The sequence below is a fragment of the Roseburia sp. AF42-8 genome, from assembly GCF_003435965.1.
GTDB lineage: Bacteria > Bacillota > Clostridia > Lachnospirales > Lachnospiraceae > Roseburia_C > Roseburia_C amylophila.
This window is the reverse complement of the sequence record NZ_QTVB01000025.1, coordinates 1-41,297: the sequence shown is the minus strand read 5'-3', so window position 1 is coordinate 41,297 and position 41,297 is coordinate 1. Positions and strand designations below refer to the sequence as shown.

43 protein-coding genes and 4 pseudogenes are annotated in these 41,297 nt (G+C 40.7%); 11 read left to right on the top strand and 36 right to left on the bottom strand.

Annotated features, from left to right (window positions below):
* Nucleotides 1-129: 129 nt before the first annotated feature.
* Genes DW059_RS10735 through DW059_RS10725 form a run of 4 tightly spaced genes read right to left on the bottom strand, consistent with a single transcriptional unit; the run spans nucleotide 130 to nucleotide 1,383 of the window.
* Complete coding sequence (locus DW059_RS10735) at nucleotides 130-507, bottom strand: SdpI family protein (RefSeq protein ID WP_117606933.1); 378 nt, start codon at nucleotides 505-507, stop codon at nucleotides 130-132.
* A gap of 30 nt (nucleotides 508-537) precedes the next feature.
* Nucleotides 538-723 carry a DUF6440 family protein gene (locus tag DW059_RS10730; protein ID WP_005342831.1) on the bottom strand — a complete coding sequence of 62 codons (186 nt, stop codon included), beginning with the start codon at nucleotides 721-723 and terminating at the stop codon, nucleotides 538-540.
* 36 nt (nucleotides 724-759) lie between these two features.
* The gene (locus DW059_RS16140; RefSeq protein WP_015535374.1) at nucleotides 760-930 is read right to left on the bottom strand and encodes a hypothetical protein; all 171 of its coding nucleotides are present in this window, start codon (nucleotides 928-930) and stop codon (nucleotides 760-762) included.
* A gap of 27 nt (nucleotides 931-957) precedes the next feature.
* Nucleotides 958-1,383: a GNAT family N-acetyltransferase gene (locus tag DW059_RS10725; protein ID WP_117698774.1), complete on the bottom strand. Its 426-nt coding sequence runs from the start codon at nucleotides 1,381-1,383 to the stop codon at nucleotides 958-960.
* Nucleotides 1,384-1,763: 380 nt separating this feature from the next.
* On the opposite strand from DW059_RS10725, the gene DW059_RS10720 reads away from it, so the two are divergent.
* Genes DW059_RS10720 through DW059_RS10695 form a run of 6 tightly spaced genes read left to right on the top strand, consistent with a single transcriptional unit; the run spans nucleotide 1,764 to nucleotide 5,489 of the window.
* Nucleotides 1,764-2,150, top strand: coding sequence for a plasmid mobilization protein (locus DW059_RS10720; RefSeq protein ID WP_117698773.1), 387 nt, complete (start codon nucleotides 1,764-1,766; stop codon nucleotides 2,148-2,150).
* A complete protein-coding gene (locus tag DW059_RS10715; RefSeq protein ID WP_117698772.1) occupies nucleotides 2,128-3,681 on the top strand; it encodes a relaxase/mobilization nuclease domain-containing protein in 1,554 nt (517 codons plus the stop codon). Before DW059_RS10720 ends, DW059_RS10715 begins: the two co-directional genes overlap by 23 nt.
* 29 nt (nucleotides 3,682-3,710) lie before the next feature.
* Nucleotides 3,711-4,037, top strand: a complete 327-nt coding sequence (locus DW059_RS10710) for a hypothetical protein (protein ID WP_003864545.1) — start codon at nucleotides 3,711-3,713, stop codon at nucleotides 4,035-4,037.
* Nucleotides 4,024-4,803, top strand: coding sequence for an FAD-dependent thymidylate synthase (locus DW059_RS10705; RefSeq protein WP_117698771.1), 780 nt, complete (start codon nucleotides 4,024-4,026; stop codon nucleotides 4,801-4,803). The genes DW059_RS10710 and DW059_RS10705 overlap by 14 nt, the downstream gene beginning before the upstream one ends.
* Nucleotides 4,793-5,206 (top strand): dUTP diphosphatase, encoded by a 414-nt coding sequence (locus DW059_RS10700; RefSeq protein WP_117499795.1) that lies wholly within the window; start codon nucleotides 4,793-4,795, stop codon nucleotides 5,204-5,206. The genes DW059_RS10705 and DW059_RS10700 overlap by 11 nt, the downstream gene beginning before the upstream one ends.
* 4 nt (nucleotides 5,207-5,210) lie before the next feature.
* Nucleotides 5,211-5,489 (top strand): helix-turn-helix domain-containing protein, encoded by a 279-nt coding sequence (locus DW059_RS10695; protein WP_117529032.1) that lies wholly within the window; start codon nucleotides 5,211-5,213, stop codon nucleotides 5,487-5,489.
* Between the two features lie 129 nt (nucleotides 5,490-5,618).
* Here DW059_RS10695 and DW059_RS10690 read toward each other — a convergent pair whose 3' ends face one another.
* From DW059_RS10690 to DW059_RS10575, 25 genes and pseudogenes are all read right to left on the bottom strand, one after another.
* Nucleotides 5,619-5,987 carry a hypothetical protein gene (locus DW059_RS10690; RefSeq protein ID WP_117698770.1) on the bottom strand — a complete coding sequence of 123 codons (369 nt, stop codon included), beginning with the start codon at nucleotides 5,985-5,987 and terminating at the stop codon, nucleotides 5,619-5,621.
* A gap of 179 nt (nucleotides 5,988-6,166) precedes the next feature.
* Nucleotides 6,167-6,481 carry a helix-turn-helix domain-containing protein gene (locus tag DW059_RS10685; protein WP_055183024.1) on the bottom strand — a complete coding sequence of 105 codons (315 nt, stop codon included), beginning with the start codon at nucleotides 6,479-6,481 and terminating at the stop codon, nucleotides 6,167-6,169.
* Nucleotides 6,482-6,714: 233 nt separating this feature from the next.
* On the bottom strand, nucleotides 6,715-7,005 hold the full coding sequence (locus DW059_RS10680; protein ID WP_117528489.1) for a molecular chaperone: 291 nt from the start codon (nucleotides 7,003-7,005) through the stop codon (nucleotides 6,715-6,717).
* A 3-nt stretch (nucleotides 7,006-7,008) separates the two neighbouring features.
* Nucleotides 7,009-7,893, bottom strand: a complete 885-nt coding sequence (locus DW059_RS10675) for a DUF4316 domain-containing protein (RefSeq protein ID WP_117528490.1) — start codon at nucleotides 7,891-7,893, stop codon at nucleotides 7,009-7,011.
* The gene (locus DW059_RS10670; protein WP_055055570.1) at nucleotides 7,883-8,143 is read right to left on the bottom strand and encodes a transposon-transfer assisting family protein; all 261 of its coding nucleotides are present in this window, start codon (nucleotides 8,141-8,143) and stop codon (nucleotides 7,883-7,885) included. The genes DW059_RS10675 and DW059_RS10670 overlap by 11 nt, the downstream gene beginning before the upstream one ends.
* Nucleotides 8,140-10,161 (bottom strand): YodL domain-containing protein, encoded by a 2,022-nt coding sequence (locus tag DW059_RS10665; RefSeq protein WP_117698769.1) that lies wholly within the window; start codon nucleotides 10,159-10,161, stop codon nucleotides 8,140-8,142. The genes DW059_RS10670 and DW059_RS10665 overlap by 4 nt, the downstream gene beginning before the upstream one ends.
* 82 nt (nucleotides 10,162-10,243) lie before the next feature.
* The gene (locus tag DW059_RS10660) at nucleotides 10,244-11,293 is read right to left on the bottom strand and encodes a DUF5688 family protein (protein ID WP_117698768.1); all 1,050 of its coding nucleotides are present in this window, start codon (nucleotides 11,291-11,293) and stop codon (nucleotides 10,244-10,246) included.
* 28 nt (nucleotides 11,294-11,321) lie between these two features.
* Nucleotides 11,322-13,433 carry a DNA topoisomerase 3 gene (locus DW059_RS10655; protein ID WP_117698767.1) on the bottom strand — a complete coding sequence of 704 codons (2,112 nt, stop codon included), beginning with the start codon at nucleotides 13,431-13,433 and terminating at the stop codon, nucleotides 11,322-11,324.
* 72 nt (nucleotides 13,434-13,505) lie between these two features.
* On the bottom strand, nucleotides 13,506-14,240 hold the full coding sequence (locus DW059_RS10650) for a CD1107 family mobile element protein (protein ID WP_117698766.1): 735 nt from the start codon (nucleotides 14,238-14,240) through the stop codon (nucleotides 13,506-13,508).
* A complete protein-coding gene (locus DW059_RS10645) occupies nucleotides 14,215-14,523 on the bottom strand; it encodes a DUF4315 family protein (RefSeq protein WP_117698765.1) in 309 nt (102 codons plus the stop codon). The genes DW059_RS10650 and DW059_RS10645 overlap by 26 nt, the downstream gene beginning before the upstream one ends.
* A gap of 26 nt (nucleotides 14,524-14,549) precedes the next feature.
* A complete protein-coding gene (locus DW059_RS10640) occupies nucleotides 14,550-16,793 on the bottom strand; it encodes a C40 family peptidase (RefSeq protein ID WP_117698764.1) in 2,244 nt (747 codons plus the stop codon).
* Between the two features lie 51 nt (nucleotides 16,794-16,844).
* Nucleotides 16,845-17,303, bottom strand: coding sequence for a hypothetical protein (locus tag DW059_RS10635; RefSeq protein ID WP_003864573.1), 459 nt, complete (start codon nucleotides 17,301-17,303; stop codon nucleotides 16,845-16,847).
* Nucleotides 17,287-19,756 (bottom strand): annotated as a pseudogene (locus DW059_RS10630) (VirB4-like conjugal transfer ATPase, CD1110 family). The gene DW059_RS10635 and the pseudogene DW059_RS10630 overlap by 17 nt, the downstream one beginning before the upstream one ends.
* Nucleotides 19,707-20,096: a PrgI family protein gene (locus DW059_RS10625; RefSeq protein WP_117698763.1), complete on the bottom strand. Its 390-nt coding sequence runs from the start codon at nucleotides 20,094-20,096 to the stop codon at nucleotides 19,707-19,709. Before DW059_RS10625 ends, DW059_RS10630 begins: the two are co-directional and overlap by 50 nt.
* Nucleotides 20,097-20,118: 22 nt before the next feature.
* Nucleotides 20,119-20,991 (bottom strand): VirB6/TrbL-like conjugal transfer protein, CD1112 family, encoded by an 873-nt coding sequence (locus tag DW059_RS10620; RefSeq protein WP_015535383.1) that lies wholly within the window; start codon nucleotides 20,989-20,991, stop codon nucleotides 20,119-20,121.
* A 19-nt stretch (nucleotides 20,992-21,010) separates the two neighbouring features.
* The gene (locus DW059_RS10615; protein WP_005334815.1) at nucleotides 21,011-21,226 is read right to left on the bottom strand and encodes a Maff2 family mobile element protein; all 216 of its coding nucleotides are present in this window, start codon (nucleotides 21,224-21,226) and stop codon (nucleotides 21,011-21,013) included.
* Between the two features lie 126 nt (nucleotides 21,227-21,352).
* The gene (locus DW059_RS10610; protein ID WP_117698762.1) at nucleotides 21,353-23,176 is read right to left on the bottom strand and encodes a VirD4-like conjugal transfer protein, CD1115 family; all 1,824 of its coding nucleotides are present in this window, start codon (nucleotides 23,174-23,176) and stop codon (nucleotides 21,353-21,355) included.
* Nucleotides 23,173-23,736 carry a PcfB family protein gene (locus DW059_RS10605; protein WP_117698761.1) on the bottom strand — a complete coding sequence of 188 codons (564 nt, stop codon included), beginning with the start codon at nucleotides 23,734-23,736 and terminating at the stop codon, nucleotides 23,173-23,175. The genes DW059_RS10610 and DW059_RS10605 overlap by 4 nt, the downstream gene beginning before the upstream one ends.
* Nucleotides 23,737-23,885: 149 nt before the next feature.
* A complete protein-coding gene (locus tag DW059_RS16740; RefSeq protein WP_256385514.1) occupies nucleotides 23,886-24,014 on the bottom strand; it encodes a hypothetical protein in 129 nt (42 codons plus the stop codon).
* Nucleotides 24,004-24,147: a hypothetical protein gene (locus DW059_RS16135; RefSeq protein ID WP_164492145.1), complete on the bottom strand. Its 144-nt coding sequence runs from the start codon at nucleotides 24,145-24,147 to the stop codon at nucleotides 24,004-24,006. The genes DW059_RS16740 and DW059_RS16135 overlap by 11 nt, the downstream gene beginning before the upstream one ends.
* A gap of 68 nt (nucleotides 24,148-24,215) precedes the next feature.
* Nucleotides 24,216-29,477 carry a SpaA isopeptide-forming pilin-related protein gene (locus DW059_RS10595; RefSeq protein ID WP_117698760.1) on the bottom strand — a complete coding sequence of 1,754 codons (5,262 nt, stop codon included), beginning with the start codon at nucleotides 29,475-29,477 and terminating at the stop codon, nucleotides 24,216-24,218.
* Between the two features lie 472 nt (nucleotides 29,478-29,949).
* On the bottom strand, nucleotides 29,950-30,609 hold the full coding sequence (locus tag DW059_RS10590) for a sigma-70 family RNA polymerase sigma factor (protein WP_005334835.1): 660 nt from the start codon (nucleotides 30,607-30,609) through the stop codon (nucleotides 29,950-29,952).
* 620 nt (nucleotides 30,610-31,229) lie between these two features.
* A complete protein-coding gene (locus DW059_RS10585; RefSeq protein ID WP_005334838.1) occupies nucleotides 31,230-31,457 on the bottom strand; it encodes a hypothetical protein in 228 nt (75 codons plus the stop codon).
* A gap of 234 nt (nucleotides 31,458-31,691) precedes the next feature.
* Complete coding sequence (locus DW059_RS10580) at nucleotides 31,692-32,108, bottom strand: hypothetical protein (RefSeq protein ID WP_226820972.1); 417 nt, start codon at nucleotides 32,106-32,108, stop codon at nucleotides 31,692-31,694.
* Nucleotides 32,109-32,122: 14 nt separating this feature from the next.
* Nucleotides 32,123-33,412 carry a Y-family DNA polymerase gene (locus DW059_RS10575; RefSeq protein WP_330408389.1) on the bottom strand — a complete coding sequence of 430 codons (1,290 nt, stop codon included), beginning with the start codon at nucleotides 33,410-33,412 and terminating at the stop codon, nucleotides 32,123-32,125.
* 248 nt (nucleotides 33,413-33,660) lie between these two features.
* On the opposite strand from DW059_RS10575, the gene DW059_RS10570 reads away from it, so the two are divergent.
* The 3 genes from DW059_RS10570 to DW059_RS10560 all read left to right on the top strand — a co-directional run bounded on the left by DW059_RS10570 (nucleotide 33,661) and on the right by DW059_RS10560 (nucleotide 35,446).
* Nucleotides 33,661-34,119 (top strand): helix-turn-helix domain-containing protein, encoded by a 459-nt coding sequence (locus tag DW059_RS10570; RefSeq protein ID WP_005423558.1) that lies wholly within the window; start codon nucleotides 33,661-33,663, stop codon nucleotides 34,117-34,119.
* Between the two features lie 92 nt (nucleotides 34,120-34,211).
* Nucleotides 34,212-34,727: an ImmA/IrrE family metallo-endopeptidase gene (locus DW059_RS10565; protein WP_225876977.1), complete on the top strand. Its 516-nt coding sequence runs from the start codon at nucleotides 34,212-34,214 to the stop codon at nucleotides 34,725-34,727.
* Between the two features lie 65 nt (nucleotides 34,728-34,792).
* A complete protein-coding gene (locus DW059_RS10560; RefSeq protein WP_117698759.1) occupies nucleotides 34,793-35,446 on the top strand; it encodes a CpXC domain-containing protein in 654 nt (217 codons plus the stop codon).
* A 102-nt stretch (nucleotides 35,447-35,548) separates the two neighbouring features.
* Here the strand turns inward: DW059_RS10560 and DW059_RS10555 are convergent, their stop codons facing one another.
* Nucleotides 35,549-35,758, bottom strand: coding sequence for a DUF6219 family protein (locus DW059_RS10555; protein WP_008392833.1), 210 nt, complete (start codon nucleotides 35,756-35,758; stop codon nucleotides 35,549-35,551).
* 45 nt (nucleotides 35,759-35,803) lie between these two features.
* Between DW059_RS10555 and DW059_RS17635 the strand changes: the two genes are divergently transcribed.
* Both DW059_RS17635 and DW059_RS17820 read left to right on the top strand, forming a co-directional pair.
* A complete protein-coding gene (locus tag DW059_RS17635; protein ID WP_081016920.1) occupies nucleotides 35,804-36,097 on the top strand; it encodes a penicillin-binding transpeptidase domain-containing protein in 294 nt (97 codons plus the stop codon).
* Nucleotides 36,094-36,150, top strand: a pseudogene (locus DW059_RS17820) (hypothetical protein); the annotation flags it as partial. The gene DW059_RS17635 and the pseudogene DW059_RS17820, both read left to right, overlap by 4 nt.
* A gap of 73 nt (nucleotides 36,151-36,223) precedes the next feature.
* On the opposite strand, the pseudogene DW059_RS10545 reads toward DW059_RS17820, so the two are convergent.
* From DW059_RS10545 to DW059_RS10520, 6 genes and pseudogenes are all read right to left on the bottom strand, one after another.
* Nucleotides 36,224-37,098 (bottom strand): annotated as a pseudogene (locus tag DW059_RS10545) (ABC transporter ATP-binding protein).
* Nucleotides 37,099-37,206: 108 nt separating this feature from the next.
* On the bottom strand, nucleotides 37,207-37,761 hold the full coding sequence (locus DW059_RS10540) for a hypothetical protein (protein WP_242986209.1): 555 nt from the start codon (nucleotides 37,759-37,761) through the stop codon (nucleotides 37,207-37,209).
* On the bottom strand, nucleotides 37,762-38,826 hold the full coding sequence (locus DW059_RS10535; RefSeq protein WP_022037030.1) for an ABC transporter permease: 1,065 nt from the start codon (nucleotides 38,824-38,826) through the stop codon (nucleotides 37,762-37,764).
* Between the two features lie 83 nt (nucleotides 38,827-38,909).
* Nucleotides 38,910-39,929 (bottom strand): HAMP domain-containing sensor histidine kinase, encoded by a 1,020-nt coding sequence (locus tag DW059_RS10530; protein ID WP_242833687.1) that lies wholly within the window; start codon nucleotides 39,927-39,929, stop codon nucleotides 38,910-38,912.
* Between the two features lie 149 nt (nucleotides 39,930-40,078).
* Nucleotides 40,079-40,753: a response regulator transcription factor gene (locus DW059_RS10525; RefSeq protein ID WP_025580965.1), complete on the bottom strand. Its 675-nt coding sequence runs from the start codon at nucleotides 40,751-40,753 to the stop codon at nucleotides 40,079-40,081.
* 176 nt (nucleotides 40,754-40,929) lie between these two features.
* A pseudogene (locus DW059_RS10520) lies at nucleotides 40,930-41,037 on the bottom strand (TnpV protein); the annotation flags it as partial.
* Nucleotides 41,038-41,297 lie beyond the last annotated feature (260 nt).

Below are 41,297 nucleotides of genomic sequence, written 5' to 3'. Positions count from 1 at the left end.
TATACATGACCAAAATCCTATATTCATAATACATACCTCCTCTTAAAATACCAATTTCTCAGTTTCAAAAACTGGAATTTATCGTCCCTCCTCTTAAAATACCAATTTCTCAGTTTCAAAAACTGGAATTTATCGTCTTGTTCCATTCTTATCAAAATTCTTTTTTAATGCTATTTCTGTTGGGAGAATAGATCCAATTAAAGGAATAAGTTGAACACCACAGATAATTCCTCCTATACTCCCAACACAATCTTCATTTTTTCCAATTACTAAAAGCATGAATATTACTGTTATCGGCAACATAACCATTCCACAGACATACCAAACTTTACCACAATATTTATGAGCAAATTCCCATGTGTCTTTGTTCTTCATAGACATCGAGCTCCGATATCCAAATACTGAATTTATTTTCTTTGGAGCCTTTTTCATAAAATATCTTCCAAAACCAATCATCGTAAATGGAAGAAGCAAATCCATAATCAACATAAAAATCCAAAACCCCATTGTAAACCTCCTTTACTACAACTTTCGATTTTACTTTGTAACTATGACTTTTCCTTCTGAATCCAGAAGAGGTGTAATAGCCGCTCCATATCCAGATTTCCAACAAAGATAGTTAACCCCAGTCTCCTTATCTACAAGGATTTGGCGAACTCCTTCATCCTTAAGCTGACTTCCGTCTCTAAATGTAACTTCAAATCTTTCTTCTTTCTTTGCCATGTTTATTTCTCCTTTTTTCAAGCGTTAAATTCTAATTTAATAGCGCAAAAGGAAATATATGACATACACCCAACTAAGTAATCCATGAAAAATCGCCCAGCCGACAGACTTCCACGTTGTATAACTAATAACCATAGCTAATGCACTTCCAAAAGTTATTCCTGATTTTACCGTTTTCTTGACAGTCATTGATTTATTATCTTCCATGTTTGTTTCCTCCACAAATTCCGATTTCTATTTTCGTTTCCATAGCATAGTGTACTCTTTTTCACCAGTAGCTTCATCCAAGCCTTCACATTGAATAATGAACCCTTCTCTTTGGTAAAAAGAAATTGCTCTGGCATTCTTCTGGTATACATTTAACCGTAAGCTAACTTTTTTATCCTTAACATAATCTAATAAAAGCTTACCTATGCCACATGACTGCATTTCATCGGAGACAAAAATACCTTCTATATATTTATCATTTAGTCCTACAAATCCTTGTGTCATTTTATCTGCTTCAAACACATAAACTTCGTATTGTGACATCATTTCTTTTACTAATTCATAATTACTTTTCCAGTATTGATTGGAAATAAAATAATGTGCTTTCAGATTTGTCTTTAACCATATGTCAGCAACTCTATCGATATCTCCGTTCAGCAACTTTCTAATCATAACAAATTTCTCCACAACTACATTCTTTATGCTTTTCTCTTTTTTCATTCTATCACAAGCTCACCATTAATCATCATTTTTTTGATATTTTTTCTTTTCCCCCACTGTAAAACAGCCTCTGAGCGTTTCGTTATATAGAAGGGTACACATACAGAGCAAGATCCACCCGTGTTTAACAGTATTGCCGCTTGGCATCCTGTTCTCCTATGGGTTTTATCTTGATGGGGATCTCCCCATACCCTCTTCATAACAGACGTTTCACTTGTCTGTTGGTTCCACCTAAAGGTGTTCACAGCACTATTTCTAATATCGGAAGGGACAGCCGATATTGAAATACGTGGACTCCCAGTGGGAGGAATAGTAGCAACGGAAGGAGGAGTATGAGAACAAAAAACAAAGATAAAGAACTAAATCACAGACATTTTGTTGCAGTACGACTGACAGATGTCGAACTCAATTTGCTGGATCAAGGAGCTACTTGTTTTTCAATCTCACGATCTGAATATCTGAGAAAACTTCTGCTTGAGAAGCAAATCAATCATCAGATTGAAGTTGTTGCAGACATGAACGATCTCAGAAAACTGGTCAGTGAATATGGAAAGATTGGATCGAATCTCAATCAGATCGCCAAGCATTTTAACAGTGGTGGCAGTCAGTCACGTGCTATAGAAAACGAAATCCATCAGTGTATCACGGACTTATTCCTATTGAGAAAAGAGGTACTGAAACTGGCAGGTGGTATGAATGGCAATCGTAAAACACATTAAAAGCAGAAATGCAAATTACTCGGCTGCTATCAATTATCTTCTGTTTGAACATGATGAAAAAACCGGGAAAAAGATTGTAAATGAATCCGGACGAAGCATCCTGCGAAAAGAGTTTTATATGGATGGACTGAACTGTGATCCGATGTCTTTTGACAAAGAATGCGAACTGACAAATGCTCATTTTCATAAGAATAAGAAACGTGAAGACATCAAAAGTCATCACTACATTATCAGCTACGATCCAGCCGATGTTACAGAAAACGGTCTTACCGGAAAGAGAGCACAGGCAATCAGTTTGGAACTTGCAAAGCAGATGTTTCCCGGATATCAGGCACTGGTAGTTACTCACACCGATGGCCACAATGAATCCGGAAATATCCATACTCACATCGTTATCAACAGTGTGCGAAAGACTGCAGTGGAAAGGCAGCCATATATGGATAAACCACATGAGGAAGCCGCCGGTTACAAGCATCGTTCCACTGATAAATTCATGAGCACTTTTAAGAAAACTGTCATGGATCGGTGCCAACAGGAAGGACTTCACCAGATAGATCTTCTTGCTCCGGCTGAAAGAAAAATCACGCAGAAAGAGTATCAGGCACAGAAACACGGCCAACAAAAACTTAATGAGATCAATCAGAAAATCATCGAAGATGGTCTCAAACCAACATCCACCGTGTTCCTTACACAGAAAGAATATTTACGAAAAGCGATTGATGAATGTGCTGCCACATCCAATAGTTTTGATGAATTCCAATCTAAACTTCTGGAACAATTTCAGATCTCTGTGATTGATCATCGGGGCAGATACAGCTATCTTCATCCTGATCGACAGAAGCGGATTACTGAACGTGCACTGGGAACACGATATGGAAAAGAACACCTGGAACAGACCTTCTTACGCAAGGATCCATTGACCATTCTCTACGTCAGATCTCACCTTCGCCTGGTTGTAAATCTCCAGACAAATGTGAAAGCAATGCAGAGCCCGGCTTATGCTCATCGGGTAAAACTTTCTAACCTGCAGCAAATGGCAAATACCATTATCTATGTGCAGGAGCATGGATTTGATACGCAGTCAGATTTGAAAAATACACTGCTTGCAGCAAAGCAGGAACTAAAAGAAATGCAGACACAGGTTGCTCAGCATCGGTCCGATCTAAGGATCCTCAACGATCAGATCCGTTATACCGGTCAGTACTATGCGAATAAGGAAGTTTATTCCCAGTTTTCAAAAGCTAAGTACAAAGGGAAGTACCGGAAAGAACATGCCAAGGAAATTCAGAAATATGAAGAAGCCAGAGATTGGTTGAAATCCTTTTATCAGGATGGAAAGATGACAAGCCTAAAAACCTTGACTTTACAAAAAGAAAAACTGCAACAGCAGATAGCTTCCGAAGAAGAAGCAATAAGCAGCTTGAAAGAAAAATTAAAAGATCTGGATACTGCCGATCAGAATGTTGATTTCATTCTTCAGATGCAGATTCCGGAACCAGTAAGATCAAAAACCAAGGATCTCGAAAGATAACCATCACAAAACAAAGGAGGAACTATCACATGACACAAGAAGAATTTAATATTGTATTTGAACTTCAGATGAGAAAGTGTGCCGATATTCTGGCACATAAAAAGAAAGAATATACCGGTGACAATATTGACCGCCTCAGTGCATTCAAGATTGCTGCCGCTTTACAAAACTGCGATCCAAAAGCAGCACTGGCCGGTATGATGTCGAAACATGTCGTATCCCTTTACGATATGTGTTATTCCACTCTGTTACATTTTGACATGGAACAGTGGGATGAAAAAATCACAGACTGCATCAATTATCTGATCCTTTTAAAAGCTCTGGTAAAGGAGGAACAGGCCTATGGATCACATTGAAACAGCTATCTTAAACTGCTATGGAATCCGGGAAGCAGAACAGAATATGGTCTTTGCTGCCAGACTCACACAACACGGTCATACGATCCAGAACATGGCAGATCTGATGGATCTTTACCGTCAATCCTACAGTCAGAAGACTGTAGAAAACATTGCAGGGCTTCCGCATCCAACCGTGCAGAAATTCATGGTCATTACCGTAGCTGTTGTTGGTGCAAGCAGACGCTTCCTGGCACAAATCACAAGACATCAGAACGAAGTAAAGTACATGAGTGCATCTCTGCAGTACAGCAATTATTCCGGTCATGCTGCATTTGCTATTCCATATGGAATCATGAAAGCAGATAAAGAAATCCAGGATATTTACAAGAAAAGCTGTCAGTCAGATCTGGATCATTATGCAGAGCTTTGTGCCTTAGGCATTGATCATGATTCAGCCGGATATGCCACACCTCAGGGACTTCGAAACGTACTGATCATCAGCGCGACACCTTACCAGTGGAAGCATATGATTGGCCAAAGAACCTGCCGAAGAAATACGGATGAAACAAGGATTGTGATGCTACAGATCTGGCAAAGATTGTACAAATTAAGCCCAATCCTTTTTGCACCGGATCTGACCGGTTCATTCTGTCAGAGAGGAAGCTGTATGGAAAAACAGATGTCCTGCCAGAATCCTATTTCAAAACTTTGGACTCCTGCTGATATCTTAAAAGAAGATTATCCATTGCTCATCAGGAAGGAGGTGAGCAGCCATAAAGATTAAACTGATTGACTTTGGTCTGAAAGCAAATCATCATCCATTCCGGCCACATGAAAATGATGCCGGTGCTGATGTATTCATGCCTTATGATTGCTCATTACAACCAGGCGAGGTTGCTAGGATTCCACTTGGATTCGGTCTCATCATCCCGGATGGATTTGCCGGATATGTCTTTCCTCGAAGCAGCATGGCAGCAAAAGGACTGGTATGCGAACTTCCACCGATTGACTCCGGTTATCGCGGTGAGATTCATGCCATTATCAGCAACGTGAGCACATCTTCTCAGACCATTCATAAAGATACACGCGTCGGTCAGCTGGTAATCACGCCAGTCGTGATCGCAGATTTTGTTCTGGATCTTGGCGAAGAACGAGGAACCGGGGCATTCGGAAGCACAGGAGAATAATACTATGATTACATTTGGAAGAAAATTAAAACACTTAAGACAGAAAAATCATCTCACCCAGAAAGAACTTGGCATGGCTGTTGGATTTCCCGACAGCTGTGCTGATGTCCGGATTGCTCAGTACGAAAGCGATGTCCGAACACCGAAAGAGGATCTTATGAAGCTCTTCGCATCAACACTCGGTGTTCCGGTTGAACTCTTTACCGTACCGGTACTCTCAGAACCCAGGGAGTATGAGGCGGCGGAGTATTGGAGATATGAGTTAGGGCCGGAACTAGATTAAGTGTCGTATACTGTAATGAGGCAACGGATTATCCGCTGCCTCTCTTTTATCATTTTAGGGGTAATAATTGAAAATAACCTGTGTTGAGCAATCCTCTTTTTCTGCGCTTTATCTGCATATCTACATATTTCATTTTATTTCTGTTCCATCGATAAAAAGCACATATTTATCCGGATTATGAACAATATCATAATCTTTTCCATATTCAATCGGTCTAAATTCTATCTGCATAATGGATTTTCCATTTTCGATATCTTCTTTCCAAGAATATACGGTCATATCAAGGCTGGTTGCATATCCATGATCTGTAGAAAATTTTATTGAATGAAATGAATTCTCTTTGTACATTTTTAAAAGCAGTCTTGCAAATGCTTCTTTATCAGAAATGTTTTTTCTGTTAGCAACTACTGTAAGATTCTCATCTCTATTCATAGAAAAACTGCCAACTACATCTGGCTCACCTTCTTTATACTTTAATAAGCTTTTCCCAATTATCATTCCAACAATAATCGAAAAAACGATAGCAACAAATACAAGTGTTATATTTTTTTTTCTTCATTTTATTAAGTTCCTTAGAGTTATATATAAGTCTTTAGAACTACTATATCATATTATTTCACGTTAAACCAAATAAAAAAAGAAGAGCAATAAGCCCTTCCATCTTCTTATTCACGTATTTATTCCACCAATGCTCTCACTGCATTGATAATTCTCTGTTGCTTTTCTTTCGGTAGTTTCTCTATCATTTCAGATAATTCATTCGTAACACCAGTAACCGAATGTGTCACAACATCAATCAATAGTGTATCTGCCGAAACATCTAATGCATTTGCAATCGCAATAAAGGTATCAAGTTTTGTTACTTTCAGTCCTCTCTCTATAACACTTACATGAGTTGGACTTAAGTTTACCAGTGCTGCCAATTCTTCTTGTGTAAGATTCTTAGCTTCCCTTGCAGCTTTTATTCTCTGACCAACCGCCTTTAAATCCATTGTGACACCTCCTTTAGAACGATAATTCGGTCTAAAATTAGTATAACGATTGATCTTTAAAACATACAGAATCTACAGATTGTCAACTTGTTCTTTAGAACTATTTCAAATAAAAAACATTAAAAAGGCCCAAAAGGGCACTTTCCCTTTTGAGCCTATACACTTTATCAGCTAACGTATTTCACTTTCATTTTTCCTCATGGTCATGAGGCTTTTTTCTCTTAAATCGCATTCTATGAATCCTTCGATTGTTCTTTCTGTTCTTCAATAATTCGTTCTGTCGCTTTATGAATCCTATCCTTGGAATAGGGTGGTCTTAGATTCAATGACAACCGTCCTTTTCTGATCATATACGTTTCACTGCCATCCTCCGAAGCCCCTTTCAACCAGCAATCCTCCGGATACTTCTCAGCAAAGGACCGTAACCGTTTCTGCAGACTCTGATTGAAGGTATACACATCATAGAATCCATCATCTTCATTGGTCAGAATAATCGTTTCTTTTTCACACTTTAACCTTCGCATATTCTACCCCCGCTTTCTTTCCATTTCCTGATCCAGGTACTTTGGTATCGGCTTTCCGGACCGGCGAGCAATAGCAATCTGTTTTTGATGGAGTCGTTTGATCACAGATCTTCGTTTCTTAGGTTTTCCATCCTGTTGATTTCGGGAGGTCTGATTGTTGCTGCTAGCATCAGAGGTCTTTTCCTGATTCTTCTTCTGATTATTCACCAGACCGTCCACCATATCATAATTGGCTTCGGTACCGGATTCTCGGCTCCGTTCATAAGTGCCGTTCTGGTAGAACTTCTGGTAATGTTCCAGACGCATTTTGCCATTGTGTTTTAGCTGTTCGACTGGATTTAGCGGTACCTGCTGTTGGATGTAATCATGGATCTTTTGTTTTGTCTTTTCGTCAAATTTCTCGCATTCTTCGACAACCATTTTTCCATAGGCATCTAGGATAACCCCCTGCGCCTGATCCCGGTATACCTGATGCTCCATCAGATAAAACTGCTTTCCATTGATGATGATGGTGTCTGTCGCAATCCAGTTTCCTTTTTTTCCATCAATCTGATAATTCTCAGTTTCCATAGTGATCAGTGCTCCGGATGTGTTGATACGAATGAATCCGGCCAGATACTGTGGATAGTTTTCATCTACATAGTAGCAACTGATTTCTCCGTTCTTGTTCAATACGAGCACGTCACTGACTTCGCATTGCTTTTTCATCCGTTTCCAGATGTCAGCGACTTTTTCATTTTCCTGCATTTCATGAATCGAGACTAATCGGTAATTTTCGACAGTAATCGACACATTCTGCTGTCTTGCTTCTTGATATGGCAGATGCCACAGTGCTTTTCCTGCTGTCTGCTGATCTACTCGGTAGACTGCAAATTGATTAAGCTTCATAGGCATCGTCCTCCAAGTTATTCAGATAATAATTCAGATCCAGAGAATAGTAGTATTTGTCTTCGATCTGCTGTAATTTTCCAACTGTAGAATTGATGATCTCCATCATTTCATCATTCTCAGTATCACTTTCTTCCTGTTCCAAAACTTCCAAAGCTTCTTTCAGTGTTTGGATTGTTTCTTCCTTTGTGTGCTGCTGGAAGATAGCAGTAATAGTCAGTTCGTTTTCTTCCAGGTTTACATTTCTCATAGGCTCATTTCCCCCCTTTTCTTTTTCGGTATTGGTTTCATCTGTATATTCAGCTCCTTCTCGTTTTTTTCTTCGCTTATATTTTTTTCGTTATCCACTTTCTTATTGGATTCCAGAGGATTTTCCACATTTGGATGTCTTTCTTCCAAGTACTTTTCCACACGACTGATTGCATTTTGCACATAAGAATTTTCTCTAAATCCAGGAATCGAATTTAAAAATTCTTTCTGTATTTTTCCTTCAATCATCAGACTCTGCATTCCTTCATAATCACTTCCGTCTTTCAGATCAAAGCCAACACATTTCAGTCCATGCATACGTTCTGATGGGATTTTCTCATAAGCTTCCAAGGCTTCTGGTAATGTCAGGTCATAATGTACTTCACCCATTACAGGAAATTCAGTACATTCAGCCGCATAAAAGCTGATACATGTAAGATCATTTTCATAATCCACATTTTCTATTTCCGGGACAATATCGAGTATTTTTTCTCTTTGGACTGTAAAGTCTGGAAGTTCTGCAAATCCAAATCGATCCACGTAATATGCCTGCATATTACCTTCACGATTTGTAATGATCACATCACTGACCGACATAGAATGTGCTTTATAATCTGCCGGTGGATTATCGTTGAATATGGCGTACAAATCATCCAGCTTTTCATTTTCATGTAATCTGCCAGAATAGACACATTTATAATTTGCTGCATCGATTGTAATGCCATCTTCTTTGACCATTGCCATATTCATAAATAAATGTTGTTTTCCCGGTGTGCCTTCATCCACATGGTAAATTGCATAGCGGTCACCATTACCTCTGAACATTTCTTCCTCTAGGGTATAATCAAACTTAAATGGATACAAAGCCCGATTAACTCTTTCCGAAATATCCGTCCCTTCTGCAATCGTATCTTCCAGCCAATCTTTGATATCTCCCCATGATTCAAACTGCAAATACCCAGCAATTTCATGTGTCCCATCCGGTGCCAGTACAATATGTCCCGGTTCGCTTTCCCGATAATCATAGCGGTATCCGGCTGCTTCCAGTGCATCTACCAGAATGCCGTATTTTTCATGTAATTCTGTTTTTTGTTTTTCTTCAAGAATGATTTCCAGTTCTTCTGTAAGCTGATCGATCATTTCACCGGCTGTCTTGCGGATCACATCCATAGATGCTTTCATTTCCTTCATTTCCCGGCTGCTGCTCCAACCTGCAATATAAGGAAAACTGTAATCCGATGTATCCAAACCCAAGGAAGAACACACACAGTAAGCAATGGATTCTGCTTCAACCTCTTTTGTCAGACGGTCTTTTTCTACACCCAGGCTTTCCATGATTTCCTTGTCATGCAGTTTAGCATGGGCGGTTTCATGAATAGCAGTCTTTAAGGTCTGACTTTCACTGAGCCCTTTTTTGATCACGATTTCCTTGTCTGCATTGTGATAATATCCATTGGCATTGCCATCGATCTCATCGAATCGAATCGGCACTGGGGATATTTTCTGAATAGCCTGCATGAAAGAATCAAAATCCTGTACAGCTGCAGTCAGTAATTCTGGTGCCAGTGTCTGGATCGGTTCTCCGGATGTCTGAGCAATATCAAATACCGTAACTGCTTTAAAATGCGGAACTGTAACTTCCACCTGTTCAGTCTTAGGTTTTCCATCAGTTCCCATGATCGGTCGCTGATTTTCATCCAGAACCTCTTTTTCCTTCATTTTCTTATATGGTGCCGGTGCAATGATTGTAATTCCTTTTTCCCCTTTCATGACCTGTCTACCCATGGACTGCCAGTTTTTGTAGCTGGTAACAAGTGTGGCATCCGGTCGTTGCATGGCGATCAGCATTGTATTATTAAAGGAATAATTGTGAAACTTTGCCATGGTTTTAAGAAATTCCTGATAGCGGTTACTTGTAAAAAGTTCTTCCACACCGGATTCCAGTGACTGCATAATGCTGTCCATATCTTTTCCCTGGACCGGCAGTGGAATAGTAGTAGTTTTATTTTGTTCTGTCATAATACTCCTTTCCAAAAACGCCCCACGACATTGTGTTTATGCCGCAGGGCTTTTTATTAGTTGACGAGATGATTATTTTTTATTAGAGTTCCATATCGTGCTTCTTTGTTTTCGGTTTCTGATCCGGCTGTTCTTTTCCTGCTTTCTCTGTTTTTGCAGCCTGCGCTTCTTTTTCTTTCTGACGTTCTGTGAATCTATCTGCCTTTTCAAAGACATGATCCTTTGTATCAAAGTGATATACATCATTGGTAAGGCGTTCTGCAGGGGCTACCTGAGTGGCATTGACTTCTTTTACCATATCTCTTAACATTTCTGCATCCACTTGCCCGTCATCTGGCAAGACCAGCATTTCATGGATGGATGATGGCAAAATGAAGAAATCATTTCCAAGAAGTTCCCCCATGCTATCCATGAATTCCGGATAAAAGATCACACCGGCTCCATCAATTCTGTCTGTATTCGTAACAACAAAGAATGTCGGCATCTCGCTTGATTCCTGCAATGTTTCCTGCAGCATTTCACGTTCATCCGGTGTCAGCATGAGAATATTTTTCTGGTACATTTCATCTATCAGTGCACCTATACTTGATACCTCCGGGATCATGACATGCGGTGAACTTTTCATCGCGTCTTCATGAAGCTGTTCTGCCGATATTCCATACTGTTCAAGCAGATCATTCTTGATAAACATGGAACTTAATCCATCCTGATCCTTGCCTACTGCCACATGATAGGTTATTGCGAGGTCTTCCTTCAGCTGATGCGGCGCATTTTCGAGGACTTCCTTATTTGCTTCGGCTGATGATACACGGATAAACAGCTTGTCCTTCACGTCTTCATAATTTAAAATGGATTTCAGATCAACCTGTATCGGTGCCTCAATAACTATATCTGCAATCTTTCTGCATACAGTTTCCATTGTTACGCCAGGCTGTGCTTTATATGCTTCATACAGCTGGTTAAGATTGATCGTCGGGGTAAGCATCTCACCTTCTTTTCTCACCATCAGCCCCGTATAGGCACGGTTCAGTTTCTGACACTCCATCGTTGATACTTCTGCATTCTCATAATCCTTCGGTAAAAAGAGTCTGATATTGTCCTTTACTTCACTTACAAATTCATTAAAATTCATTCTTCGTTTCCTCCTCTAATCTGTTTTCTTATTTCTTTTTGCTTTTGTTTTTTGGTTTCTTTTTGGGAAAGGATAAAGAAAAATTCACCTTTCCGGTTTCATCTGTATCCATGTGAAGATCTGCCTCAAAGTACATATTCTTCTTTCTAGAATACAGGTCTTTTACATGCACACATCCACTTTTCAGAAGTTCTGCAGCCATCTTTTTATCCATGGTTTTTTCCATGCTCTGCAGATAGCGGTTATCTTTCCAGAGAGCAAAGTGACAATCATGGTTGCTACAATAGAAGTTGGTTTTGCTTTCATATACCAGGCTTCCACATACCGGACATGTTCCAATGCTTTCTCTGGTCTGAAATCTTCTTGTTTCTTCTTCGGAAATCGCATCGCATCCATTCAGCATCATGGTCAGCATGTTTTTGATCCCGGTCATAAACTGTTCCGGTGCAATCTCTCCATGCTCCATCAAGAGCAGCTGATTTTCCCATTCTGCAGTCATACTTGCAGATTTCAGAAAGTCTGGCAGGATCTCCACAAGGACTTTTCCATCATCTGTTGGAAGAATCTGTTTTCCTTTTCGGGTGGCATATTGGGAATAGATCAGTTTCTCGATGATACCGGCTCTTGTTGCCGGAGTTCCTAATCCTTTCTTTTCCGTATCTTCATCGAATTCCTTATTTCCAGCTGTTTCCATTGCCGCAAGGAGAGTATCTTCGCTGTATGGTTTTGGTGGCGATGTAAAATGTTCTGTCTTTTCTGCAGCTACAGCATAGAAAGTCTGTCCCTGGGTTACTTTCGGCATCCTCTCTTTCATTTCCTGATCCGGATCTACGATTGCCATGCGATCCTTATTTTTGAAGCAGTTTTCAAAGAGTTTCCATCCGTCCTGCAGGACAATTTTTCCTTTTGCTTTGAAGATTTCTTCCTGGCATTCCACTTCAATCTCTGTCTCCTGGTAAATGTGATCCTTACTCATTGCCATGACTGCATGGACTGCGATTAGAAACAGTATCTTTTCTTCCCAGGATTTCAGTTCACCCAGATGACAGGATGCAAGCTCCATCGTTGGGATGATTGCATGGTGATCTGTCACTTTACTGTTATTCATGACTTTCTTCACATCTGGCTGCTCCGGCTGATCAAACGGACCTGTCAGTTGATATTTCTCATAAATCTGACGAACCACATTTCTTGCGGTCTGCTCCATATCTTCGGTCAGATACTGGCTGTCCGTTCTTGGATAAGTGATCAGTTTCTTTTCATACAGGCTCTGAGCGGTATCCAGTGTCTGTTTGGCTGTCATTCCGTAGATACGGTTTGCTTCTCTCTGCAGTGTGGTCAGATCATAAAGCTTTGGTGCTTTTACTTTCTTTTCCGTTTCTTTTACTGCTGTGACAATAGCTTCACTTCCCTGGCATCTACTTCTTAACTGTTCCGCCTCATCCGGATCAAAGATTTTTGGCTTTACAGCCGGAATTCCATCACAATCGAGTTCCACATTGAAATACTTTTCTTTCTGGAAATTGCTGATCTGTCCGGCACGTTCCACCAACATAGCAAGTGTCGGTGTCTGAACCCTTCCAACGGTCAGCTTTTTGAAGTACTTTGTGGTGTAAGCTCTGGTTGCATTCATTCCTACCAGCCAGTCAGCCTGAGAACGGCATACAGCAGCTTCGGCCAGATGTCGGTATTCCTCTGCGGATCTCAGATGCTGCATTCCATCAAGGATTGCGGAATCTTCCAGAGAACTGATCCATAATCGTTTCACCGGCTTTTTACTTCCGGATAAGTCATAGACATGTTTGAAGATTAATTCTCCTTCACGTCCGGCATCACAGGCATTTACGACGTATTCAATTTCCGGACTGTTGAGCAGTCTTTTTAAGATATAGAACTGATCTTTCTTATCTTCTGAGACTGTAACTTTCCAGTCTTTCGGGATGATCGGGAGATCTTCATATCTCCACTGGCTAAATTTCTCATCGTAGACATCCGGTGAAACATACTCGACCAGATGTCCGAAGCACCAGCTGACCATACAGTCGGTTCCTCTTAAATATCCGTCTTCTCGTTCCTGTGCTCCAATCACTTCTGCGATTGCTCTTGATACACTTGGTTTTTCTGCAATTACTAAATACATGATGTATAACCTCCTTCATATAACGAAACGGAGAGAGCATGTTTTACAGCCCCCTCCGCTAAAAAAGTTTATTTATTTTTCATTTTCTTCAAAATCTTCGTCTTCAGACTCTTCCTCATCCGGAATTTCTTCCAGTCCACCTGTTTCCAACCCTTCCGGCTGATCATCCTCGTCTTCCTCTTTCTTTGGCTTATAGATCTTGAAGTAGTAGTATGCTGCTACACCGCCGAGAGCCAGGATCAGGATTGTTGCCATTGCACCCATATTGGTTTTGGTAGATGCTGTTTTCTCCGGATCAACGGTAGCTTCCTTGTCTACATCCTCATTATTTGTTTCATCCAGCACAACCTTTGATGTATCTTGCTGTGGTGTTACGACAGTAGCAGTGCTGTCTTTATCCAGAAACTCTGAAAGATCATTTTCATCAATCTGGGATAACATATAGACATTCTGGGATGTGGCACTGCGGTCGATCACGATATAGAAAGTATTATTATTCTTCGTTGTAACTGTAAGAAACTCCTTTGTGGAATCGTCGGTAATGTCATCCTTGACTTCACCATTGCCAGGTGTCGTAAATGCAGTTCCTTTATCTGTTCCATCTTCCGGCAGCACCTCATTTGTACTTGCCGCCTCATCCTTTTTCTCTTCTTTGTCTGTTGATTGATCTGTCTGAGTTGTCTCTACTTTGGATGCCTCTGCTGATTCATCCACATAGGCAAATGCTGTGGTTGATGCAGTAAAAAGCATCATGACTCCTAACAGCAGTCCTGCCATTTTCTTATTCATTTTCTTCCATTTCACCATTCTGATATTCCTCCTTATTTTCTTCTGTGAATACAAAGGTGCCTGAACCTTCTTCGTCAGACTCCCTGCTTACCTGAAATTTAACTGTTCCATTCTGGATACCATCCAAAAGATCATACAACTGACCATTCTCCATCTTCATACCACGGATGCACCTGATCATCTCATTGTCCTCTTCCTGCTTTAATGCAGCCTGGACACCCCTAAGATATTGCTGCAGATCCGCAATCTTTTTCTCTGTCTTGGCAATCTCATCCAGATATTTTTTAATCTTTTTATTCAAACTTTCACCTCCCTTCGTTCACCCCTTTATGGCAGTCTTCCAAAGCACATGAAGTGTTGCTGCCAGTAGGATGTGCTGATATTTGAGTAATGGATCGGATCCCCGCAATGGATCATCATATTATTACCGACATAGATACCCACATGGCTTGCACCAGATGTGTTATACGTTCCCTGGAAGAAGATCAAATCTCCTGGTTTTGCTTCTTGCGGTGATACATAAGTACATACGCCTCTTAATCCATCCGCGGTCAATCGTCCATAGTTCCAGCCATTACCACAGTGGTTAATGACATAAGATACGAAACCTGAGCAGTCAAATCCGGACGGAGAGTAACCGCCCCATACATAAGGTACTCCCAGATATTTTTCTGCTTCTCGAATCATCCGAGCGAATTCTTCATCCTGCAGTGCTTCCGGTGGAATCTCATAACTCATTCCATTACCGCCTGCTCCACTGGTCACATTGTTTACATCCCACAGATAATTTCTGTTTCCATAGGTCGTATTTAATGCATTGTAGATGATCAGCTGCTCCGCATTCAGATTGGCTCTTGCCACAGCATCAAAGCTTCCATTTGTCAGTGTCACATATAGAATCTTCTTAGTGCTTGTACTGGTAACCGTTACTTCCTGACTGCCATTGTCATCTGCGATATAGGCTTCCCAGGTCTGATGTCCATGAGCAGAAGCGGCAGCATGGTTATCATAGTAAACGTCAAACTGCACACCATATCGTGCAAAGGCTCCGGTATCCTCAACCGTGTATTCCACACCATTCATTACTACCTTAGTTCCGATCGGCACAAATGGATTGGATGCATCTACAGCAATGGTATGGTTTGCAGTAGGATATGCCCCACTGGCAGTTGGACCTCCGGACCATACGCCACAACAGATTCGACAGTTACAATATCCGCTGGTCACTACCTGTCCTAATGATTCTCCGACTCGAACATTTCTGGTTTCTGTCACCGTTTCTGTTCGACCTTCTGTATTCAGATGATATTGTGCTTCAAAAAGAGATTGCAGCTCGTTTTCAACATCTGAGTACGTCCAGTCCCCATATTTTGCGGTAAGATACGAGATAAGATGGTATGGATTATGACCAATCTCAGCAATGTTGTACTGATACTCGTCATAATTCGGATGTCTTCGTTCCATCTCATTAATCTGCTGGTTCAAGGCACTTTCCAAAGCAGCATATCTGTTTTCGGCAGCATAGATATCCTCGTCTGAACTTGGATACGTTGTAATACCAATCACAGATCCGGCTCCTTCGATAGAAGCACTGCAGCTCCCCAGAGATACTGAAATGACTAGAAAAAGAAGCGCAAAAATACCGATGCCTGCGAACATGGCACGATTACGCTTTATAATCTCTTTCAAGGCAATCTTTGCTTTTACCGTCATGTTCTCGACACCGGCAATGGTTGTTGCTCCACCTAGACTGCCAACGGATTTTCCGGCTCTGGCTGCCCGGTATGCATCCTTATATCGTTTTTTCTGAAAGAAGCGGTTATAGAAATGTCTCTTTTGCTCAGCGTTCTTTACCGATTCTGCATGTTTGACTCCTTCCATACTTTCTGCAGAACCAAATTTCAGTTTCTTTTCTACAGTAGCCTCACGATAACCTCTGCGATGGGTTTTCACATCCGTTCGTTTGCTGCGGATCTGAGCATGACGCAGACCACGTAACGCAGCTTCTGTTTCACGCTCTGCAAGTCTGGCACTTTCCACACCTGCATTTTCATCTGTTTCTTCCTCTTCGGAAGAGACTGCTTTCATACCAGATATAACAGCTTGTGTGGCAATGTATTTCCCGGCTGTCCCTCCCGGTTTCATGCCAGCACCTTTCACCATCTGATTTCCTTCATCATCAAAGGATAATCTTCCGGCTTTTGCCTGTTCTTTGGTCATCTGTTTTTGCAGCTGTTTCTTCCGAATGGATTTCTTTTGGCTGTTCAGAGTGTTATCATCATCCGGGATTTTTTCATGGCGATGCAGTTTCTTTCGATATCCGGATACTTTTTCTTCCGGTGTAACTTCAACTGTATTCTCAACAGCTTCCTGCCGGACAGAAGATTTCCGGATCTTTTCCATCTGCAGTCGTTTACCTTTTCCCGATTTTGAATCTTCATTCTCAGCCTTTTTCCGTTCCCGTTCAGGAACAAATTCTTCTTTAGTTTCCGGTCGCCCACGGCTCCTGTGACTGATATCTTTTACACTACCATCATGGAGATTTTCTTCTGTCAGACCATCTCTAGTCATCTTTGCGACCTTTTTATCTTTGCCTTTAAATTCTTTTCCAGCTATAGGTCATCACCTCCTGGCACAACTTTTCTTTCTGTACTCATTCAGTTCCTGGCGTCCTATAATCGGGATACCAGGATAACCATCTGCCTGTGTCCTGATTGCCGGAGAGCTCGCCTGAATATGAAATACCCAGTTCAATTCACTCGGATCTCTCGGCCAGAAACCATTGATCAGCATAGCCTCCTTGAACTGATTGTTGTGCAGATGGATCTGGGTACGTTTATACAAAACTTCTTTCAGATCATCACTGGTAAGATGCGGATAGATTTTCTGTGCCGGATAAAAATTCCAGAATACCCAGTCAAGGATAATATTCTGTGTTTCCAGCGGAAGTTCATACAGATGATGATCATCATTGACTGTATGAACACGGTATCCAGGCTGTGCATTTTCCAGATTTTTCATCTGAATGTAAGGATTATCCTGGTTCCACTGCCTGATTCGGATCTTATCGATTTCCTTCATGTTTTTCCGCCTCCATTTCTTTCTCTCGTTTTTCAACTTCTTCCGGTTTTGTAGTCATCAAACTGTACAGCTTCAAGGTCTTATCGAACTTGTCCTTAAATGGAATAATTGTTGTTCCATAGAAAAGAAGTCCTTCTCCTTCCCCGGAATTCGTCACATAAGACAACTGATATGGGGAAATATTCAGCTGTTTTGCGAGGATCTGTCTGTCACCTGCCGCCTGGTTCAGCATCAGGATAAAATCACTGTTCTCAAAGATATTTTCAATTTCCCTGCTGGCAAGAAGATCTTTGATATTCTGTGTGATTCCAGTCGGTACGCCTCCCCATTTTCTGAATCTCTTCCAGATTTCTACGGAATAAGCTGCTGTCTGTTCTTCTTTGAGCAGAAGGTGGAATTCATCGATATAGTACCTGGTAGATTTGATGCCACGGTTGATTGTAACTCTGTTCCATACCTGATCCTGGACGATGAGCATTCCGATTTTCTTCAGCTGTTTTCCAAGTTCCTTAATATCAAAGCAGACAATACGGTTATTCAGTTCCACATTGGTTCTATGGTTGAATACTTTCAGTGATCCATTTACATAGATTTCCAGTGCTGTTGCAATTCTCTGGGCCTGGGGTTCTTTCTGCTTTCTGAGGCAATCATACAGGTCACCAAGGACCGGCATATTTTCCGGTTTTGGATCTGCAAAGTACTTCTGATACACCAGTGGAAGACAACGGTCGATCACTGATTTTTCCTCTGCTTCAATACCATCCCTGCTTCCCATGATCAGCTCACATAAGGACAGGACAAAATCGGATTTTACACCAAGTGGATTGTCATCATCGGAATAATCCATATTGATATCCATCGGATTGATATAATCCTTACTGGTTGGTGAGATGTGTACCACCTGTCCGCCAAGTGCATGGACCAGTGATAATACTCACCCTCCGGATCTCCGATGATAATGTCATCCTTCGTGACAAAGAAAGCGTTGGTAATCTCTCTTTTTGCTGCAAAGGATTTACCGGATCCAGGCGTACCAAGGATCAATCCATTCGGGTTTTTCAGCTTTTTACGATCCACCATGATCATGTTGTTACTGAGTGCATTCAATCCGTAATATAAGGATTCTCCTGCCATAAAAAGTTCCTGTGTCGTAAATGGAACAAAGATTGCTGTACTGGTAGTCGTAAGAGCCCGCTTGATTGGGATATGATTTACTCCCAGCGGAACACTGCTCATCAATCCTTCTTCCTGCTGATAATCCAGACGTTTCAGTACACAGTTATATTTTTGTGCGATACCGGCAGTCTGGAAGATGGCATTATCCAGTGCCTGTTTTGTCTTTGCGGTATTTAAAAAGAGCGCTGTTACAAGGAACATACGCTCATTTCGTGACTGCAGGTCTTCCAGAAGCCTTTTCGCTTCTCCGCCATACGTGTTCAGATCCGATGGGATAATATCCATATCATATCCGGCCCGGACTGCTTTTTTCTGTTCTTCGATTTTCATACGATTGATATCCGTCACTTTGCTTTTTACCAGCTTGATTGCCTTCATCTGATCCACCGACTGCACATGCAGGTTGACGATCAGGTTCTTATCAATATCCAGAAATTCTGCCAGCATCTTATCCGTAAGCTCCGGCGCCAGGATCTGCAGATAGGAGACAGCCCGATGGTATTTCCCATGCGGAATGTATTTCTGTCCTTGAATACAAAACTGGTCGGTGCCACATAATCCTTGGTATTGAGTCCGGTACGGATCATGGAACCATAATCAAACTGAAAGTCTGTCATGATATCCGGATTGAAAGTTTCATATAAAATCTGCAGTCTTTCCACTCCATTCAATGGATAAGCCGGAACTCCAAGGATCTTGAAGTTGTTCAGGATATCCGACTCAATACGTTCTAGCTTTGGCTTTGCTTCCCGGATATTATCTGCTTCGATGGAAAAGGTGATATATTTTGATTTCACCAGTCCATTATTTCCTTTCGCCAGCTGCTGTTTCAGCATCTTGGCATATTCCATACGAACATCGTCAAAAGCATCATCCTGAGGACGGATCCTGATGACCTGTTCAAATTCTTTCATGCTGCTTTTATGATTGATAAAGCTCAGCTGAAAATGGATACTGGCATCAAAGTAATTGAGAAAATCACACCAGTTTTCAAAGATCGCATTTTTATCTTCGTTCTGAGCCAGCTGGTAGTTGATATCATAGAAGCGAATACACTTAGAATACGTTTTTCCCTGTACCCTGCAGATCCCATCTTTTCCCATTTCCTTATAAGCGATCGACTGCTGGACGGACAGTTTTTTTTGCCTGCGTTTTTCTTCCTGCCTTTCCTTTTTCTTTTTCTCTTTTCTGCCTACTTTTTTGCATTCGGTATCTGCGACAGTTTTCTTATTTTTCTTTTTTCGCAACCGTTTTTCCTCCTTTCGGTTTTTCTGCATCCGGAGACTGTCTGATCTGTTCCGGATCTGTTTCATAATAGTTTTCAGTTTCATATTTTCTGACGGGTGGACGAAGAAACTTCACCCGGATCATATGCATCAGAACATCTTCTAGGTGCATCCCGTCTTTTTCGTACATGGCAAATAAAAATGCCGGTAACATCAAAAGCACCATGACCGTTGTCGCATTACTGTTTCCCATCACATTACGCAAGAGGAAATAGCTTGGAATTCCCATTGCAGCACCAATCCCAATACAGATCAGCTGTCTTTTGGTCAGGTTAAATACTACTTTATTTTTTACCTTCGTTAAGTCTTTCGGTACGCTGACATATGCCATGATTTTCACTCCTTCCTGTAAATTAGTGTGCGTTAAATATCGACTTACTTAATGATGCTGTCTTAAAGAGGCTGTAACATAAGATCACCGTATAAGCCATAACGCCAAATAATGAAGAACTCAGATTATCTGAATACTGGATACCTGCAACAAGCACTGCATAGATTGCAACGCATACCATCATCAGAAATGCCTGGAAAGCCAGGGCAAAGAGTCCTCTGAAATAATTCGTGCCGATCTGTCCCCATTCTCTGTTACTCATAGTTGCGAATGGAATCGGCGCAACTGAGGTATATAAGTAAATCTCTATCATACGTCCATACATGATCACTGTGATCAGTACAGACAGGATTCTCATACAGAAGCCGGCAATAAGGGTTTCCAGCGCTAATACAACAAGTTCTCCGATTTCCATACTTTCCAGTGTTGCGGAAAGATCCGTCAATGCCGAAGAAATATCAATGGCGGTACTTCCGCTGATAACACCGGCTGCAGAATTAACTACATGCTGGCCCACATCGAATACCGCCATTGTGATCGTAAATGTGTTACTCACCAGATAAACTGCGATCCACATTTTTACGAAGTACTTGAAAAACATCCAGGTATCAATATCATGCATGTTATTACGCTCGGTCAGCATAGAAATCAATTCGTAGCAGAGTACGAGTGTGATAATAATACCTGCAATCGGCATGATCACAGAATCCGATAGGTTCCGGATCATACTGAATATGCTGCCGTTCCACCCTTGCGGGGTCTGTCCAACCTGGGTAGCGATCTCACCGGTCTTTTGATTGACATCAGTAAACATCGTATCCAGGTTGGAAGTGATCATCCCGGTTAAGAGTTCCCTCATCCATTCCTCAATCGCATCAAAAATCTGACTGAACATGGATCTCTACTCCTTTCTCTTAACCAAATAATCCACTCAGAAGCGGGATCAGCTGTGTTCCGATCAGGATAACACCACCACCGCTCATCAGCTGCTTAATTCCCTGGGATTTTGCACCCGGGTTGTCGTTTCCATAACCTTCCATCAGGTTGATTACGCCCCAGACACCAAGACCGGCACCGATTGCAACGACCAGTGTCTGAAGGATATTGATTGCACTGCTAAAAAAAGCCATAATCATGTGTGAACAAACGCTTTTTCTTATGGTCTGTAAGCGTTTGGCTCTACTCCTTTCCCTTTTATTCAGACCTTTTTATATCCTTATCAGTAGTAGCAGGGTGCTCGAATTCTTTCTTTCATATCAATCCTCACTTTCCTCAGCTTCAATCGCTGATACGTCTTCTTGTGTTACGGTTACTTCATACATTTCAAATTCTGTATCTTCCGACATCACCAGTCGATGTGCCAGATATTTTTCGACATCAAATGCATTATTCTTATTAAAATCAGCAAGCTCTTTGTACCGTTTATGCTTTGTGATGTCATATTTGTTGCTTAAAAACGGCCGGACTCCTCGAAGCTGTAAGATACATTTTTCTCCATCCATGACCGCCAGCTCATCTCTACTCATCAGTTCTTTTCCAGTCTTTTGATAGTTCAGCCCATAGGACCGGTTGCTGCCTCTGGTATCTGATGTGTTGTAAAGATCAATGGTTTCCTTTCCCAGGGTTTCTGATATTTCTTTCAGTGTGGAACTTTCCTTTCCACCCAGGAAAAGAACAGTGTCACAGTTGCCTGTAATCGTCTCAGCAGCATCCTTATAGATGGTTTTCAGCTGAGATTGTGACTGCAGAATGATAGAAGCGGAGATTTCCCTGCTTCGGATCGTAGCAATCAACTTGTCGAATTTTGGAATCTGTCCGATATTACTGAACTCATCAAGAAGCAGCCGTACATGGTAGGGAAGCCTGCCTCCATGCTCATCATCCGCTTTATCACAAAGCAAGTTAAAGAGCTGGGTGTACATGATCGCTACCACAAAGTTAAATGTGTCATCTGTGTCGCTGATGATGACAAACATGGCTGTCCTCTGATCACCGATCATATCCAGTTCCATTTCGTCATACGACATGATTTCTCTTAGTTCCTGAATGTCAAATGGTGCGAGTCTGGCACCACAGGAAATCAAAATCGATTTTGCAGTTTTGCCGGCAGCAAGCTTGTACTTGCGATATTGCCTTACTGCAAAGTGTTCCGAATTTTCTGCTTCCAGTTCTTCAAACAATTCATCCACTGCATTTTTAAATTCTTCATCATCCTCCCTGGTCTCACTGGCATTGATAAATTCCAGCAAAGTAGAAAAGTTCTGTTCTTCCTCTGGTGCCTCATACCAGATGTATCCGATCAGTGCAGAATACAAAAGACGCTCGGCCTTGACCCAGAAATCTTCAGTTGATTTTTCGCCCTCACCCTTGGTATTTGCGATAATGGTATTGACCAGCTTTAAGATGTCTTTTTCACTCCGGATATAATGGAACGGATTGTAATGCATGGACTTTTTAAAGTTGATCGTATTTAATACCTTGATCCGGTATCCTCCATTTACCAGCATCTTCCCGCATTCAACGATGATCGTACCCTTTGGATCAGTGACCACATAGGATACGTGGTCCGTCATCTGCATAAGATTGGGTTTCACATAGAATCTTGTCTTACCGGATCCGGAACCACCGATAACAATCACATTCTTATTTCTGGCATACTTTGGTGCTTTTGGTCGGCTGTTCATGGTCAGACGTTCCGTTTCTGTGAGGATGACATTGTTCTCAAAGACCGGATCCATGAAGGGTTCGATATCTTTTCTGTTTCCCCATCTTGCAGAGCCATACTCCACACCCTGCCGGAACTTCTTTGCATTTTTAGAACGATAGTAGACCACCAGTTTTAATGCACCTGCAACCAGAACACCTACTGTAAGATCCTGCAAAGCGATACTTGGCAGCCAGCTTAAAAATGCCAGTCGGAAATTGACTAACATTACGCCAAGTCTCTGGACCATGCTTTCTCCCAGGCAATGCCGGTACAGCCATGATCCTTTATCTGCTACATAGAAGATAAAGAAATATGGGAGATTTAAGATCACCAGTCGTTTGACCTGGATCTTCTGTATTTTTTCCCGGATCATCGTTCCTGACCTCTGGATTTTTGCCTCTGCTTCACACGCTGGCGGTGCTTTGCTTTTCTTTCTACAGATTTCTGCAGCTTCTTTCTGACGGATGGTTTCTTCGCCTGTTTCTTTTTCAGTTCCACTCCGGCATATTCCCGGAAAGCCGCTGTCATCACATCCACATCTTTGGCCTTAAAGAAGACCAGATATTTCGGTGGATCCGCACCGACTTCTTTTTTCAGGCTGTAATCAATTCCGTATTTTCTTGCCACACGATCAAAGGATTTGATATTTTCATCTGTGATCTTTAAGTTGGAAAGCTGTACTCCCTGTGCATTCAGCTGCTTGATGGTCTGCTTTCCATGTGGTTTTTTCTTTTCAATCTTTTTTCGGGCTTTTTCCCTTCCTTTCTCCTGAGCCCGTCCGGTCTTTTCTGCCATTTTCACCTGCGTTGCTTTCTGTTTCCTGCGGTTGTCCATTTCCAGGAACTTCCGAAGGGCTGCTTTTAGCACACTGGCAGTGATCTTGACTCCCTGGATGCTCAGGCTGATCACTTTCTGATTTACTTCTTCCTGCAATTACCCACGTCCTTTCTTTCCTTTCATCTCAGAATAAAGACGGGCAATACAATATCCGATGCATGGAACATGTTTTCCATACGGACAGCCACCACATGGTGTTGTTTTTACTGCTTTCTTCTTTTCCGGAAGCAGATAGTGGCACTGTTTCAGCTACAGCCTTTCTTTTTGCCTCCCCACCAGTAACAGTACTTGCAGGACCATGGCTTTTCTTCGCTGTACTTTCTTCCCTCAATAGCTGCATTTGGTTCTATGATCAGATCTTTATTAGTCTTCATTCTGCTCTTCCTCTTTTCTCATGATTTCTGTCAGTTTTTTCTCTGCCTGACTTCCGGCAGCAATGAGACAATACAAAACTGTAAATATTGCCGCTGCTCCCAGAAGAGCAACAAAAATAATGATATTTCTCATGGTTTCTCCCATCTAAAAAAGCGTCCACAGATTCCTTTCGGTTTCCATGAACGCTCATTCTTATTTGATTAGTGTTTCTTTTTTCTCATAAATGCAAGGGCTCCTGTACCAGTCGCACCAATGCCGAGAAGCATAAACCACAGCCACAGATTGGTGTTATCCCCAGTCTTTGGTGAATCACTGACAGATTTTCCACCTTCCGGTGTCTTTTCTGCCGGTTTTTCCTCATCTACCATGGTTACATGCTGTACTTCACCGATATCCTTTACTTCGAATTCCACATCTTTTGCAACCAGATAGCCATCCGGTGCTGCTTCTTCACGGAGAGTGTATTTTCCGATCGGAAGCATTTCGATGTAATGTGCTTTCTCTGTACTGGTCCAGCTTTCGACAACTTTTCCATCCTGATCAAGGATTGTGAGTTTTGCTCCCGGAAGTTCTTTTCCGGCGATATCCTGTTTGGAGATTTTCACCTTCGTCACATCGTCCTTCATCTCAACTTTCTGCACATCGGCAGTATCTTTGATGGTGAACTTCACGCTTTCAGCTGTCACATAACCATCTGCCGGTTTTGTTTCAACCAGTGTGTATTCTTTTCCGACAGTCAGCTCACGGATCACATGTGCTTCTTTACCGGAAGTCCATTCATCCACGATATTTCCATCGGCATCTACCACTTTCAGCTTACATCCTGGAAGTTCTTTTCCGGTTGTCAGACTGGATTTGGTAAATTCAACGACGGTTGGCTGATTATCAAAGGTAAAATCATAAGTGACTGTCGGCTGATTCTCACCTGCATACTCAAAGGTAAATTCCTTTACTTCATCGTTGGTTACGAATCCGTCCGGTGCATAGAGCTCTTTTACATAGTAAGTTGCTCCTATTGGAAGATCTGCAACAAATGTGATCTTTCCTTCTTCATCCGTAGATTTCAGTTCAATGATCTCATCGGCTTCAATCAGGACTTTACCAGTTGTCTCAGACTTAATGTCTTCTTTGGCAAATAATCCAAAGATAGCTCCTTCCAGTGTACGGTCAGAATCTTTTTCCTTCTTAAGTACACTGACTTCTACTCTCTGACGGTTGTTCTGCCAGTCTTTGTTATAGACTACAACCGGTGTATTCTGATCCACGTAAGTCAGATCTACATGACGGATCTCACCATCCAGTACATGACCGTAAGCAGTTCCTGTTTCTTTCACATAGTATTTACCAAGTGGAAGATTTTCCAGTTTTGCAATACCGGTTTCATCTGTCTTGATCGTTGCAATCAGTTCATCCTTTTTATAGTAATCGTCACTGACGCCATCGGCAGCCTTAATGTCTTCCTCAGCATAGACTTCAAACGTAACATCTGTCAGCTTTCCGGTTACATAGTTGAAAATGTGTTCCACCACACCTTTGACCTTATCGGCCAGTGTAACAGAATCCAGGAATTCTCCCTTTTTGTTGATGATGAGTTCACCAACCGGTACCTCGTCCTTCATTTCCACTTTCTGAACTTCTCCGGTATCTTTGACTGTGAATGTCACATCATTGGCTACCAGATAACCATGCGGTGCAAACTCTTCATGTAGGGTATAGGTCTCACCCACTTTCAGATATTTGATCACATGCGGTGCATCTTTGGAAGATGTCCAGCTATCTACTACATTTCCATCTTTATCCGTTACTTTCAGATAAGCTCCATCCAGTTCTACACCGGTTGTTGCATCTGATTTTGTGATCTCAACAGTTGTCGGCTGGTTCTTCTTTACGGATTTTAATGTTACTGTCTGTACATCCTGCCCCTGATAAGAAGCATCAAATCTCAGTACTTCATCCGAAGATACGAATCCATCTGGTGCTTTCAGTTCTTTTACATAATAGCTTCCAAGTGGAAGATCCAGTGTACATGCTGCCTGACCTTTTTCATCAGAAGTCATTTCCTGTAAAAGAGTATCTGCTTTGACAATCACTTTTCCATCTTTCGTCTGGATGTCTTTTGCATTGTAAATACCAAACACTGCTCCGGCTACTGTATTGCCTGTCTCAGCATCCTGTTTTTCGACAGTAATCGACACTTTCTGTCGTTCATCTGTGACAGAGATTTCTTTCTCGATCACTGCAGTATCCTGATCCGCATAAGCAAATTCGACATTTTCCGGCACAGTATTTAACACATAAGTGTCCGGTGCATTCTTCTCTTTAACATAGTACCTGCCAAGTGGAAGATTCTTTACGGTTGCATAACCATCTGCATCCGTTGTGACGGTTGCTACCAGTGCATCCTTTGCAAAATACAGAGTTCTCTGTCCATCTGCACCTACCTGATGATCGGCAGTATAAATATCCTCTGCCGCATAGACTTCAAATTCAGCACCTGCAAGTCCAGCCATTTCAAACTGGAATTCCTTATCAAATCCCTTTAACACTTCACCCTGTTTATAGATCTTTAACTGACCTTTGACCGGGGCATTGGTATATTCCACATCAATGACTGCATCTCCTGTGACAGGATCGGTCAGATAAGCAGTATCTGTATCAACTGCAACTGTCACATAGTTTTTGGATATTGTGTACCCATCGGGTGCCGTCACTTCCTCAATCCTGTAGTTACCAGGTTTCAGATTCTTTGGCAGTACCAGGTATCCTTCTTCATTTGTGAAATAAGATTTGTGTACCGTTGGCTTTGGATAGGATGTTGTCTGTTCCACATATTTCTGATTATCCAGGTCATATACCTTGAATTCAGTATTCGCCAGGAGTACAGATTTCTGTGTTTCTGCATCCTTTTTGATGATCTTTAATTTTGCTTTGAATTCCTTATCCAGAAGCACTCGCCATGTCTGTGGTGTATCCGGATGATTCTCTGTGATCTTCACTACAAAATCATCGACCGGTGCATAGTTGTGTTTGCTTGTGGTTTCTCTTACCACATAAGTTCCATATGGAAGCGGAATCGATCTTGCATATCCTTTTTCATCGGTAAACATTTCTGCCTGGCCATCTGCAGTCAGTACAACTGGTCTGGCTGAGTCAAAATCGTAACTTCCATCTGCTTTTACTTTCAGATCACTGACAAGCCATGCTGAAAAACCGACTCCCTTAAGTAGATCTGCATCGGTCTTTCCGTTGTTTGCTGCCTTGATGATCTGGAACGGCTGCTTGATGACAGTTTCTTTGCATACAGAAGTTCTTTCTACTGTCGGAACAGTAGCACCTTCATAAGTACAGTCCACATCATGTTCTGTCGGATCCAGTACGTATCCAACCGGAGCACTAAGCTCTTTCAGATAATACTTTCCAAGATAGAGATCCGATACAGAAGCCTCGCCATTCTTATCCGTTGTCAGAGATGTGATCAGGCTGTCTTTCTTATGGATTGTTCCGGTTCTTCCATCCGGATGAACAATATCTTCCCTTGCATAAAGACCATATACCGCACCTTCCAGTGTTGCATCACCCTGGGCTTCATTGCCTGTCTCAGCATCCTGTTTTGCAATGTTGAGCTTTGCATTTACACGTTTGTCTGTTACATTTTTAGTCGTTGTCTTTCCGATAGCAAGAGTCACATTATAAGACTTTGTATCGATCTGATACCCTGTTGGAACAGAGATTTCTTTCAGATAAACAACTTCCTGTGTCTTTTCCATTGTGAGCTGTGAAGCACCATTCTGATCAGTTGCAGGCATCTCTGCGATCAGCTTTGTACATGCAGCATCGGAATAGATCCCGTACACTGCACCAGCCAGTGCATTTCCTGTATCCTGATCTTTCTTTACAATGGATACTTTGCATTCTTTTGTCCAGGTTACTTTAAAATCCACATATTTCTCATTTCCGACACCTTCACCGAAAACAAGAGCCAGGTCCTGTGTTCCAGATCCTGTTGTGATCTTATAGGCTGAATATTCCTTATCAATACTTCCTTTCATCTTAGAAGAGAAAGTAGCACTGACATTTTCTGCCTGATTAAGTGGTGCTGTCAAATAGAACTTTGTACCACCGGAAATCTCCACATTAGCCCCTGCAGCACTGGTTTTACCGGTTGTCACATTTACAAGTTTTACACCTTTCGGCAGCTTGAAAGTGATTGTCTGCAGTTTATCCGCTTTGAATGTGGTCACACTTGTTCGCTGGCTGTTTCCTTCCACATAAGCCTTTACATTAGATTCGGAAAAGCTCATATCTACAGACGGAATGTCCGGCATATTTACACAATAATTGTAAAGCTCCATTGCCAGGTTCTTTCCTGTTGCATTAGTTCCGGATGCCCAGTCACTGGATCCATTTGCATAAGCTGCTGCAAGATGGGTAATGATGAATCTCTTTCCTGCTGGGAAATCCGGATGTTTCTCATCGAAGAAACCATTCTCATCACTTGCTTTTGTTCCGTAATAGCAGACCTTTGCAAGTGTCTTTCCATCGGCAAGTTTCTGGATCGTATAAGTTCCATTTCCCGGTCCTTTTTTCGATGGTTCAACACAGTATGCTGTCGCATTGATGCTTCCCCATTTCACATAATATGGACAAGTCAGATAAGAACCTAATCCATAATCTGCGTAATAGTACCAGGAACCGGCTGTGACTGTGACTGATTTTGTTCCTGTTTCACCGGAAGCAAGCATCATTGGCATATCAAAAGTAATACTTTCGCCTGCTTCAAGATCTGCAAGAGCAACTTCCTGGTCAACAGCTTCCTGCATAACCTCTGAGAGTGTGATCCCTGTTTCCGGATCAACGGTCTCCTGATCCTCCGTTGCTTCGATCTCTGCATCAAATTCTTTTTCTGTCAGTTCTGTTTTGCTCTCCGTTTCAGCAGCACCAGTTTCCTCTGTAGACGAGTCAGCCTCAGAATCCTCTGTTTCTGTCTTATCGGAAGAACCAGCATCCTGATCAGAAGAACTTTCTGACTGCGAATCTTTCTGCTGATCCGCTTCTTTTACCACGATCTTTCGATTGATCTGGTAGGTTGGGTGATCCGTTGTCTGTGGTTCTACATAATAGACTGCCTTATAGGAATTGGCATAATCGGTAGAAAAGTCATTCCCGTCCGTATCTTTTGCTTCCTGAAATGTAACTTTTACTTTGCTGTCATCCTGGATCGTAAGACCGGTATAATCACTCTTTACATCGAAATTGTCTCCAACCTTGATCTCATAATCCTTTGCAGTTACCACTTCATCTTCATCCAGCTGATCCTTGATCTCCTCATAATACGGAATCTTTTTTACAGATCCTGCATCCTCAGAAGCATAGGCAACAGCGGGAGAGAGTACCGTCGATAGAACCGTTACTGCTGTCAGTAAACCAGACATCACCCTGCGTGCGTTCTTTTTCACGTTCATTCTCTTAAATCCTTCCTTTCTGATTCTTTTGTGTATGGTTATCTGTTAGTTTCTGCATATTATCTTTTATACGAAGATGATCGCCTCCTTTCCTGAAATTTGCGCTATTTGGGACAGTCAGCACAAGCTGAGATAACAGCACAAATATATGGCGGTACCTGTTTGTCACAAATACCGCCACATGATTTCTACTGTCATCCTCTTTTTAGATTCAGACATTTTATTTTGATTTAAGATTTAAGCGTTTTCCTGTTTTCTTTCCCGGATCCGTTCCTATATCAGTTTCCATCTCTGATACGTTTTCTTCTGGCAGACACGCAGCTTTTCGCTCTATGCATGTTCAAACCAAATATCACTCCGGGCAGGCTATTCATTTTTCAAAGTACATGAAGGTGTTCTATGCAAACCCTTCATATAACGAAACGCTCAGAGCCTGTTTTACAGTGGTCTAATTCAATTTTTTGAAATTTTTTTAAAATTCTTCGTTTTCCGCCTTTTTTTTCATCGTTTTTAATGCCCTGTTCAGGAGGTCATTTACACTCTGCTGTTTGATTCCCAGATAATCTGCAACATCCTGCTGACGCATTTCCTCGAAATAAACCAGATTGAGTACCATCTTTTGCCTCTCTGTCAATTCCTTGATCAGCGCATGCAGAATTTCTCTGTCGATAACATCGTCAACAAAATCTTTTGAAGATCCTCTCATAATCTCCGCATCATCTGTAACATCGCTGTTAGAAAATACACCATGATTGGTGCTGATTTTGCTCTGGCTGTATGCCATACGGTCTTCAGCCTCTATCAGCAGACGGATATACCAGTTTTCATTATCAAAGAACTCTTTATTGAATTCCTTGTTATCGCCAGTTACACTCACATATTCATAGTCATCACAACTATGAAGTGGAAATACGGTTGATTGATTTCCTGCTGTATAAAGTACATATCCGTGATCATAAACAGAGATTGTTGTATCTGCATTGATCATTTCCTTTACTACAACTTTGTGTTCCTTCAAGGATTTCACGCTTGGGATTCTCTTCTCCACATCAGCAACTTTCACGATTTTTTTCAGTTCTTTTAATGTCAACATAAAGACCACCTTTCTGCCTTTCGGCTCCGGGTGGTCCATTCCATCTTTTATAAAATTCCTGCACAGACATAAAGAACTGCAGTACAAGAGGTCACGAACTCACCCGTTTTTTTTGAACGGGAGTCCGCGACTCTTTTGTAACGCATGTATCTGCGTTTAGATTAAGTTTGCCAGATTGCCTGGCTTATTCAGTTGCTATGTGCATCTTCTGATTTATTCTCTGTTTGCTGTTTGCGAAACATGGAATAATCGCCCATAGCATCGTAAGGACAACGCCTTACAAATTCCTGGTATTCGATTTCAGTCATCTTTGCTTCCTCCTTTGTGTCATATTATCAAAATCTCTATTTACAATTTTTTTTGCAAAAAAGAATTCAACCTCTATATAACGAAACGCTGAGAGCCTGTTTTACAGTGGGGTACGACAAAAAAATATAAAATTTTTTCGAAATACGTCAAAAAAGCCCGACAAAACAAATACTTCAACAATCTCCAAAACCAGAAAATACTTCTGATCTTGCAGTGTATCCGTAAATGTTTTGCCGGGCTCTTAGTGATTCCAGTCAGGTTCAGCTCCTTGACAAACTCTTGCTGTCTGGTGCGTTCTTGATGGTTCCTGCCAAATCCAACGCTTACTACAGACAGCTCATTCTATTCTGTTATGATCCCTGATTCATCATCTTTCGGGAATACGTCCGCATCCTGGACTTTAATTGTTCATCTCTGATGTGGATCGGACGAACCGACACCATATCATCCTTTACAAATATCTCCAATGTACTGCGACATTTTTTGCACTCCACTTCTGAATCGCTTTGTGCGCTCTTTTCAATAAATGCTCCGCATACAGAGCAGTGTACATGCCATTTAATAGCACCTGATCCCATATAGGCTTCCTCCTTTAAGCAATAAGATATTTCTCCATTTATTACTCAACGGACCAAAGGGAAATCAAATCCGCCTTATGAGCATCATGCCATCCATTCCGTAAGTGCCAAAGCTGCACGAACAGCACGATTTCTATTCTGATCAGATCTGCTTTGTCGATCTGTGCATCCTTTTTTATCCTTCCACCAGCTACCACACACTCTTTCCGGTATAAAAAATTCCGCTGTGATTAATTAACATGATATTTCAATAGTTTCAAATACATCACCAGTCAGATCACAGATGTCCTGGATCTGAATCTCGGTATCATCAATCCGTAAGTGGACTGATGGATCAAAAAATTCTACGGTTCCAGATAATGTATGGTACTGACCAATTAATGGATTCTTCCATGACTTTTGAAAATAAGTTGCCTGTATCTTCATTCCATATGCCAGGATCCTTAATTTCATATCCAACTCATTTTTCTTTTCCTCAGATAAATCTCTTTTTGGTTCATAAATGATTTCCTGTTGCCGGATTGTTTCATCCAGTCCACGAAGTGCCGCAAATGGAGCAAACTGTTTTGCCCTGCGTCCTACATCCATGGGATGTCTCCTGGAAACCGGTCTTGGTAAATATAAATACGGTTGATATGCACTTGCCAGCACTTTTTGCACCTCCTCTAAGCACGGTGACCACCTATTTGCTCATTGCGTTCTCTATAAGTAGAACACTCCAGCAGGTTGGATCCCCGCATGATCGCATTCTTTCCATAACGCTGCTTTACATTCAATACTGCTTCCTGTAAATGCCGTTCCTTATCGGTCTGTTTGGGATCATCAAACAGGCTGTACTGCACATAACTTTCAGGAGCAACCCTGTTCGCACACACCTCGATTCTTCGGATTCCGGTATATCTGTCTGCAATCCTGAGATATAAATCTTCCACTGCATCTATGATCTTTTTGGAACTGTTACTTTCTCTTTCGAGTTTTACGGTTCCTTTGGATGCCTCATGCTCATACCTGTGGTCATAGGCGATCCATAAGGTGAGAGAGCTTGTTACCAGTCCTTTTTCAAACAGATCCAGGACCAGATTATCTGTCATTTCCCTTACGATCACAAGTGCTTCGTCAAAAGAATAATTTCGCATCAGCACCTGACCATTTGAAAGGCTGTGTTCCTCCGAATGATAGTTCTTGATGTCACTCATCCGGCATGTTTCATATCCCCATGCATGATCGATCAACAGCTCTGCATCAATCCCAAACATCTTATACAGCCAGTCTTCGGATCTTAAAGAAGCCATTGCAATATCGCCCATTGTATGGATTCCATAACCGGCTAGTTTTTTTTCAGTCCGGGATCCAATCCTCCAGAAGTCACTTAATGGTTTATGATCCCATAGCTGCTCTCTGTAAGAGAATTCATCCAGGATTCCAATATGGTCATCCACATGCTTTGCTACGATATCCATTGCGATCTTAGCAAGATACAGATTGGTTCCCACACCAGCGGTTGCAGTGATACCTGTTTCCTCCATAACCTCCTGCATAAGCTTTACCGCCATTTCTTTTGCAGTGAGATGATAAAGCTGCAGATAGTTTGTCACATCAATAAAACACTCATCGACACTGTACACATGGATATCTTCTTTTGAGACGTACCGCAGATAGATTCCATAGATCTTTGCGGAATAATCCATATACAGCTGCATCCTTGGCATGGCTGTGATGTACTTCACACAATCCGGTATCTCATGGATCCGGCACCGGTTCTTGATGCCAAGAGACTTCATAGCCGGAGTGATTGCCAGGCAGATTGTTGACTTTGATCTGGTCGGATCTGCAACCACCAGGTTTGTTTTAAATGGATTCAGCCCACGTTCTACGCATTCTACAGAAGCATAAAAGGACTTCAGATCAATACAGATAATAGAAGTCTGATCCTGACTCACATTGCCACCTCCCATACGTCTTTCCTCTTTTTGTAACATGTATCCCATTTTGACTATCAATGATTGTCTATCCTTCCTGTTTTCATTGAATTACAGGAAATTCATTTCGCATATCCATTGACAAAAGAGGAAATATTGTGTATCTTATAGGAAAGATGTTTCCCCTTATCTGTGATTCACATTATAGGAGAGATATCTCCCTTTGTCAAGATTAATTTTTATTTTTTAGGAGACACATTTCCCGTTTTGCCTTGAAGCGGCTAATGAAACTTATAAGACAAGGCTTAGAAAGAGGTATGTTTATGACATTCGGTGAAAAAGTAAGATCATTAAGAAAAGAAAAAAAGATGAGTCAGCAGGAACTGGCCAGCATGGTTGGTGTTTCATATAGGACCATTCGATCCTGGGAAGTAGAAGGACGTTTTCCAAAACAAAATGTTCTGTATCAGAAACTGGCAGATGCATTACAGTGTGACGTTTCTTATCTCATGAGTGAGAATGAAGCTTTTATCACAGAAGCATCCGAACAGTTTGGTAACCGTGGTGCCAGACAGGCTCAGCAGATTCTGGAACAGGCTGCAGCTATGTTTGCCGGTGGATCACTGACAGACGAAGATAAAATAGCTTTTATGGATGAGATCCAGAGCCTTTATCTGGATTCCAAAAGACGTGCAAAGAAATTTACACCGAAAAAATATCTGAAAAACCAAGAGGAAAAATAATAGAAGGCGGGATTATTGTACACCTAATCTGTTACCTTATAGTTACAAGGATATTTCTGCCCTTTTTATTTTTTACTTTTGAGGTGATTTATTTGAGAAACACTTACATATATACAGAAACAAAGAAATTAATCAAGAAATATGGAACCCGAGATCCATTTGAGATCATGGATCAGATGAACATTGTGGTCGGTGAAACTTCCAGATATAAGACACTGAAAGGATACTGTTTTATGAGCTGTAAGACAATCTATGTCATGATCAGCAGTTTCCTTTCAGAAGAAGAAAAGATGATCGTTGCCGCCCATGAATTAGGGCATATCATCCTGCATCGTTCCCAGCTGAAAATGGCTCCAATGCAAGATGATACCCTCTACAATATGACGGATAATACAGAATACCAGGCCAATCTGTTTGCTGCCGATCTTCTGATTGATGATGAGGAGATTGAAGATATGGTTCAGAACGAAGACCTGGATTATTTCGGACTCTGCAGCTCTTTGAATGCGACTCCGGAACTCATGAGCTTTAAACTATACAGCCTGACAAAACGAGGCCAGGCTTATCATATGCCGATGGAGATACAGAGTAATTTTCTGGCGAAATAATAGCGGATAAGATTATTCTACAATAGAAAAACTATAGATTTATCTCACTGAAAGGAGGATCATTTATGTCAAGACATCATATAGAAAAGGTAACTTGTCCTTCCTGCCATCATGAGGGAGATTTTGAGCTCTGGGACAGTATTAATACTGCACTGGATCCTGAAATGAAAGAGAAGGTACTTAATCAATCTATTTTCCTTTATACCTGCCCGAGCTGTGGAGAGACCTTTCGTTTAAACTACTCCACACTCTATCACCAGATGGAAGATCTTGTCATGATTTATCTGGTTCCTGAATCAGAAGTAAAGAAGACATATGAAATATTTTATGAAAAAAATGCTTTGGCTGATTATCGTACCGAAAAGTACTTATACCGGATTGTGACATCAGCAAATCAGCTCGTTGAAAAGATCCAGATCTTTGATGCAGGTAAAGATGACAGGGTAATGGAACTTGTTAAATTACTTGCGACAGATTCTATTCTCAAAAATGATCCCGATATAGAATTTGATGAACTGCGCTTTGCTGTCGACGACGACGGAACAAATATTCTTGTAATCATTAATAAGGGTGAGATTACTGGTGCAGTTGACATTGACAATATGTATGAATTTGCTTCTTCACACTGCAATGATTTCAAGGATCTCCGCGATGATGATGAAATAGTTATCAATAGGAAGTGGATCCTTAACAAACTTGCCGAAGCAGAAAACGAATAGTATATTTGGTGGCTACACCCCCAAGCCCCTGTAGAATAAATAACGCCAGTACTGGATATCAAAAATCCCGCACCGGCGTTATTTATTAAAATATTTTGTTTTTTAATCTTCAACACTCTCTACTGAAACTTCTTTTTTCTTCCTACTTTTACCAGAAATCATCTTGTGTCCTGTATAAATAGCCATAATCATGCAAAGCAAAGAACTTGCTGCAAAGTACTTATGGCCTTCTTTTGATCCCTTATAACCTGTATAAAAAGTTCCAAGCATTGTAATCAGTGCACCGATAGACCAATATTTATGTGATTTCATTCAGATACCTCCTGCCGTTTTTCTTAATCATATACCTTTTAAAAGATATATACAAACTGGTATTTTGAATCAATCGACAAGCAGCTCGGATCTTCCACTATAAATTCATACCTTCAGCAAATAGGATATGGCAATAAAAATATATCCGGAGATTTCTCTTCCTACTGGATGCAGTCATCCTTAAAGATTTCACCAGTAGAACAAGTTGAACTTTTGAAAAATTTATATCGAAACAACTTCAACTTTACTCCTGCTAATATTCATGCCGTCAAAAATTCCATCCATCTTACCGCCTCTGAAAATGGAGAATTTATGGAAAAACCGGAACCGGACGAGTGAACGGGCAGGATATAAATGGCTGGTTTATAGGTTTTATAGAAAGCCAAAATAATACATACTTTTTCTCCACAAATATTCAAAGCGAACAACGTGCAACTGGTAGTAAAGCATCAGATGGTGCTTTATCTACTCGTATTGATTCGTCACATAAATATAAGCATCTTCCAACGTTGCAGGAATTGACATACACTCCAATTCTGGCTGTATTTCAGAAATCACTCTTAACTGCAATCCCCCCTCAACATACTGTTAGATGTAATACGATACTTCTGTTCAACTTCTCTTGCTTTTCTCTCATCAGGTACTTTGCAAATCCAGATTTTCCCCTGTGCTTCTTCTGTCAAATTCTTCATAGAACCCGCATACAGAAATCGACCTTTATGCATAATTGCAAGCTGATTGCAGGTGGCAGCTAAGTCTTCTACCACATGAGTTGAAAACAAAACCGTTCTGTTTTCAGAAAAATCTACTAACAAATTGCGGATGCGAATACGTTCCTCCGGATCTAAACCGGTAGTTGGCTCATCCACAATTAAAAATTCCGGTTCATTTAAAAGCGCCTGCACCAATCCTACCCGTCGCTTCATACCGCCTGATAACTGCTTCATTTTCTTCTTACGATGTTCTATAAGACTGGTCTTTTTCAAATAATAATCTATCCGCTTTCTACATTCTGCTTTCGGAACACCTGCCAGATCTCCCATATACTCCAAACACTCCTGAACCGTCAAATTAGGATACAGTTCAATTTCCTGTGGTAAATACCCTATCTTTCTTTGGATTTTTTCATAGTTTCCTTCGCTATACAAAATTCCGTCTAATGTAACCATTCCGTTTGTAGGTTTAAGCACAGTGGTCAAAACTCTCATCAAAGTTGTCTTTCCCGCTCCATTTTCTCCCAATAGTCCAAATATCCCATTTGGTATATCTAAATCTGCATGGTCGATTGCTGTGACACTATTCTTAAATCTTACCGTTAAATCCTCAATATGAATACTCATAAATTTACCCTCTCTTTCTTACGATCTTCGGCAATGCCAGTAACAAAATCAGTCCGATACAAATACACAAGCCTTTCCCATACAGCCATGTAATATCGACAGTATTTTCTATATCTCTAAAAGAATAAGAAAACAGATCCATGCTCCAAAAAGTTTATCTCCACCTGTGGAATTTGTTGCTACCCATATCAAAAGACTGCTTCCAATTCCCATCCACATATTGCGAAAAAGCATAGACAATGTATTAGCCAATATTCCCCAAAAGAAAATAGTTACTACAATCGCCCCAAAACAGGTAATAAACTGAAGTATTTCACTTTCTGTTACTGGATGTGTAATTGGTTTCTGAAACGCAAAAAACAATCCATATCCAAGAACAGCGAGCAGCAGCAAAAAAGTTCCCTGTATCATCAGTCTCTGTATAATAGAATAGATTCTCTTTTTTATCTGATACAGTCTCTGAACTTCGGAACGGTTGCTTGTAATTTCCTGCACATAAGTATCTGCACAAAAAACAGCAGTCAATATCGCAAAAGGCGGCTCTATGGATAGTCCTATTTCATACGTGAAAACAACTGCACGAATCACACTTAAAATTACAACAAAGGATACTGCATAAGCAATTTTATAAAATGGCAGAACAATCTTCATTTCCTTCTTCATTTATATTCGCCTCCGCTTCCAAATCTGTATCGAAATCAGTATAATTACTACCGATACAATAATAAGAAAACTTTGATTTAAGAGCGCCATCGGGGGCGGTGTCGTATCAAAAAGCTGCCCCGGAAATCGTACCATGATTGCCAAAGGTTTGCCCCAATATCCGTAAACTCCCTCTGCATTAGTTCCGCCCAAATTGGAATACACCATATAAAGAATCAAAAGTGGTACACCCGGAAGTGGATTTTTAAATATGAGTGAAATCAATGTATATATACTCACAATCATCAGCATATTAGGCAATATATAAAGTACCGTAGAAGCCACAAAATCCCATAGTCGCACTTCAAATCCACTATCCTTTGTATAGATGCGGCACAATACCCAAAACAGTATATTCAAAATAGTTAGCACAAGCAAACAAATTGTAAATCCTGCACTCACTTTTCCCATTACATACTTCCCGGCAGTCACAGGCTTTGTATGCAACAATTCATAAGTATGCTTTTTTGTATCTTGTAAAAATAAAACCGCCAACATAATAATTGCAAAAAACACCATATACAGACCCGCAAAATCAGCAAATTTTCTTGCGTAATAAAAAGAAAATGTCTTATCTTCCAATTTTTTATCTAGATATGCGTTGATTTCTTCTGCCGTTCCCTTATAATACGTACTGTCCTCGTATAAATACCTTGCCCCGTACCAGTCATATTCCTGCTCCAAATACGCATAGGCCTCTTTTAAATTCATGCTTTCCAGCTTTTCAATGACATTCTGTGCTTCTGAATCCGTCAATCCAAACACATCCGTTAATTTTATTTTTACCTTTTCATGCCATACCTCTCTGTGCTTTTCAGGCGTGGCTGGAATATAGCCCTCATACACTTCTCCTTCAACCGAAGTGTTGGACTGATCATTGATGATTTCCTCCCCCGTTGTAAGATAATGTGTGGTTAAATATGGACTTGTCGCATTAAACACACCATAAATCACAAGCAGAACACCTACCCAAAATAACGGTCGCTTTAGATAATTCCTAATCTCTCTTTTAAAAATAGCAATCATACGTATTCCTCCTTTCCTTCGTTATAGACATCATAAAATATAAATCACAACAAAAAGACAACAGCATAAAAAAATCGGACCGCTCATGCAATCCGATGAAATACTGCTGTTATTACAGCTCCACTCTGTTTTTCATTTTCTATCAGTAACTGACCACCATGCTTTTCACAATACAATCTGCTGATATACATGCCCATTCCTGAATGTTTCAAACTGTCTTTCACATTTTGCTGATAAAAAAGCTCTGTTGCCTTTTGCTTATCTATTGTAAATCCCACTCCATCATCCTTTATTCTGATCTGTAATTCAGAACAGGTAAGAAACACTTCCATTTCCACTTTTGTCTTGGCGTAACGAAAGGCATTTGACAAAAGGTTTTCTATAACCTCTAAAATCACTTCCTTATCTCCTGAAAATTTTTCTTCTGTTTCCGAACATTCTAATTCATATAGCTTTCCAAATTTTTTCCTAAACACGTTCATCTCTGCCCGTACGTCTATTTCTACCTGTTTACTGGTAATTTCTTCTGCTACTAACTCCCTTGTATCTAAACTGCTCATCTTTCGCATAGTTTCCACAAAGATATCCATACGTTCAATCTGTTTTTTGCTTTCATTTACCATTTCTAAGGCTTGCTCCATATTTATCTCTTTCTTCGGAAGATATTCTGAAAGCATTTCCTGATACCCCTCCAGCACAGAGAGCGGAGAACGTATATCATGTGCAATGGCAGCCCGCAAAGCCTTTTCTTCCTCAAGCATTTTCCATAACTGTTGATTATTCTCTGCCAGCTGTCCTCTCATTCGTTCAAACTCTTTGCACAATCCGCCCATCTCATCTTCATTTTCATAAGTGATATGGAAATCTAAATTATTTCGACCAACTTGTCGGGAAGCCAGTTCTAATTCTTCGATAGGGCATTTCAGTTTATGCTTATAAAAAAGAAATACCGCTATAATACTCCCTGCAACAGATACGATAAGCACTGTAAATGTCTGAAGAAAATCACATATTTCCGATACATGATAATCAAATTCTTTCATTTCATAAGAATGTGGTCTCGGAACATCTGGCAAATACCTTCTACCATCCCCTTCAGCCATTTCAAAATATTCTTCTTGGTCTACATAATTCCACCAAATGTTGTTTTGTACTGTGCTTGCTATTCGCATAATTAGTGCTGAAAGATAAAAACTAATTATTAAACTAATTATCATATACAAAACAATGGTTTTCCTTAACGAAAGATTTTTTATTTTGCCCATTTATATCCCCTCCCCCATACCGTTGCAATATATTCGTGTTCCGAATACATTTTCATTTTCTTGCGGATTCTGCGAATCAACTCCGTAACCACCCGGCTGTCCCCTTCTGCATCATATCCGCCAATCTTCTCATAGATTCGTTCTTTATCAAATACCATTTCAGGGTTCATAGACAAAAATTCTATGATCTCATACTCTAATTTCGTAAGCTCTAAAGCATTCCCTTTAATATGTACACATTTACTGGCATAGTCAATCACTAATTCTCCATAAAACCTTTGTTCTTTTTTCCTATGTAAACGTTCTTCACGTTTCAAATGGGCAATAATTCTAGCATCTAATTCTTTCAAACTGAATGGTTTTAAAACATAATCATCACCACCAGACAACAATCCCATTACTCGATCCTGTTCTTCTACTTTTGCAGTCAAAAAAATAATCGGACAGGAAACCATATCTCTGATTCTTCTGCACACTTCAATTCCGTCCATTCCCGGCATATTTACGTCCAATAAAATAATATCAGGATTTGCACTTATCTTTTCCATTGCTTCTATGCCATTTTCTGCAATCATTACCGTATAATTCTTCAATGTAAAGTATTGATTCAGCATTTTTAGCAATTCTCTATCATCATCAACCATTAAAATTTTATAGTTCATAAATTTCACCTCTGGCTCTAATGTTATCTTTTCCTTATAGTATAGCTTATAAAAAACAACAAATAAACAACAATTCCTAAAAGGCAACAGCCTTTCTAAACTGCCGCCTTTTCTCCTTCATTTTATTTCCATTATTGATAAACCATCTCTGTATCCACAATCTCCCTTGCACACGATTATATATTGTTCATTCTCGCTACCCATTCCATCTGATTTTCTGCCTTTAACTGTTCCGTGATCCCCTGTGCCTGTTTCATCTGCTCTACAATTCTTTCAAACCTTAAATACTTATAGTCATCTGTATCCAAACAAACAAGCCGAAGTCGCACAACAACTTGAAAATCTTATCAACGGAACAACAGTCCCAGATACTATTATAAAAAAGGAAAAAGAGCTCCTTCGAGCTCTTTTGATTCAGTTCTGTAAATTGGAATTTATCTAAGATATTATTTGTCTATTAATTCCGTAATATCAATATTAGTTTTATAGTTTTGTTTAACTCCTCCTGGTGAAGTAGTAAAAAATGAAACATATTCTCCATTAC

Coding starts and splice junctions, on each gene's coding strand:
- DW059_RS16740 (WP_256385514.1), bottom strand. CDS start 24,014: ATGAAGACTAATAAAGATCTGATCATAGAACCAAATGCAGCTATTGAG.
- DW059_RS10655 (WP_117698767.1), bottom strand. CDS start 13,433: ATGTATTTAGTAATTGCAGAAAAACCAAGTGTATCAAGAGCAATCGCA.
- DW059_RS10585 (WP_005334838.1), bottom strand. CDS start 31,457: ATGGGATCAGGTGCTATTAAATGGCATGTACACTGCTCTGTATGCGGA.
- DW059_RS10685 (WP_055183024.1), bottom strand. CDS start 6,481: ATGGATTTAAAGGCGGTTGGTCAGAGAATAAAAGCTGCAAGGGAAGCT.
- DW059_RS10575 (WP_330408389.1), bottom strand. CDS start 33,412: ATGGGAGGTGGCAATGTGAGTCAGGATCAGACTTCTATTATCTGTATT.
- DW059_RS10525 (WP_025580965.1), bottom strand. CDS start 40,753: ATGAACTATAAAATTTTAATGGTTGATGATGATAGAGAATTGCTAAAA.
- DW059_RS10535 (WP_022037030.1), bottom strand. CDS start 38,826: ATGATTGCTATTTTTAAAAGAGAGATTAGGAATTATCTAAAGCGACCG.
- DW059_RS10635 (WP_003864573.1), bottom strand. CDS start 17,303: ATGAAGGAAATCGATAAGATCCGAATCAGGCAGTGGAACCAGGATAAT.
- DW059_RS10710 (WP_003864545.1), top strand. CDS start 3,711: ATGACACAAGAAGAATTTAATATTGTATTTGAACTTCAGATGAGAAAG.
- DW059_RS10610 (WP_117698762.1), bottom strand. CDS start 23,176: ATGATCCGGGAAAAAATACAGAAGATCCAGGTCAAACGACTGGTGATC.
- DW059_RS10570 (WP_005423558.1), top strand. CDS start 33,661: ATGAAACTTATAAGACAAGGCTTAGAAAGAGGTATGTTTATGACATTC.
- DW059_RS10670 (WP_055055570.1), bottom strand. CDS start 8,143: ATGAGAAATGTAAACCTGGAAGAAAACGAACTGACTATTACTGCTATC.
- DW059_RS10620 (WP_015535383.1), bottom strand. CDS start 20,991: ATGTTCAGTCAGATTTTTGATGCGATTGAGGAATGGATGAGGGAACTC.
- DW059_RS10560 (WP_117698759.1), top strand. CDS start 34,793: ATGTCAAGACATCATATAGAAAAGGTAACTTGTCCTTCCTGCCATCAT.
- DW059_RS16140 (WP_015535374.1), bottom strand. CDS start 930: ATGGAAGATAATAAATCAATGACTGTCAAGAAAACGGTAAAATCAGGA.
- DW059_RS10730 (WP_005342831.1), bottom strand. CDS start 723: ATGGCAAAGAAAGAAGAAAGATTTGAAGTTACATTTAGAGACGGAAGT.
- DW059_RS10595 (WP_117698760.1), bottom strand. CDS start 29,477: ATGAACGTGAAAAAGAACGCACGCAGGGTGATGTCTGGTTTACTGACA.
- DW059_RS10625 (WP_117698763.1), bottom strand. CDS start 20,096: ATGGCATATGTCAGCGTACCGAAAGACTTAACGAAGGTAAAAAATAAA.
- DW059_RS10590 (WP_005334835.1), bottom strand. CDS start 30,609: ATGGACCACCCGGAGCCGAAAGGCAGAAAGGTGGTCTTTATGTTGACA.
- DW059_RS10675 (WP_117528490.1), bottom strand. CDS start 7,893: ATGAAGCTTAATCAATTTGCAGTCTACCGAGTAGATCAGCAGACAGCA.
- DW059_RS10530 (WP_242833687.1), bottom strand. CDS start 39,929: ATGGCTGAAGGGGATGGTAGAAGGTATTTGCCAGATGTTCCGAGACCA.
- DW059_RS10665 (WP_117698769.1), bottom strand. CDS start 10,161: ATGACAGAACAAAATAAAACTACTACTATTCCACTGCCGGTCCAGGGA.
- DW059_RS10720 (WP_117698773.1), top strand. CDS start 1,764: ATGAGAACAAAAAACAAAGATAAAGAACTAAATCACAGACATTTTGTT.
- DW059_RS10640 (WP_117698764.1), bottom strand. CDS start 16,793: ATGACTAGAGATGGTCTGACAGAAGAAAATCTCCATGATGGTAGTGTA.
- DW059_RS10695 (WP_117529032.1), top strand. CDS start 5,211: ATGATTACATTTGGAAGAAAATTAAAACACTTAAGACAGAAAAATCAT.
- DW059_RS10540 (WP_242986209.1), bottom strand. CDS start 37,761: ATGAAGAAGGAAATGAAGATTGTTCTGCCATTTTATAAAATTGCTTAT.
- DW059_RS10690 (WP_117698770.1), bottom strand. CDS start 5,987: ATGATAATTGGGAAAAGCTTATTAAAGTATAAAGAAGGTGAGCCAGAT.
- DW059_RS10615 (WP_005334815.1), bottom strand. CDS start 21,226: ATGGCTTTTTTTAGCAGTGCAATCAATATCCTTCAGACACTGGTCGTT.
- DW059_RS10715 (WP_117698772.1), top strand. CDS start 2,128: ATGGCAATCGTAAAACACATTAAAAGCAGAAATGCAAATTACTCGGCT.
- DW059_RS10660 (WP_117698768.1), bottom strand. CDS start 11,293: ATGAATTTTAATGAATTTGTAAGTGAAGTAAAGGACAATATCAGACTC.
- DW059_RS10705 (WP_117698771.1), top strand. CDS start 4,024: ATGGATCACATTGAAACAGCTATCTTAAACTGCTATGGAATCCGGGAA.
- DW059_RS10650 (WP_117698766.1), bottom strand. CDS start 14,240: ATGGTGAAATGGAAGAAAATGAATAAGAAAATGGCAGGACTGCTGTTA.
- DW059_RS16135 (WP_164492145.1), bottom strand. CDS start 24,147: ATGAGAAATATCATTATTTTTGTTGCTCTTCTGGGAGCAGCGGCAATA.
- DW059_RS10680 (WP_117528489.1), bottom strand. CDS start 7,005: ATGCGAAGGTTAAAGTGTGAAAAAGAAACGATTATTCTGACCAATGAA.
- DW059_RS10555 (WP_008392833.1), bottom strand. CDS start 35,758: ATGAAATCACATAAATATTGGTCTATCGGTGCACTGATTACAATGCTT.
- DW059_RS10735 (WP_117606933.1), bottom strand. CDS start 507: ATGGGGTTTTGGATTTTTATGTTGATTATGGATTTGCTTCTTCCATTT.
- DW059_RS10725 (WP_117698774.1), bottom strand. CDS start 1,383: ATGATTAGAAAGTTGCTGAACGGAGATATCGATAGAGTTGCTGACATA.